Origin of the sequence: Metabacillus sp. YM-086 (genome assembly GCF_048059995.1) — a bacterium.
GTDB lineage: Bacteria > Bacillota > Bacilli > Bacillales > Bacillaceae > Metabacillus > Metabacillus litoralis_B.
Map to the genome: position 1 here is coordinate 1 of NZ_JBLUOI010000048.1, position 41,620 is coordinate 41,620.

At 35.1% G+C, this 41,620-nt stretch carries 41 protein-coding genes; 29 read left to right on the forward strand and 12 right to left on the reverse strand.

From position 1 onward, the window contains the following. Positions 1-158: 158 nt before the first annotated feature. Positions 159-1,316, forward strand: coding sequence for an ABC transporter permease (locus ACEWK1_RS18410; protein WP_251396155.1), 1,158 nt, complete (start codon positions 159-161; stop codon positions 1,314-1,316). Between the two features lie 142 nt (positions 1,317-1,458). Further along, positions 1,459-2,205 (forward strand): type I methionyl aminopeptidase, encoded by a 747-nt coding sequence (map, locus tag ACEWK1_RS18415; RefSeq protein WP_251396156.1) that lies wholly within the window; start codon positions 1,459-1,461, stop codon positions 2,203-2,205. Between the two features lie 56 nt (positions 2,206-2,261). Here map and ACEWK1_RS18420 read toward each other — a convergent pair whose 3' ends face one another. Beyond that, complete coding sequence (locus ACEWK1_RS18420; protein ID WP_212136991.1) at positions 2,262-3,566, reverse strand: NCS2 family permease; 1,305 nt, start codon at positions 3,564-3,566, stop codon at positions 2,262-2,264. A gap of 233 nt (positions 3,567-3,799) precedes the next feature. Between ACEWK1_RS18420 and pepV the strand changes: the two genes are divergently transcribed. After that, a complete protein-coding gene (pepV, locus tag ACEWK1_RS18425) occupies positions 3,800-5,194 on the forward strand; it encodes a dipeptidase PepV (protein ID WP_251396157.1) in 1,395 nt (464 codons plus the stop codon). Between the two features lie 80 nt (positions 5,195-5,274). On the opposite strand, the gene cysK is transcribed toward pepV, so the two are convergent. Beyond that, a complete protein-coding gene (gene cysK, locus ACEWK1_RS18430; protein ID WP_121663099.1) occupies positions 5,275-6,204 on the reverse strand; it encodes a cysteine synthase A in 930 nt (309 codons plus the stop codon). Between the two features lie 288 nt (positions 6,205-6,492). Here cysK and thpR point away from each other — a divergent pair, with 288 nt between their 5' ends. The 7 genes from thpR (at position 6,493) to ACEWK1_RS18465 (ending at position 13,562) form a co-directional block, all read left to right on the forward strand. After that, a complete protein-coding gene (gene thpR / locus ACEWK1_RS18435) occupies positions 6,493-7,074 on the forward strand; it encodes an RNA 2',3'-cyclic phosphodiesterase (protein ID WP_212136989.1) in 582 nt (193 codons plus the stop codon). Then, positions 7,071-7,457, forward strand: a complete 387-nt coding sequence (locus ACEWK1_RS18440) for a CidA/LrgA family protein (protein ID WP_121663097.1) — start codon at positions 7,071-7,073, stop codon at positions 7,455-7,457. The genes thpR and ACEWK1_RS18440 overlap by 4 nt, the downstream gene beginning before the upstream one ends. Further along, positions 7,454-8,140 (forward strand): LrgB family protein, encoded by a 687-nt coding sequence (locus ACEWK1_RS18445; protein WP_212136987.1) that lies wholly within the window; start codon positions 7,454-7,456, stop codon positions 8,138-8,140. The genes ACEWK1_RS18440 and ACEWK1_RS18445 overlap by 4 nt, the downstream gene beginning before the upstream one ends. A gap of 115 nt (positions 8,141-8,255) precedes the next feature. Continuing rightward, the gene (locus tag ACEWK1_RS18450) at positions 8,256-9,215 is read left to right on the forward strand and encodes a nuclease-related domain-containing protein (protein WP_121663095.1); all 960 of its coding nucleotides are present in this window, start codon (positions 8,256-8,258) and stop codon (positions 9,213-9,215) included. A 246-nt stretch (positions 9,216-9,461) separates the two neighbouring features. Then, a complete protein-coding gene (locus ACEWK1_RS18455; RefSeq protein ID WP_212136984.1) occupies positions 9,462-10,355 on the forward strand; it encodes a diacylglycerol/lipid kinase family protein in 894 nt (297 codons plus the stop codon). 87 nt (positions 10,356-10,442) lie between these two features. Continuing rightward, positions 10,443-12,569, forward strand: coding sequence for a type I pullulanase (pulA, locus tag ACEWK1_RS18460; protein ID WP_212136982.1), 2,127 nt, complete (start codon positions 10,443-10,445; stop codon positions 12,567-12,569). A 192-nt stretch (positions 12,570-12,761) separates the two neighbouring features. Next, a complete protein-coding gene (locus tag ACEWK1_RS18465) occupies positions 12,762-13,562 on the forward strand; it encodes a phosphotransferase family protein (protein ID WP_247345159.1) in 801 nt (266 codons plus the stop codon). Here ACEWK1_RS18465 and ACEWK1_RS18470 read toward each other — a convergent pair. Next, entirely contained in the window at positions 13,559-13,846 is a 288-nt protein-coding gene (locus ACEWK1_RS18470; protein WP_396653860.1) for a YtzH-like family protein, read from the reverse strand. The genes ACEWK1_RS18465 and ACEWK1_RS18470 overlap by 4 nt on opposite strands. Before the next feature lie 240 nt (positions 13,847-14,086). Between ACEWK1_RS18470 and trmB the strand changes: the two genes are divergently transcribed. Together trmB and ACEWK1_RS18480 are read left to right on the forward strand one after the other, a co-directional pair. Further along, positions 14,087-14,731 carry a tRNA (guanosine(46)-N7)-methyltransferase TrmB gene (gene trmB / locus ACEWK1_RS18475; protein ID WP_212136976.1) on the forward strand — a complete coding sequence of 215 codons (645 nt, stop codon included), beginning with the start codon at positions 14,087-14,089 and terminating at the stop codon, positions 14,729-14,731. 128 nt (positions 14,732-14,859) lie between these two features. Further along, positions 14,860-15,705, forward strand: coding sequence for a YtnP family quorum-quenching lactonase (locus ACEWK1_RS18480; RefSeq protein ID WP_212136974.1), 846 nt, complete (start codon positions 14,860-14,862; stop codon positions 15,703-15,705). A 52-nt stretch (positions 15,706-15,757) separates the two neighbouring features. Here the strand turns inward: ACEWK1_RS18480 and ACEWK1_RS18485 are convergent, their stop codons facing one another. Continuing rightward, a complete protein-coding gene (locus tag ACEWK1_RS18485) occupies positions 15,758-16,069 on the reverse strand; it encodes a PepSY domain-containing protein (RefSeq protein ID WP_212136972.1) in 312 nt (103 codons plus the stop codon). A gap of 253 nt (positions 16,070-16,322) precedes the next feature. On the opposite strand from ACEWK1_RS18485, the gene ACEWK1_RS18490 reads away from it, so the two are divergent. Continuing rightward, positions 16,323-17,396 (forward strand): M42 family metallopeptidase, encoded by a 1,074-nt coding sequence (locus ACEWK1_RS18490; protein WP_212136970.1) that lies wholly within the window; start codon positions 16,323-16,325, stop codon positions 17,394-17,396. A gap of 22 nt (positions 17,397-17,418) precedes the next feature. After that, a complete protein-coding gene (locus ACEWK1_RS18495; RefSeq protein ID WP_212136968.1) occupies positions 17,419-17,943 on the forward strand; it encodes a DUF84 family protein in 525 nt (174 codons plus the stop codon). A gap of 46 nt (positions 17,944-17,989) precedes the next feature. Here the strand turns inward: ACEWK1_RS18495 and ACEWK1_RS18500 are convergent, their stop codons facing one another. Together ACEWK1_RS18500 and ACEWK1_RS18505 are read right to left on the reverse strand one after the other, a co-directional pair. Further along, positions 17,990-19,048 (reverse strand): alpha/beta fold hydrolase, encoded by a 1,059-nt coding sequence (locus tag ACEWK1_RS18500; RefSeq protein WP_121663088.1) that lies wholly within the window; start codon positions 19,046-19,048, stop codon positions 17,990-17,992. Further along, positions 19,041-19,700 carry a hypothetical protein gene (locus tag ACEWK1_RS18505; protein ID WP_212136966.1) on the reverse strand — a complete coding sequence of 220 codons (660 nt, stop codon included), beginning with the start codon at positions 19,698-19,700 and terminating at the stop codon, positions 19,041-19,043. Before ACEWK1_RS18505 ends, ACEWK1_RS18500 begins: the two co-directional genes overlap by 8 nt. Positions 19,701-19,922: 222 nt before the next feature. On the opposite strand from ACEWK1_RS18505, the gene ACEWK1_RS18510 reads away from it, so the two are divergent. Together ACEWK1_RS18510 and ACEWK1_RS18515 are read left to right on the forward strand one after the other, a co-directional pair. Further along, the gene (locus ACEWK1_RS18510) at positions 19,923-20,159 is read left to right on the forward strand and encodes a hypothetical protein (protein ID WP_121663086.1); all 237 of its coding nucleotides are present in this window, start codon (positions 19,923-19,925) and stop codon (positions 20,157-20,159) included. A gap of 36 nt (positions 20,160-20,195) precedes the next feature. Next, complete coding sequence (locus ACEWK1_RS18515; protein ID WP_121663085.1) at positions 20,196-21,059, forward strand: R2-like ligand-binding oxidase; 864 nt, start codon at positions 20,196-20,198, stop codon at positions 21,057-21,059. A gap of 38 nt (positions 21,060-21,097) precedes the next feature. Here ACEWK1_RS18515 and ACEWK1_RS18520 read toward each other — a convergent pair whose 3' ends face one another. Then, positions 21,098-21,541: a YtoQ family protein gene (locus ACEWK1_RS18520; protein ID WP_121663084.1), complete on the reverse strand. Its 444-nt coding sequence runs from the start codon at positions 21,539-21,541 to the stop codon at positions 21,098-21,100. A 191-nt stretch (positions 21,542-21,732) separates the two neighbouring features. Here ACEWK1_RS18520 and ACEWK1_RS18525 point away from each other — a divergent pair, with 191 nt between their 5' ends. From ACEWK1_RS18525 to murC, 6 genes are all read left to right on the forward strand, one after another. Beyond that, positions 21,733-22,230 carry a hypothetical protein gene (locus ACEWK1_RS18525; protein WP_212136964.1) on the forward strand — a complete coding sequence of 166 codons (498 nt, stop codon included), beginning with the start codon at positions 21,733-21,735 and terminating at the stop codon, positions 22,228-22,230. Between the two features lie 189 nt (positions 22,231-22,419). Next, positions 22,420-22,737: a thioredoxin family protein gene (locus ACEWK1_RS18530; protein ID WP_212136962.1), complete on the forward strand. Its 318-nt coding sequence runs from the start codon at positions 22,420-22,422 to the stop codon at positions 22,735-22,737. Positions 22,738-22,789: 52 nt separating this feature from the next. Further along, a complete protein-coding gene (locus ACEWK1_RS18535) occupies positions 22,790-23,593 on the forward strand; it encodes a DUF1444 domain-containing protein (protein WP_232273848.1) in 804 nt (267 codons plus the stop codon). 426 nt (positions 23,594-24,019) lie between these two features. Next, complete coding sequence (locus ACEWK1_RS18540; protein ID WP_212136960.1) at positions 24,020-26,698, forward strand: DNA translocase FtsK; 2,679 nt, start codon at positions 24,020-24,022, stop codon at positions 26,696-26,698. Positions 26,699-26,846: 148 nt separating this feature from the next. Next, entirely contained in the window at positions 26,847-27,488 is a 642-nt protein-coding gene (locus tag ACEWK1_RS18545; protein WP_212136958.1) for a hypothetical protein, read from the forward strand. Between the two features lie 202 nt (positions 27,489-27,690). Next, a complete protein-coding gene (murC, locus tag ACEWK1_RS18550; protein WP_098794979.1) occupies positions 27,691-28,989 on the forward strand; it encodes a UDP-N-acetylmuramate--L-alanine ligase in 1,299 nt (432 codons plus the stop codon). 61 nt (positions 28,990-29,050) lie between these two features. On the opposite strand, the gene ACEWK1_RS18555 is transcribed toward murC, so the two are convergent. Next, positions 29,051-30,166 carry an aminopeptidase gene (locus ACEWK1_RS18555; protein ID WP_212136956.1) on the reverse strand — a complete coding sequence of 372 codons (1,116 nt, stop codon included), beginning with the start codon at positions 30,164-30,166 and terminating at the stop codon, positions 29,051-29,053. A 195-nt stretch (positions 30,167-30,361) separates the two neighbouring features. Between ACEWK1_RS18555 and ACEWK1_RS18560 the strand changes: the two genes are divergently transcribed. The 3 genes from ACEWK1_RS18560 to ytxJ are packed head-to-tail and all read left to right on the forward strand — an operon-like array spanning position 30,362 to position 31,697. Beyond that, positions 30,362-30,796: a DUF948 domain-containing protein gene (locus tag ACEWK1_RS18560; protein ID WP_212136953.1), complete on the forward strand. Its 435-nt coding sequence runs from the start codon at positions 30,362-30,364 to the stop codon at positions 30,794-30,796. 34 nt (positions 30,797-30,830) lie between these two features. Then, positions 30,831-31,313: a YtxH domain-containing protein gene (locus tag ACEWK1_RS18565; RefSeq protein ID WP_212136952.1), complete on the forward strand. Its 483-nt coding sequence runs from the start codon at positions 30,831-30,833 to the stop codon at positions 31,311-31,313. Positions 31,314-31,367: 54 nt separating this feature from the next. Beyond that, a complete protein-coding gene (ytxJ, locus tag ACEWK1_RS18570; RefSeq protein ID WP_212136949.1) occupies positions 31,368-31,697 on the forward strand; it encodes a bacillithiol system redox-active protein YtxJ in 330 nt (109 codons plus the stop codon). Between the two features lie 48 nt (positions 31,698-31,745). Here ytxJ and ACEWK1_RS18575 read toward each other — a convergent pair whose 3' ends face one another. After that, entirely contained in the window at positions 31,746-33,893 is a 2,148-nt protein-coding gene (locus tag ACEWK1_RS18575; protein WP_212136947.1) for a cell division protein FtsA, read from the reverse strand. 326 nt (positions 33,894-34,219) lie between these two features. Between ACEWK1_RS18575 and ACEWK1_RS18580 the strand changes: the two genes are divergently transcribed. The 3 genes from ACEWK1_RS18580 to ACEWK1_RS18590 all read left to right on the forward strand — a co-directional run bounded on the left by ACEWK1_RS18580 (position 34,220) and on the right by ACEWK1_RS18590 (position 36,935). After that, on the forward strand, positions 34,220-35,296 hold the full coding sequence (locus tag ACEWK1_RS18580) for a bifunctional 3-deoxy-7-phosphoheptulonate synthase/chorismate mutase (RefSeq protein WP_121663073.1): 1,077 nt from the start codon (positions 34,220-34,222) through the stop codon (positions 35,294-35,296). 401 nt (positions 35,297-35,697) lie between these two features. Continuing rightward, the gene (ccpA, locus tag ACEWK1_RS18585; RefSeq protein ID WP_098794986.1) at positions 35,698-36,699 is read left to right on the forward strand and encodes a catabolite control protein A; all 1,002 of its coding nucleotides are present in this window, start codon (positions 35,698-35,700) and stop codon (positions 36,697-36,699) included. Between the two features lie 98 nt (positions 36,700-36,797). Continuing rightward, positions 36,798-36,935 (forward strand): hypothetical protein, encoded by a 138-nt coding sequence (locus tag ACEWK1_RS18590; protein ID WP_162987248.1) that lies wholly within the window; start codon positions 36,798-36,800, stop codon positions 36,933-36,935. A 48-nt stretch (positions 36,936-36,983) separates the two neighbouring features. Here the strand turns inward: ACEWK1_RS18590 and ACEWK1_RS18595 are convergent, their stop codons facing one another. The 3 genes from ACEWK1_RS18595 to ACEWK1_RS18605 are packed head-to-tail and all read right to left on the reverse strand — an operon-like array spanning position 36,984 to position 39,467. Next, a complete protein-coding gene (locus ACEWK1_RS18595; RefSeq protein ID WP_121663071.1) occupies positions 36,984-38,141 on the reverse strand; it encodes an acetoin utilization protein AcuC in 1,158 nt (385 codons plus the stop codon). Further along, complete coding sequence (locus ACEWK1_RS18600) at positions 38,138-38,782, reverse strand: acetoin utilization AcuB family protein (RefSeq protein ID WP_121663070.1); 645 nt, start codon at positions 38,780-38,782, stop codon at positions 38,138-38,140. Before ACEWK1_RS18600 ends, ACEWK1_RS18595 begins: the two co-directional genes overlap by 4 nt. A 52-nt stretch (positions 38,783-38,834) precedes the next feature. Next, positions 38,835-39,467: a GNAT family N-acetyltransferase gene (locus ACEWK1_RS18605; protein WP_121663069.1), complete on the reverse strand. Its 633-nt coding sequence runs from the start codon at positions 39,465-39,467 to the stop codon at positions 38,835-38,837. A 343-nt stretch (positions 39,468-39,810) separates the two neighbouring features. Between ACEWK1_RS18605 and acsA the strand changes: the two genes are divergently transcribed. After that, positions 39,811-41,523 carry an acetate--CoA ligase gene (gene acsA / locus ACEWK1_RS18610; RefSeq protein WP_212136945.1) on the forward strand — a complete coding sequence of 571 codons (1,713 nt, stop codon included), beginning with the start codon at positions 39,811-39,813 and terminating at the stop codon, positions 41,521-41,523. Positions 41,524-41,620 lie beyond the last annotated feature (97 nt).

The following is a 41,620-nucleotide window of genomic DNA, read 5'->3' on the forward strand; positions in this document are numbered from 1 at the left end:
TGGACACGGCTGAAAAAATATGTGATCGGTTTTTACTCGTATCAGGGGGAACAATGGTTGCTCAAGGAACAATTGAGGAAATTCAGGCAAGTACAGGCCTACCTGGTGCTTCTTTACTTGATTGCTTCAATAAAGTTGAGGAAGGCAGGTAAAGAAAAATGAGAGGAAGAAAAATTTGGTGGAGACGCTTGAAACAAGATTGGCTTTATCAATTTAACATTATTCGTACGGTTTTTGATTGGACGATCATTGTTTATCTTCTTATCCCATTCTTGGCTTTTTTAGGCATAACCTATTACTCCTGGTGGAACTCGTTGCCTGATTGGCTTGAGGGAGTGCCGTATGAAGCTCTTTTTCTTAGTTGTTTTTTGTTGTGTTGGCAAGGTACCATTCGAACGTTTATGGAAGAAGCTGATCAACTTACACTATTACAATTTTCAAAGATTATGACGGAAATAAGGTATATCGGGGTCATTTACTCTTGGATCCTACTACTTCTTAAGTGGTTACTACTTTTTGTTTGGTTATATCCGTTATTAAACCATTACGATGATCTAACTTTTTATCAGTTACTTGTTACTTCTCTATTCTTTTTTAGTTTAAATTTATTACTTACAACTTACAAACAAGTTGTTTACAAGTTTGGATTTTGGAAGAAGCTGATCATTGAATTAGTTGTTACTTGTTTCATTTTGATTTTGTGTTTTGCTATTATCTTTAAGCCTATTCATCCGTTAATTATAGGGATTGCTCTCATTTTTTTCTGCTTATCATTATGGCAAGTGAAGGGATATCAATCTCAAATAAAAACATTCTATGATGATGTTGAAAAAGAACAAAGAAATAAAGTGAAATATATAAAGTTTATGTTTACTGTGAATCCAGAAGTCACAATGCCACAGGTAAAAAAGCAAAAGAAAAGGTCTCGGATATTATGGAGGAATTCCGCAAGAATTTTTCAGAAAAGATCACCTGAAAATGGGGTAACAGAACTGTTTATGAAATCATTTCTTCGTGATAAAGGGAATCTACTACAATATTTTCAGGTTATATCTATTACATCAGCTATCATATTCACTACACCTATATGGATAAAATGGTTAGTAACAATCGTCTTTTACTTTTTCTTTAGAGAATGGATTGTACTGATGTTTAAAGAAATAGTAAAACAGAACCCATATCTGTCAGCTGACTATGGAGAAAAGGAGTATATGTTTATTGCCCAGAAAAAATGTGAAAACCGATTTGTTTACCCAGGTGTTTGCCTCGTAATCTTAATAGCTAGCTTATCAACAGTGATTGCTATTTTATTATAGTAGAGCTCAATTATTTAGAACTTTGCTTTAAATTATGCTAGGCTATATATAGAAAAGCTTACATTTTTTGAAAGCAAGCAGCATACCAATAGCTATTACATATTGTACATACGTAGGCAACGGACTAATCGGAGGTATTAAGGTGATTATTTTAAAAAGTAAACGAGAAATTGAACTCATGCATAAAGCAGGTCAACTGCTGGCAAATTGTCATAAAGAAATTGCTAAAAGAATCAAGCCTGGTGTTACAACACTTGAAATTGATGCATTTGTAGAACAGTATCTAAAAAAGCATGGTGCAACACCAGAACAAAAAGGGTATAAAGGCTATGAATTTGCAACATGTGCATCAATAAATGATGAAATCTGCCATGGTTTCCCGAGAAACACCCCATTACAAAATGGTGATATCGTCACAATTGATATGGTTGTAAATTTAAATGGTGCACTTGCTGACTCAGCCTGGTCGTATGCTGTAGGAGATGTTTCACCTCAAGCGGCTAAGCTATTACAGGTTACGGAGGAAGCTTTAAATAAGGCAATTGAACAATCTGTTGTTGGAAACAGACTAGGAGATATTGGTCACGCTATTCAATCATATGTTGAGGACGTAGGGTATTCAGTTGTTAGAGATTTTACAGGTCATGGAATTGGAAGAACCATTCATGAACCACCAACAGTTCTTCATTATGGTGAGCCCAATAAGGGTCAGCGCTTAAAGGAAGGCATGGTTATCACAATTGAACCGATGGTGAATATTGGAGCGTGGGAGTCGAAAATGGACGATAACCATTGGACAGCAAGAACAGTAGACGGAAGTTTATCAGCACAATATGAACACACAATTGCAATAACAAAAGATGGTCCACTTATTTTAACGAAACAATAAGACATGTTTCTTTATAAAAAAAGCGAAATGAATCTAATGATTCATTTCGCTTTTTTTTAGTGTCCACCAATAAAGGCTAGTTGAATGAAAAAGAGAACGGCAAAAATATAAACAAAGATGTGAACTTCTTTCCACTTTCCTTTTGCAATTTTCATTAAAGGATATGAAATGAAGCCAAGTGCAATTCCAGTAGCAATGCTTGATGTTAGGGGCATGCTTAAAACAACTAAAAAGGCAGGGAACGCTTCGTCAAGCTCTTTCCAATTGATTTCTGCAATAGCCCCCATCATTAAGCTTCCGACAATAATTAATGCTGGTGCAGTAATTGCGGAGATACCAGAAACTGCTCCAATTAAAGGACTGAAAAATAATGTTAGACCGAATAGGGCTGAAACGGTTAACGTTGTTAAGCCTGTTCTTCCACCTGCTGCAACACCGGCAGAAGATTCAATGTATGCACTAGTTGGACTTGTTCCAAACATTGCACCAATTGTTGTGGCAGCTGAATCTGCTAGCAACGCTGTACGAGCTCTTGGTAATTCATTGCCCTTCATAAGCCCTGCCTGTTGAGCCACTCCAATCATTGTTCCTGTTGTATCAAAGATGGTTACAAGCAAGAAAGAAAACACAACGGCATATAAGCCATGTGATATTACATCAGTTAAAGCTGAAAATGGATTTGTAATAATCAATCCTTCAGGCAAGCTTGGGAATGACATAACTCCTTGATCAAATGATAATTGCCCTGTGAAAAAGGCGATAATCCCGGTTATAACCATACCAACGAATAACGCGCCATGCACATTTAGGCTCATTAATATTAATGTTATAGCTAAACCAATTAATGCTAACACAACAGATGGAGAATGAAGATCACCTAATGCCACTAGATTGTTTGGATCTGCTGTGACAATTCCTGTTAATCGAAGACCAATAAAAGCAATGAAAAGGCCAATACCAGCTGTGATTCCATGCTTTAAATTGCTCGGTATTGCTTCAATTAATTTCTTTCGAAACGGAGTTAGCGAAAGGATGACAAATAGTATTCCGGCAATAAAAACAGCAGAGAAGGCTGTTGTATATGAAATATTTTCATTTGCTCCAACAACGGAATAGGCAAAGTATGCATTTAATCCCATCCCCGGTGCAATCGCAATTGGATAGTTTGCTGATAGGGCCATCCAAAGTGTCCCTATTATTGTCGCAATGATTGTTGCTGTAAAGACTTGGTCGAATGGAACTCCTGCATCTGCCAAAATAATTGGATTCACGACAACGATATAAACCATAGTTAAAAACGTTGTGATTCCAGCTAAAATTTCGGTTCGGGCATTTGTTCTGTTTTCTGATAGCTTAAACATATGTACCTCCGATTTTTTACGAACGTTTTTTCAAAACATTTATAATAATATTCGTTTTTAATCTTTATTGCAATAGTTTTCTTCACATTGTCCCTAACAATCCATTTATATTTTGTGACAAAAAGATCAAAACTAACAAATAGATTTGCTTTTTAACACTCAACATACTTTTTCATGAAGGCACGTGTTAGTATGATAATAGAATAATGAATAATATGGCAGGAGGATCATATATGAATTGGAACGAAGAAGTTGAGAAAAGAAGAGAGAGTCTTATAAAAGATACACAGGAATTTCTACAAATTAAAAGTGTATTGAATGAGGACTCAAAAACAAGTGATGCTCCGTTCGGAGAAGGAATCCATAAGGCATTTTCTCATCTCATACATTTAGGTGAAGAAGCTGGCTTTACTACTAAAAATGTAGATGGCTATGCAGGTCATATTGAATTAAAAGGAAATGGTGAAGAGGTTGTAGGAATATTATGTCATGTTGATGTTGTTCCAGAAGGTGATGGCTGGACAAGTGATCCTTATGGTGCAGAGATTCGTGACGGGAAAATTTTTGCAAGAGGTGCGATAGATGATAAGGGGCCAACAATTGCAGCATTTTATGCAATGAAAATTGTGAAAGATTTGCAATTACCGTTAAGTAAAAATGTTCGCATGATTATCGGTACAGATGAGGAGAGTGAATGGCGCTGTGTTGATCATTACTTTAAGCATGAGAAGATGCCAGAGTTAGGTTTTGCCCCTGATGCGGATTTTCCGATCATTTTTGCTGAAAAAGGAATTATTGATTTAACGATCGAGCAAAATGGATCTTTCACTGATTTAACATCAGATGTTGTTCTCCATTCCTTTGAGTCTGGAAGAAGATATAATATGGTTCCAGACTTTGCTAAAGCTGTGTTATCATCTCAAAATAACAATGAAATGATACAACAATTTAAATCATTTATTAGCGACAAAAATATAAGCGGACAGGCTATGATTGAAGAGCAAATGATAAGTTTAACTGTTGAAGGTGTCTCAGCACATGCAATGGAGCCTAACAACGGTACGAATGCGGGCATTTTGTTAGCTGAATTTCTACATAATCTGAATCTTGATCAAAAAGGCGAAAATTATATACAAGCGATTGTTCATTATTTCTTAGATGACACGCGCGGTCGTAAGCTCAACATAGCGTTTTCTGATGAAGTTAGCGGGGAACTAACAGTTAATCTAGGTGTGATGAAATACACTAAGGACCAGCTTGGCAAAATTGGAGTAAATATACGTTATCCTGTTTCAGGAAATGCTGAAACAATAAAAAAAGAAATAAACAATGTAGAAGGCTTTTCATTAGTATCATTTGATGACTCGAAACCACACTATGTGGAGGAAAATCATCCCCTTATTCAAACTTTGAAAAAAGTGTATGAAGAACAAACCGGAGAAAATGCTGAGCTTATAGCGATTGGTGGAGGAACATATGCAAGATCGTTAGAAGCTGGTGTTGCTTTTGGACCTTTATTTCCAGGTAGACCAGATGTTGCTCACCAAAAGGATGAATATATTGACATTGAGGATTTATTGAAAGCAACAGCCATTTATGCACAAGCAATATATGAATTAGCAAAATAAGGTTTGCCCTGTGAGGAAAAATAAAAAAAGCTGTCGAGGCTTCTCGACAGCAGCACGGGAGGGGAAGCATCTTCTCACTTTTAAAATGAGAAAACATCACTTGATAAGTATCTTTCCCCTGTATCACAAGTGATACACACCACAACATCATCAGGTGTTAGTCGTTTTGCAACTTCAATTGCTGCATAGCATGCAGCTCCGGAAGAAGGCCCAACTAACAGTCCTTCCTCACGTGCTAATCTTCTTGTAATGTCATATGCTTGTTCATCTTCAATTTTAAAAATTTCATCATATACATCTTGATTTAAAATCGGTGGAATAAATCCGGGGCTTGTCCCAACTAGCTTATGGTTTCCAGGTTTACCACCTGAAAGGACAGGAGAACCGGCAGGCTCAACAACATGGACTGTTACATTTTTATAATGTTCTTTCAAGGCTTCACCTGTACCTGTAATGGTACCGCCAGTTCCAGCTGTCGCAACAAATGCTGAGAGTGGTTTGCCGATTTCATCAAGGGCCTCTATAATCTCCCTTGCAGTTGTATGTCTATGAGCATCAGGGTTTGCATGATTATCGAATTGCATTGGAATAAATGAATCAGGAATTTGTTTAGCTAGCTCCTCAGCTTTTTTTATTGATCCTGGCATTCTTTCATGTCCTGGAGTTAGAACCACTTCTGCTCCGTAAGCTTTAAGCAAGTTAATTCGTTCTTTTGTCATAGTATCAGGCATAACGAGGATTGCTTTATAGCCTCTTGCTGCCGCGTTCATTGCAATTCCAATCCCGGTATTCCCACTAGTTGGCTCAATAATAGTTGAATTTGGCTTTAATAAGCCTTGTTTTTCTGCCTCAACGATCATGTTGAAAGCTGCTCGGTCTTTCACGCTTCCACTCGGGTTAAAGAATTCAAGCTTTAAATATATTGATGCACCATTTTCTGGGTTTAAACGATTTAACCTAACTAGAGGTGTATCTCCGATAAGCTCTGATACGTTATTTGCAATTTTCATGTTGCCACTTCCTTTTTCATTTATATAAGGCTGTTAGAGAACCTTGAGCCGTAGTATTTTTTACACTATCAGAAAGGATATAAATTTTATGGAGGATAGTATAAGAAAAACTAGGGCTTTCGCCATTAGGACTTGGCGATAAGCAAGTTTTTCTAATAAATCACTTATTTTATAATATAGACAGTTAACAGTATAGCAACTGCTGAACGCATTGTATATGAAACGACCTTTTAAAGCTTGGATATGTGGGATAAAATAAACTTATCTTAAATAACATTGGGGGCTGCTATGAAAAAACATTATTTTATTGCCGTACCTATTGAAGAACATCATCAACAGCTTATTCAAAATTGGATTACAACCTATAAAAATAAATTGCCCTTTCAATCATGGGTCCATCCAAATGATTATCATATTACATTAGCATTTTTAGGTGATGTAGGGGAAGTTGAGAAATTAGAGTTATTAGTCGAGAAAATTCAACAGGTTGTTCAGTTTGTTCCACATTTTGATTTGATGTTAAAAGGAATTGACGTTTTTGGTAAGCAGGATGCTCCAAGAATTTTTTGGGCTGGTGTAAAAGAATCAATGAATCTACAGCATTTACAAAAACAAGTGTTTGACAGATGTCAAGAAGTGGGGTTTCAGCTTGATAAAAAGCCTTTTCGTCCTCACATTACGTTAGCGAGAAAATGGAAGTCAGAAGAGCCTTTTAGAAAATGGCCACAACTAGATCATGCTTTTGAAGGAAGTTCATCTCATTTTCATGTAAAGAAGATTCATCTGTATCAAACAAATCTGAATAAAATTCCAAAGTATGAGGTGGTTGAAACATTTCCTTTGAAAACTTTGGAGAATGAAACAGAATGAAATATGTTAAGCTGATTCTACAAATTACTTGTTTATATGGAATTTATAGTATAGGTGAAGGAATTCGGGCACTTATTAAACTTCCCATTCCAGGAAGCTTGATTGGAATGGTTTTATTATTTGTCGCTCTTCATTTTAAATGGATTAAAAGAGATTGGTTTTCTTCTGGGGGATCGTTTCTTTTGAAAAATTTGCCGATATTATTTATTCCTGCAACTGTAGGGATTATTGATTATCTGAATTTATTTAAAGGATTTGGGATTATTACCTTATTCATTGCATTTTGTAGTACGATGATCGTTATGGTGGCTTCAGCATATATAAGTGATGTTCTTTTGGCAAAAGGGAAGAAAGTTCATAAAGATAAGGGGCTATCTTTATGACAATTTTAATAGGGTTATTTTTTATTTTGATAACTTTACTTATTTTTAGTTTTATGAGGAAACTTTACACGAAATTTCCACATCCGATATTAGTTCCAATTTTTACGTCTAGCCTGTTCATTGTCATTATCCTTCTTTTAGCTAAAATATCTTATAGTTCATATATGATAGGTGGTCAATGGATTGAGCATCTTTTAGGTCCTGCAGTTGTTGCTTTTGCAATTCCACTTTTTGATCATCGGGAAACTTTAAAGCGTAACATAGTAAGTATTTTTACTAGTGTTTTCATTGGTTCGCTAATTGGCGTGTGTAGTGGGATTATCATGAGTCTATTAACTAATGTAGACGAAAAACTATTACGTTCGTTAGCACCTAAATCTGTCACGACTCCAATAGCTATGGACATAAGTGAAATGGTAGGAGGAACACCGACTCTTGCAGCTGTTTATGTCATGATTGCTGGAATTTCAGGAGCAATGTTTGGACCTTACTTGATGAATTTGTTTAAAATTAAACAACCAATTTCAAGGGGAATTGGCTTAGGGACTGCTTCACATGGGATTGGAACGGCAAGAGCATTAGAGATGGGAACGGTTGAAGGAGCCATAAGCTCAATTTCCATGACACTAAGTGCAATATTTACTAGCATTCTTTGTCCAATCCTTTTATCCTTATTTTTATAAAGAGAATTTAATTAAAGAGGCTATAACACTAGGACACCATTAGTTTACGATTAGTGGGAAACTGCCTTTGAAGTAGCTAAGTTTTAAAAACAGCAAAATAGGAGTTGTTCAGCGTTTGGCGCAAATCATTAAGCTTTTTGATTATATATCCCGCTATGAATTAGATGCTTATCGTTACCCAAGTCAATTCATACGTTTAAAGAGACAGCAATGGGAAAAGGTATTTCAGGCCTGGGAGAATAACATGTTCCATACTGTTATGAAGGTAAGTGAAACGCCTGATAACCAAGATGAAGAGGAAGAAGAGAAATCTACTTTAATTAAGAAATTTAAAAAAAGATTTTCAAAGGTAGAACAAGAGCAACAAATGATTAAACCTCTAGTAAATGATTCGGCTTTAGATGATGATGAATTACAGTTTCAATTTACGACAATTCCAAAGACACTTGATGACTTAAAGCATTTATTTTTAGATTATATTTTTCGTTTTCAAATTCGATGGGCAAGTTCAACAATCCGTGAGAAATCCTCTGTTGATCATGCTATTTATCGAGATCAATTATTGCCTTATTTTGTGAAACGTCTTCCCGATCATTATTTATTACTTTATCGTCCTGTTTTCAAACTGAAAAATGCACCGGTAGAATTGGATATTATCTTAATTGGGACGACTGAAATTTATTGTTTAACAATTGTAGAACAATTACCTGAAACTGTTTTTATTGGTTCAAAGGAGAAATTTTGGACAGCCCGAAGAGGGGACGCAGAACGCAAATTATTAAATCCTGTACTTAGTTTAAATCGTACGGGTACGGTTGTACAAAAATTAATTCATTCACAAGATATTGATATTTCAGTAAAAAAATTAATTATAAGTCGAAACGGTTATGTTGACTATCCCTTTGCTCCACATGATATAACGATTTTAGATAAGAGAAATTATGAAGAATGGTTTCAAAGACTAAGAACCTCATCAGCGCCTTTGAAACACACCCAGTTAAAAGCTGCCCAAGTTCTCTTATCGCACTGCTTAACAAACTCTTTTAATCGAAGTGAATGGAATGAAACGACATAAAAGTTTAAAGTTTTTTTGTTAAATTTGAGCTTTAGATAATTGATAATCTTAGTGGAGCGTAATGAAACGGTCTATGCATAAAAACTAAAACCTCAATTTTAAATGTTTATCAAATAAAGGACAAGATGTCATTTTGTCCTTTATTTTATTTCCAAAAAAGCAATGATTTAAAATGAAAAGCTAATAAATGGGACATGAACACAAATATTACAAATACATAAACTATGAACAAGATGGAGCTTCAATATGAGTGTATTATTTTTGATTATTCACCAGGAATCTGGTTATGGTAGAGGAAGTAAAATATGGAAAAAAGTTAAGAAAGAACTTGATAAAAGAAAAGTGTCTTTTCGTTCTTTCTATACAGAATATCCTGGACATGCGGAGGCTCTTGCCAGACAAATCGCCACAATCCAAGATTACCGTCTAAAAACTGTTATTGGAATAGGTGGAGAAGGCACAATTAATGAAATTGTAAACGGTTTAAGTTCATTTGATAAAATACAGATGGGCTTTATTTATTCAGGAAGTAGAAATAAATCACTGACCAATTTCTCTTTATCTTCTGACCCAAAAAAAGCTATAAAACATTTATTTCAACGCTGGAATGCACCTTTAAATGGATATTATTTAGGGGAATATCGTGTTGAAGGGAAGAGTGGGAAGAATTATTTTTTCAATCGTGTGGGTATAGGGCTGGACGCCAGTATACTGAGTCAAGAAAAAAAGGAGGGAAAGGCAAAGTCAGGTTTGCCCATTTTAGGGCATGTCAGGTTTATTGTCGGGCTATTAAAGGTATTATGGAATTATGAATTCTTTTCAATATCTCTTGAGACAGATCAAGAGCAACCCTTAGAGTTTGATTCAGTATGGTTCATAATCGTTTCTAATCGTTCTAATAGAGATGGAAATTTACATGTTTTAATCATAAAAGAAGCTAAGCGGCTTAAATTACTACCTTTATTATTATTGACTAAGGAAAGAAACAAAACAAAAAATGAGTTTATTGAGGAAATATCCTGCAAAGAGATCACAGTGAAGACTGATTCCACTCGACTTGTTCATGCTGATGGAGATGTAATAGGAGAAAGCCCAGTGATTATCAAGATTAGTGAATCACATAAGGCATTTATCCTATAGATGTTATGGTTTTAACATCGGAAATTCTATCATTGTTAGAAATTGGTCCAAATTCACAACAAAAACTCTCATATGGGGGTGCTCATCATGCTGAGTATTAATAGGCAATTCCAAGCCTTTTTAGATAAAATGAATGAAATAGCAGTTATTATGCCTAAGGAATTTGATAGTGAAAATAAAGCTTTTTTTATAAAGAATGATCAAAATCAAGAGGCTCTATTAATAGTAGAAAAAATTGATATTGGAAAACAAATAAAATATGTCTGTAGTTTATCGAACCCACTATCATTTGGGAAAACCTACATCATTAATGATGAAGATGGTTTAGAAACAGATTTACAAATAGGAGCTGTCATTCGGTCGGATGAATTCGATAAGAAATTTTATTATGATGGCAATGATTTAGGAGCAAATTATACTAAGGAAAAAACAGAGTGGAAAGTCTGGGCTCCTACAGCAACCATTGTAAAACTTCGAATTTATCGAAGCGATGGAACGCAAGTTGATACTTTCCATATGATCAGATGTGAAAAAGGTACATGGTCGATTACACTTGATGGTGATTATGAAGGATATTATTATACGTTTCTAGCTTGCATAAATCTTGTGTGGAATGAAGCTGTTGATCCATACGCAAGAGCGGTCTCAATTAATGGGGAATACGGTGTTATTATTGATCAAAGCTTAACAAATGTACCAATAATGATTCCATCTGCTCTTAAACAGAAAACGGATACCATCATCTATGAGGTTCATGTTCGAGATTTTTCTATTCATGAAAATAGCGGGATGAAAAATAAAGGGCGATATGAAGCGTGGACGGAGCTAAATACCAAAAATAGTTTAGGCGATTCTACAGGTATTTCCTATTTGAAAGAGTTAGGTGTCACACACATTGAATTGTTGCCTGTAAATGATTTTGAGGAAGTTGATGAACAAAAACCCTTCGAAGCATATAACTGGGGCTATAACCCCCTGCATTACTTCGCACCAGAAGGGAGTTATTCTCTAGCGCCTGAAAACCCGTATAAGCGAATAATAGAACTCAAAACACTTATTCAATCTCTCCATAAACAGAATTTAAGAGTTATTGTTGATGTAGTTTTTAATCATGTTTATTCCAAAGAAAATTCTTCATTTGAAAAGTTATTACCAGGTTACTATTTCAGGCATGATGAAAATGGAATGCCTTCTAATGGAACAGGTGTAGGAAATGATCTTGCCTCGGAACGAATGATGGTCAAAAAGTTTATTGTAGATTGTGTAAAGTATTGGATGAATGAGTTTGATATAGATGGCTTCCGTTTTGATTTAATGGGCATTCTTGATGTTAAGACTATGAATGAGGTTCAGAAAGAAGTTCTAGAGATAAAGGAAGATGCTATTTTATTAGGAGAAGGATGGGATTTGCTTACTCCATTACCTTATGAAGAAAAAGCAATCATTCCGAATGCTCATAAGCTGCCAACGATTAGCTTTTTTAATGACCAGTTTAGGGATGTGATTAAAGGGAGTACATTCAGTGTTCAAGATCGCGGGTTTGTATATGAAAACCTTGATACTCTCGAGCAGATGAAAGCACTTATAACTGGATCACCTTCTATGTTTCATGAACCTCACCAATCAATTAATTATGTTGAGTCACATGATAATCATACGATGTGGGATCGCTTTTTATCTTTTGCAGATTCTGAAAGCGAAGAATTAAGAAAGGCAAGACATCGGTTAGCAACAAGCATTGTTCTATTATCTCAAGGCATCCCCTTTCTGCATGGCGGCCAAGAATTTTTCCGAACAAAAAACGGTGTGGAAAATAGTTATAACTCCCCTGATGAAATCAACCATCTAAATTGGAATGAAAGATCACAACAAAAAGAAAATGTTGAGTATATGAAAGGGTTGATAAAGCTTAGAAAACTCCATGGGGGTTTTCGATTATCATCTCAAGAATTGATAAACAAACATGTGCATTTTAATAATTATCCTCATCTTCTTTCTTATGAAATGAAGAATGTAGGAGCCTATGGACCGTGGGAAAGACTAGTTGTCATTCATCATCCTCAATGTCAAACATCGTATCAATTTATTCTTCCTGGAAATAAGGGATGGAAACAGATTATTAGTCCTTCTACGATCCTACTCGATCGACCTATTGAGGTAGATCATAAAATAGAGATAAGAGAAATCGGAACGTATGTTTTTTGTAAAAACTAGGATTTTTAGTTTTGCTTGACTAGTCTTAGTCTAAGAGGCTAAAATTTAATAGGATGGCTATAGTGCAAAGAGTCTATAATCACTAATAGCTATCCTTTTTATATGAGCGATTATTTTTTTACTATTGTAAGAACCTAAAGGAAAATAACTTTTTCATAAATTTTTATACGAAATGTTGGGTTGAAATTGAAGGTGAACTGGTTGGAACAAGTATTAGGTAGCGAGTGGAAAATTACACCTGCTGGAGGAGCAACAGGAGATGCTTATTTTGCAACAAAAGAAGGGCAGGAGCTTTTTTTAAAGCGAAACAGTTCTCCATTTTTAGCCGTACTCTCTGCAGAAGGCATCGTTCCAAAGTTAGTGTGGACAAAGCGGATGGAAAATGGTGATGTGATTACAGCACAACACCGCCTAATTGGCCGCGAGCTAAAGCCAAAGGAAATGAATGGGCAAAATGTAGCTGAATTGTTGCATAAAATTCATCGTTCAAAAGAGCTTTTAGATATGCTGAGAAGATTAGGAAAGCAACCGCTCACTCCAAACTCCATAATTGAAGATATTTGGCAAGCAGTTGCTTTTGAAGGATTCGATATTCCTGAAATTACTGAAGCTATAGAGCTCTTAGTCAAACAATTGCCAAATGTTCAATGTAATGACCAAGTTGTCTGCCATTGTGATGTGAACCATAATAACTGGCTTCTATCTGAGGATAATCAATTATATTTAGTTGATTGGGATGGAGCTATGATTGCTGATCCTGCTATTGATATAGGCATTTTACTTTACTGGTATATCGATGAAGCTGATTGGACAGAATGGCTTTTATCATACGGTTTGGAGCTGGACGAGCATCTAACAACTAGAATTTATTGGTATGTGCTCTTACAAGCACTAACCTCTTTTTTATGGTACCATGCAAAAGAAAATGAAAAAGAAAAGCAAAACTGGGTTGAGCATATCAGAATCATACTTGATAAAATAAAAAACCGTTAAGAATAGGTATCAATTTCATTAATCCATTGTGATAATTGATTTTGGTGTGATTCTATATGTTGATCTAATGATGCTGAATATTTGCCCGTCTGGCTATAGTTATATATATCTTCAAGCAGTTCCATTGATTGTTGATTCGTATTTGAATGAACCATTAGAGATTTAATGACTCTTTCCAGCTGTTCACACTCTGCTACAGTTCCACAGCATTCACTTTGATGATCTGATAAAATATCTTTTAGTAAGTTTACCTGATCCTGGTATTGAATTGGCAAAATAAACACTCCTTTTAATAAGCCATATACCTTTAATTTGTGTTTATTAAGTAAAAATATACAAGTAAATCTTATTATAAGAAGATCAATTTTCACTAAGGTACTGACTGGATAAAGGTCAGTCTTTTTATTGCAATGAAAGATATGTAAGTAATACAATTCCTGAATAGGTGTATTTAGATAAGCCTTGCGAACAAGCTTTTTTCATGTTATGTTTTAGAACGATATAATAACGATAGAGGTGTCTTCATGCGTTTACGTAATAAACCTTGGGCTGGTGAATTTATCGCTGAGCATTCTGACTATGCTATTTCAAACCCTGAAAATTATAAAGGGAAATGGCATGAAGTGTTCGGTAATCAAAACCCAATTCATATAGAAGTAGGGACAGGGAAAGGGCAATTTCTAGCAGGAATGTCTCAACAAAACCCTAACATTAATTATATTGGCATAGAGCTATTTGATAGTGTTATTGTGGCTGCTATTCAAAAAGCAGTTGATAAGCAACTTTCTAATTTTAAGTTGCTTAACGTGAATGCGAAAAATTTAACAGAGTATTTTGATCAAGGAGAAATTGATCGTGTCTACTTGAATTTTTCTGATCCATGGCCAAAAACACGTCATGCGAAGCGACGTCTTACTTATAAGAGTTTTTTACAAATGTATGAGAATGTACTTGTAAAAGGTGGAGAAATCCATTTCAAAACAGACAACCAGGGATTATTTGAATATTCTCTTATTAGTTTTTCGGAATATGGACTTCGATTAAAATATATTAGCCTTGATCTTCATAAAAGTGATTTTGAAGGAAATGTTATGACTGAATATGAAGAAAAATTTTCTGAAAAAGGTCAACGTATTTATCGTGTAGAAGCTAAGTATATGAATGAATAAGTTCTTATTTGAGGAAATGGTGAAAATGCCATTTCCTTTTTTGTGTTTTATGCTGATCATTATAGGATCTCACATCTTTTTCCTAACGATTATCTCTATGGTAAAATAATAGATGGGGAGGGATGTTAATGGAAACATTTCAAATTGGTCAAACGAAGATGACATGGTTAAAGGGTGGAGTTACATTTCTTGATGGTGGGGCAATGTTTGGGGTGGTCCCAAAGCCGTTATGGTCTAAGAAATATCCTGTTAATGAAAAAAATCAAATCGAACTTCGAACAGATCCAATCTTGATTCAAAAAAATGGGTTACATATTTTAATTGAATCAGGAATAGGTGCAGGAAAGTTTAGTGAAAAGCAGCTTCGGAATTATGGAATTCAGGAGGAGTCTTCTGTTGAAGATACCCTAGAACAATTGGGCCTAACAACAAATGATATAGACTATGTGTTAATGACTCATATGCATTTTGATCATGCTTGCGGTCTCACGAAATGGGAGAATGGGCAATTAACATCCGTATTTCCTAAAGCGAAGATTATTACTTCCTCAACTGAGTGGGAAGAAATGAGAAATCCAAATATACGATCAAAAAATACTTATTGGCAAGAAAATTGGGAGCCCATTCAAGAGCAGGTTGAAACGTTTCAATCATCTTTATTAATTGAAGAAGGAATTACTATGTACCACACTGGTGGACATAGTGATGGTCATAGTATTATTGTCATTCAAGACGGTGGAGAAACAATCGTCCATATGGCTGACTTAATGCCAACACATGCTCATAAAAACCCTCTTTGGGTTCTTGCGTACGATGACTACCCAATGACTTCAATAGAAATGAAGCAAACATGGTTGAATTTTGCGGGAAACAACAATGCATGGTTTACCTTTTATCATGATGCATTCTACCGGAGCATAAAGTGGAATGAACAAGGTGAAATAATCGGCAAACTAGATCGAGTTAGGACATAGTTAAGAGGATAAGGGCATTTCAAATGAAATGCCCGACTTTAAGCGATACTGCTTAGTTAATTTTGTCAACATGAACAATTGTTCCACTGTTTGTGTCAACAAAGGCCTCATACTGCTCTAATTGATCCTGTACAGTTCGAGACACACCTGCTTTATAAACTTCATAAGACAAATGGTCAGTTGAGAAGTTTTCAGGAACTGTATAAATCCAAGACCCATCGATGGGTCCTTTTTCCTTAAAGGCTTTTTTCACGATTTCAAGTGCTTTTTCAGATGAAATTTTGCTTGATTTTAATTGGTCTTTTACTAAATACGTCCCAGCAATACCTAAGCCTAAGCCAAGTAAAAAATATTTGCTTTTCATGTTTCACACCCCTTTTTTATATGTCTTTCACACTGTGTTTGGGTATCTAAAGTTTCAACTCTATCATTAGTATACAGAAACCTTTAAGGCATGTTAAGAACGATTAGATGAGGTAATAGTATGTTTTAGGTATGACGGGCTATTGATCAAAGAAGTCACTACATAATAATCAAGGGCTAATGAAAGAACTGTGTTATATAAAAACGGTCTAGAGTACATAAAAAAACTTGAAAAAGATGAAAAGAGGGAAAACATGAATCAAGAAACATTAGAGTTGTTTAAAACATTAACAGAGCTGCCGGGTGCACCAGGGAACGAGCATCAAGTACGTGCATTTATGAAAAGTCAATTAGAGCCAATATCAGATGAAATTGTTCAGGATAAATTAGGTGGAATCTTTGGGGTCCGAAAAGGCGCGGAAAACGATCCAACGATTATGGTAGCTGGGCACATGGATGAAGTAGGATTTATGGTTACTGCTATAACAGATAATGGAATGCTACGTTTTCAGCCATTAGGTGGATGGTGGAGTCAGGTGCTTCTTGCGCAAAGAGTACAGATTATTACAGACAATGGACCTGTTATTGGCGTTATAGGCTCAATACCACCTCATTTGTTGAGTGAAAGTCAGCGCGCAAAACCAATGGACATGAAGAACATGCTTATTGACATTGGGGCAGATAATCGTGATGATGCAAAGGAAATTGGAATCAAACCTGGACAACAAATTGTCCCTATTTGTCCATTTACACCTATGGCAAACCCTAAGAAAATTTTAGCCAAAGCTTGGGATAATCGTTATGGATGTGGACTTGCAATTGAATTATTAAAAGAGTTAAAAGATGATAAGCTGCCAAATACATTATATTCAGGTGCCACAGTACAGGAAGAGGTTGGATTAAGAGGTGCGCAAACAGCCGCAAATATGATTAAACCAGATTTGTTTTTCGCATTAGATGCTGGTCCGGCAAATGATATGAGTGGAGATAAAAAAGAGTTTGGTCATATTGGGAAGGGAGCAGTTTTGCGAATTTATGACAGATCGATGGTTACACATCGTGGAATGAGGGAGTTTGTTCTCGACACAGCAGAAACAAATAAGATCCCTTACCAATATTTTGTTTCCCAGGGAGGAACAGATGCAGGTCGAGTACATGTATCAAATCAAGGTGTTCCGTCAACCGTAATTGGAGTAAGCTCCCGCTATATCCATACTTCTGGATCTATTCTTCATGTTGATGATTATGCAGCAGCAAAAGAGCTTCTCACACGGTTAGTTAAACAATGTGATGCAACAACGGTTAAAACCATAAAAGAGAATTCCTAAAAGAATAAGGGAGAGGCATACCGTGAGAATAGCAATTGGAACAAAAAATCCTACAAAAGTAAATGCAGTAAAAGAAGCCTTTGCTAAACATGTAAATGCGGAATTTATAGCAATAAATGTTTCATCAAATGTTTCTGCACAGCCTATAACTGATCACGAAACGTTAACAGGTGCTATGAACCGAGCAAAAAATGCTCTCGAGGCTGAAGGTTCACATTTAGATCTTGGGGTAGGTTTAGAAGGTGGCCTGGTAAAAACAGACTTTGGTTACTTTTTATGTAATTGGGGAGCACTTGTTGCACACCAGTCACAACCAATTATTGCAGGTGGGGCTAGAATTATGATTCCTGATGAAATAGGTGATCTTGTTTTTAGTGGACGTGAATTAGGTGATGTAATGGACGATTATGTAAAGAAAAACAACGTCCGCCAAAATGAAGGGGCAATTGGAATCTTTACAAATGGACTTGTTGATCGCACAAAAATGTTTCAAGAACTTTCAAGTCTTCTTATCGGTCAATATTTATATCAACAGAAACATAAATAAGAAATCGAAAACCCTTCAGTTACCTATTTACTGAAGGGTTTCAAGTTTAAATAGGGTCAGAACGTTGAGGAAGCCAGTTGGCTAAGAAAGGGGGTAATTCTTTATCATTTGCCCGAGTTGTATGGCCTCCGTTTTCTAATTTAAAGGTTTTATCTTTACTTGAAACAAAGTCAATGACGCGAATATTTTGCTCCTTTAATACAAGTCTGTCAAAATCAGTTGAAATAACAAGAAGATTAGAAGTAATATTTGCTAAGTTTGCCTCTTTACCATGAATCATTAATCCGCCATTAATTAATTTGTTTTCTTTTCCTAATTCCTGCATTAACTCCCTCATAGCAGCACCTGTAAATGGGATATGTCCATCTGTCCATTTTTTTAGCCGCTTCCACTTTTTTACATATTCATCATCATATGCTTTATTCAGTAATGATAAGTAAGGACTAAAATAGATGGGGTTTGTCACCATCCTCATTGCTGCTTTCATTGAATTTCCGGAAATGAGACCGATTGTATCAAGCAGCTCACTCACATCAAGTTTACCTTCTTTACTTGCATTAGCTAGTTCCTCAAAAAAAGGGACTGTTTCAAAATCGATTGGCGATACATTTAAAATCAAGTTGCGAACTGGTTCTTCGGCAATTGTGGCATACATGGTTGCAAGAGTACCACCTAAGCAATAGCCAATGATTGTAACTTCTTCAGCACCTGAATGTCTTAATGCTCGTCGAACACCTTTTTGAATATAATCAACAACATAGTCACTTGCCGTAATGTCTTTGTCTTCATATCCTGGTATACCAAAATCTAATAAATACACTTCAAAGCCGTTTCGTGTGAAGTTTTCAATGGCACTGTTACCAGGTGCCATGTCTAAAATAAAGGGCTGATTAACTAAAGAATAAACTAGAAATAAAGGTACCTTATATTTTTTTTCAGCAGGCGCATAGTACCACAATGTTGCTTTATTCTTTTTCCAAACAGCTTTTCTAGGTGTAGCCCCAACTTTAGGCTCAGGACTACTCCATACCCCAAAGAAGTTTTTCCATCTTTTTATTTCCTGATCAAGATCATAAGTAGGAGTGGATGGTTGTTTTTTATCCATTTTTTCTCTTTCTCTTTCTTTTTTCTTTAAGAAGCTGTAATAATTTCGTATTTACTTCTTGAAAATCAACTTGACCAGGTGGTTTCATTAATTCTTTATGAAGTTCATCTTTCAGTGAATGGGAAGAGGATAAACACATTTTTTTCTTCTTTAATAGTTCTTTCCTGCATTTAATCACACGTTTCTTAAGTTTATCTTCTAGTTCCTCTAACGGTTTAACGATTTCTTCTTTAATATGGCTAGTAGGATTTTTTATTAAATCTGCTAGTTCATTTCTAAGCTTTTCATCTAATCCTTCAAAGCGATTTTCTGTTAGATTTTTCATAAGCATCTTTTTAATATCTTTTAACATATCTAACACCTCGTGTACTTCATCTTCCAAATCATCGAGTTTATCTTCTGACTGAACAATTAGCTTACCTAAACGACCTACATCTTTCTTAGTAGGAAAGTTTAATTGTGTGGATAATTGCTCTACATATTCATGAACAGCTTCCATTAAATGTGCTAAAACTTTACCGGCTGAATTGGCTGCAACTGCTACTTCTTTATGATCTAATTTATCTTGAATATATTTATTGAGTTTATTTTCCAGAGTAAAACCGAGTTGTTTTAGCAAAGGAAATAATTCAGGTGTTTCGTTCTTACTCATGTTATAGCTCCTCCTATCTATGTGGAAATCAAAAAATTTATTACTATAGTATAGAAGCGCATTCTATTATTTGTGCAAAAATTAATGAACGAGCCTTTGCCTGTTTTTATAATAGATAATAATCTAGTCCAACTTTCTAGCAACTAGTGTAATAACCGTTACAACTCTGTATTAGTGTGAATAAACTATGTTTGTTCATTCTAATTAGGGAGGGATTTTAAGATGGAAGAAAACCAATTTAAGAGTTTATTGGACGAAAATAATCAATATAGTAAAGTTAGAAATATTTACGATCAATTAATCTTATCAAGCCAATTTTATGATATGGATGTTGAAACATTAGATGCTTTTTTAACACACTTTGAACTAAAAGATGGAATTACCTTTGAAGAATTTATGGGTTTATATAAAATATTTGATGCTATATATGAAAAAGATAAATTTCCTATTATTTTCTAGGATATTTTATGATGTTTTTAAAGGGGGGAGATCAAATTGAGAAAAAAGCTTATTACGACGAGCTCAAAGGGACTAATGACAGATTCCTTTCCCTACCAGCTGTATCAAAAGGCAAAAAAATATGGGACTTGGAATCCTAATGAAATTGACTTTTCACAGGATAAAGAGGATTGGAAGAATCTAGGTGAAAAGCATCGGGAATGGATTGTAAGACTTCTTGCACAGTTTCAAGGTGGAGAAGAAGCTGTTACACATGATTTATTACCACTTTTAAAGGTAGTTGCTGAGGAAGGTAGATTAGAGGAAGAAATGTTTTTAACAACATTCCTTTTTGATGAAGCGAAACATACAGAATTCTTCCGGAAGGTTTTGGATGAGCTTGGGGAAAATAGGGATTTAACACACTTACATTCAAAAACCTATCGTAAGTTTTTTTATGAAATACTTCCAGAAACTATGGAGAAGCTCTGGAAAGACAGGTCACCTGAGAGTTTAGCTGATGCAGCCACTGTGTATAATATGTTTTCTGAAGGAGTCCTAGCAGAAACGGGATATAAGGTGTTTGCAGATGGTCTGAATAAAATGCGGATAATGCCCGGATTATTAAAAGGAATTGAGCATTTAAAAATAGATGAATCAAGGCATATTGCGTATGGAACGTTTTTATTACAAAGGTTAATAAGCGAACATCCTCATTTACTAGACAGAGTATTAAAAAAGCTTGAACAATTAGCACCACTTTCTTTAGCTCTAAATGCTGAAGGAATGATATTAGGTGAAGGTGAACATTATGAAAAAAGTAACTCAGAGCTTATGGACTTTACCAAAAAACAACTTAAAGCTAGAGTGGAAATTCTTTCAAGAGCAAAAAATCAACAAATAGATACGGATGAAACCTAAATGAAAAGACTAGGGGTACCGTACCCTAGTCTTTTAACTCATGCTTCAACTACATATGATAGGACGTCAAGTGCTTGCTGAATGTTTTCAACAGTTACATTTGCTTTATTAGACAACTCTTTTAATGGATGATGAAGCTGTTCAGGTCTTATTAAAATAAGAGGTTTGTGTAGTGTAATAGCTGTACTTGCGTCCATAGCAGTATTCCACTGCTTGTATTTTTCTCCAAATAGTGCAATAACAAGGTCCGCTTTATTCATTAACAAAGATGTTCGCAAATTATTAATACTTGATGCAGCTTCATCTTTGTAAACAGGTCCAGGTTGTTCACCAATAATCTTTTCACCAATATCATCGGATAAATCATGTCGTTCCATTGGTCCTACAAATTTAAAAGGTAAATTACGTTTCGCTGTTTCCTTTTTTAATTGCTCGCGCCAATCTGTATGTATTTCTCCTGCCAAGTAAACAATAAATTCCATCATATCCCTCCAAATAGATTTTTATCCATTTTACCATATTTTATCCAAAACCAAAGATCTCAGCTTATCACTTTGTCTTGCTAATGTAAAAAAGAAGAGGTTATGATGTAAGAGACTCTAAGTAAAAGTAATTTTATAGGTCTAAATAAATAGCTGCTAATTCTGTAGGATTCATAAAAAGGGGGATTTATATGAGAAAACATAGCTTTATCATGCTGGTCATAATTTTAGTCCTACTTTCTGGTTGTACCCAATCTGAAGAGAGTCTTAGGAATGAATCTATTGATCACACAAAACAGGCTTTTGATAATGAGGAGTTGGAAGTTAATGAAAAAGCAGATCAATTTTCATTTTACTTACCTAATGATTTTAAGATAAAAGAAAAAAATGATTATAATGTATTACTTGAAGACGGTAATAAAAGTTATATCCTTTTTGTTAATTTGAATGAGCCAAAAAATAGTAAAGTTTCCTATGTAACTCTAACTGAGCAGTATCAGGAGCCATTTCTATCAAAAACGTTTGAGCAAAATGATCGTTTTGGTTACTTATTTGTCGTTAAAATTGAAGAAAATAAATATGAAGTAACCGTTGGCGTAGGAGGTACAAAAGTAACAACTGAAGCAAAGGGGAATGATGTAGCAGAGGACGCTGAAGCTATGATGATGATTGCTAATTCTGTTCAATAAATAGGTTTTCAATTACATGCAAGATGGGAAAGTGGAAACATAAACAACAATCATATACACTAGAACTACGCATTTTTGTTTCAGATAACATGCTTTTTCTATTAAAGTTGTGAGGGAAAGTTCTAAAAACACCGACTAAGCTAAGATGAACAACTTGTGATAACAAACCATTATTAGGAGGATATTACGATGAAAAAATTAACATCAGTAGATGAATATAAACAAATTATAGAAAATGAAAAGGTCATTTTCATGTTCTCAGCAGACTGGTGTCCTGACTGCCGTGTGATTGAGCCAGTTCTTCCAGAGCTAGAAGAAGAAAACAGTACATTTACATTTTATTATGTAGACCGAGATCAATTTATTGACCTTTGTGGTGAACTGGATATATTTGGTATTCCGAGCTTTGTTGCCTTTCATAAAGGAAAAGAAGTTGGCCGCTATGTAAATAAAGACAGAAAATCTAAAGAACAAATTCAGGAATTTATCAATACAATAACTGTTTAACATTTAACTGTTTTATATGGTGGAATTTCTTATAAGGGAAGGAGGAAATGAGATGAAAATGACATCAAGAAAATTAGTTGAAACCCTCAAGGAAAAACTTTCAAATCCACAATGGCAGTTTGATTTTGACCGTGAGAAAGATACGTTAAGAGTGGAGGATTCTTTTAGTAAAAAAGGTGTAACCTTATCTCTTCCAGGTATAATTGCAAAATATGAAACCTCAAAGCAGAAAGCGGTAGATGAGGTTGTTTATTATGTAAAGGAAGCATTAACAGTGATGAACGAACAGCAAGATTTATCTGGAAAGGAAAGGAATATATTTCCAGTCATTCGATCCACATCTTTTCCAACAGAGAGCAATGAAGGTATTGCTTTATGTTATAGTGAACATACAGCTGAAACACGTATTTATTATGCGCTAGATCTTGGAAGTACATATCGCTTAATAGATGAAAAGATGATGAAACGAGAAAATTGGACGAAAGATCAGATTAAAGAAGTAGCTGCTTTTAACTTAAGGTCTTTAAAGACTAGTGTAAAAGAAGATTTAGTTGCTGGAAATGTTTTTTATTTTCTAAATGCAAATGATGGTTATGATGCAAGTAGAATACTGAATGAAAGTTTATTACAATCCTTTGCAGAGAAAATAGAAGGGAAAATGGCTGTAGCTGTTCCACATCAAGATGTGCTAATTATAGTAGATGTTCGTAACGATACCGGCTATGATATTTTAGCACAATTAACGATGAGCTTTTTTGCAAGTGGCACAGTTCCTATTACTGCCCTATCCTTTTTATATGAAAACAATGAGCTTGAACCTATTTTTATACTAGGTAAAAATAAACCTCATAAATAAGGGAGCATTCTTAAAGCAATCAGTAGTTTTACGGTTGCTTTAAGTTTTTAACCCCCAAAAATTATTTCCTTTTTTTACCCCTTTAAAGAAAAGATTTATTTCGAACATATTTATTAGCTATATAGTCAAAGAAAAGAGGCAGCCGTGATATAAGTTATTTATATTCGGTCTACCTCTTTTCTTTTGTGTTTGCATTGGAAGTAGATGCCTAATGAAAATCACCGTCCAATATAAACGAATAACTTTTCAAAAGAGACTACACTTTTATCTACAAAAAGAGACATTTATTGATACAATAGAATATATATTTTTACAAGCAAGCTTATTAGATTTGTAAATACAAATATTCATAGTCTCTCACCGAATTAGGGTGGAAGTAAATGTAAGTGATTATTTTTGCTGAATATATTGAAAGAGTGATTAAAAATGAGTTGGATGAAAAAACTATTTTCTTATTTTTTAGGAGATGACGAAAAAGTAAGTGAAAACAGTGAGACGAGAGAACATGAACAAGAAGCTCAAAGAAACATAGGGAGTGCTTCAAAGTTTGAAAATGAAACACAAAATCATCATAAGGCAGAAGCCAGAGTTTCTTATCAATATCCTAAAGGGAATTTCCGTTTTCCAATAATACCTGATGAAAAACAAACATCAAGAGACATGCGGCCAAGGCGTTCAAGTGAAAAATCTCAAACAATGAGCGAAGTAAGACCTGTCTTGCCGAATCGTAAATCTGTGAAGAAAAGATACACCGAAGAAAAAGTAGAAGAAAAACCAATAAAAAAGAAACAACCATTCCACCCTACTTCCATCCCATCTCCGATTTTTGGTTTTCAATCAAAAGAAGAGAGGATGCAAAGTAGAGAAACACAGCATTCGATACAGAAACAACCACAAAGTATAGCGGATAGCAGTTACATGGAGGAACCTGTTACTTACAAGATGGAAACTGAGGCTCCTTTACAGTCTAATCATAAAATGGGTGAAACTGCTGCTACTTTAGAAATATATGAAGAAAATGGGCAGCAAACAGCTATTGAACAATATGACCGCTCTGAATTTCCACAAGAAGAGGAGACTACAGTTACATATTCTCTTGATGATCATGAGATGGAAGAAAACGTATATGAAAGAAATGCTGATATGGTGACTCATGATGAGATAGATGATGATCTTGTAGATGAAGCTCTTTCTATTGTTAAAACTGAGTTTAATAAGAAACAACAACCTGTTGCATTAGATATAGCTGTAGAAAATGAACAAATTGAACAAGAAAGCATTGAAATGAAACCATCATACAATGATCAATATGAGGAAGAAGAACAAACTGAATTGTATCTAAATGAAGATCAAAGCGAGACATTATTTGAGGAAACAAAGGTTTCTGAATTTGAAAATGAGTCATTTCAAGAATCATTTGAAGAATCAATAAGAGAACAAGAAGAACCAATCTTACACGAACCAGAACCACCTAAACAAGAAAGCAATAAGCGAAAACCTTTACCATTTAATGTCATGATGCTAGGAAGAGATAAGCAAAAAATTCGTGAAAAAACAGAACAGCCACAAGAACAAGCGCAAATACAAGAACAAACACAAGAACAAACACAAGAACAAACACAAGAACAAACACAAGTACGAGTTCGGGCACAAACACAAACACAAACACAAACACATGTAGGGAGTTATCAATTTCCATCGCTTGGATTTTTAAATATACCAGAAAAAGAATTAACAGAGGACCATACATGGCTTGAGTCACAAAAAGACCTTCTAAATCTTACATTAAAGAATTTTAATGTAAGGGCAAGTGTAGTGAATGTGACCCAAGGGCCTTCTGTAACAAGATTTGAAGTTCATCCCGAACCGGGAGTGAAAGTTAACAAAATTACAAACTTAAGTGACGATATTAAATTGAGTTTGGCTGCTAAGGATATTAGGATTGAGGCTCCGATTCCAGGAAAGAATACGATTGGAATTGAGGTACCGAATAAGGTAGGTAAAATGGTTTATTTACGCGAGATTTTAAGAAGTTCAGAATTTCGTAATAATCCTTCCCCTATGACCGCAGTACTAGGTTTAGATATTGCCGGTCAACCAGCAGTTACTGATTTGAAGAAAATGCCTCATGGTCTTATAGCTGGAGCAACAGGATCAGGTAAAAGTGTTTGTATAAACACAATTTTGGTGAGTTTATTATATAAAGCCTCACCACATGAAGTGAAATTAATGTTAATTGATCCAAAAATGGTTGAATTGGCACCTTATAATGATATTCCACACCTTGTAAGTCCAGTTATAACGGATGTGAAGGCTGCAACAGCTGCATTGAAATGGGCTGTTGAGGAGATGGAAAGACGTTATGAATTATTTGCTCACTCCGGCACAAGAGAGATTACGAGATATAATCAGCTAGTTAAGGAACATAATCAAGGAGAACATCTCCCGTATCTTGTCATTGTTATTGATGAGCTTGCTGACTTAATGATGGTTGCTCCTAATGATGTAGAAGAAGCCATTTGTCGTATTGCACAAAAAGCTAGGGCATGTGGAATTCACTTAATCGTTGCGACCCAACGTCCCTCTGTTGATGTAATCACTGGTTTAATCAAAGCTAATATTCCAACTAGGATAGCCTTTTCTGTTTCATCTCAAGTTGATTCACGAACGATTATTGACGTGAGCGGTGCAGAAAAACTTCTTGGTAAGGGTGATATGCTCTTTTTGGAAAATGGGTCATCAAAAGCAGTTCGTCTTCAAGGTACTTTTGTATCAGATGAGGAAATTGAAAAAGTCGTAAAGCATGTGAAGCTTCAATCAAAACCGGAATATTTGTTTCATCAAGAGGAATTGGTGAAAAAAGCAACCATTCAATCTGAGGAAGATGAATTATTTGTAGAAGCATGTGAATTTGTCGTTAATCAAGGGGGAGCTTCAACATCAAGCTTACAAAGAAGATTTAGAATTGGATATAATCGAGCAGCACGCCTAATTGATATGATGGAAGACCAAGGAATTATTTCTGAAAATCGTGGCAGCAAACCTAGAGATGTCTTAATTTCGGAAGAAGAGCTTGATTCGATTCATGAAAGTAATGTGTTATAGGAAAAGTAAAGGTAACCAGTCTTAACTGGTTACCTTTAAAATATCATTCAAGATATGCTATTATACGTTTAAAAAGTAGGTTATGTTAAAGGTGTTTCAGTGAATAAGGAAAAAAGTAACTTTACATAACTTGAAGTAGGGTTGTAGTATGAATAATATTGTTTATCTTCATAATCTTCGTGAGGAAAAAGAAAACCAATTAGTTAGCTTTGTTTCTAAACATATATCTGCTACACATATGTACGTAGAACGTCAAGTTAATATTAGAGAAAAAGTAAAAGCAAAGCATATCTTTTCTGAACAAATTTCTTTAGAAAAGGGTGTTGTTTTTTCTTCATTACAAGATAAGCTTTTTAATGATTGGTTTACTTACGATTATGTAACAATTAGCGGCATGACTATTTATCAAAGCTATATTAAAAATGCAAATGGACAAAAGCATCCACTAGATTCTGTTGTCCATGCCCTTTTTATGGCGAGTGTACTTGAACCGTTTAAAGTAATAAAAACTGTTGGAGAGAATATACATGCTAAGAAATTACTAACTGGTGAAGAGTGTGTGATTAAAACGGACAGAAAGGTTGAAGAGGTGGCGCCTTCAAGCATCTTGTTTCTTAGATCAATCCCTTTACTAGATGGACAATTATGTGTAAGCAATATTTTTATTCAACAGGATGATACCTTAATTGATGAATTATTAACGGAATATAAAAAAAGTAGCGAAAGCTGGCGTACATTTTTAAAGAAATATTCCATAAAATATAGTTGGACTAGTCAATCAGTGAAATAAAAGGTGGATAAAGTTGTAAACTTTATTTTTCATGGTCATAATGAATGGCAAATGATATAATATATTTTCGTAAGCTGATTACATATTTAAAAAAATACAAGAAATTAGAAGCGATTCTTAATCGTTTTATATACATGGGTTGCAAATCAAGATAAGCGTCATATACTGTCAATCAGATAGACGTTTGTTGGAGGTTCTTATTATGACTGTTTATCATTTTGTTGGAATTAAAGGGACTGGAATGAGTGCCCTTGCACAGATTTTACATGATATGAATTACGAAGTTCAGGGCTCTGATATTGAGAAAAAAGTGTTTACAGAAAAGGCCTTAGAAGCACGTAATATTAAGATATTACCTTTTTCAAAAGATAATATTAAAGAAGGCTTAACAATCATTGCAGGAAATGCGTATCCCGATACGCATGAAGAAATTGTAGAAGCTAATTCTTTAGGTTTACCTGTTATTCGTTATCATCGCTTTTTAGGAGAATTTCTCCAAAAGTATATAAGTGTGGGGATAACTGGTGTACACGGAAAAACATCAACGACAGGATTACTTTCTCATGTGATTCAAGGCGCAGAACCAACGTCTTACTTAATCGGTGACGGTACTGGTAGTGGGGTACCGGATAGTAAATATTTTATTTTTGAAGCATGTGAATATCGTAGGCATTTCTTATCTTACGAACCTGATTATGCGATTATGACCAATATTGATTTTGATCATCCTGACTATTTTTCAAGTATTGAGGATGTTTTTAGCGCGTTTCAGGAAATGGCACTTCAAGTTAAGAAAGGGATCATCGCCTGTGGTGATGATGAACAGCTTCAACAAATTCAAGCAAAAGTACCTGTTGTTTATTACGGATTCGGTGAAGACAATGACTTTCAAGCAAGAAATGTTGTAAAGTCAACCGATGGGACTTCATTTGATGTATTCGTACGCAATACATTTTATGCTTCGTTCAAAATAACTTCATATGGAGACCATAGTGTACTAAATGCATTATCAGTTATTGCTCTTTGTCATTATGAAGGAATTGACGTAGAGATTATTCAAGAAAGATTACAAACATTTCAAGGTGTTAAAAGACGTTTTAACGAGAAAAAAATTGGCAATCAAATATTAATTGATGACTATGCTCATCACCCAACAGAAATTAATGCAACAATTGATGCTGCTAGACAAAAATATCCTGACAGAGATGTTGTTGCTGTGTTTCAACCACATACATTTACAAGAACACAATCGTTTCTAGAAGAGTTTGCAGAAAGCTTACAAAGAGCTGATTATGTTTACCTGTGTGACATATTTGGATCTGCACGAGAAAATGTTGGAAAGCTTACGATCGATAACTTACTCGAGAAAATTGATCATTCTCAGTTAATTAGAGAAGATGAAACATCCGTTCTTAAGGCTCATGATTCTGCTGTATTAGTATTTATGGGTGCTGGTGACATTCAGAAATACCAAGAAGCATATGAAAATGTTTTAGTTTAAAACGAATAAATGAAAAACAGCTGACTTTCTTATTGAAAGTCAGCTGTTTTCATATAAACGATTATTTTAGATTTTCAGGATTTAATGCATCTAATTCAGGGATCACAAACCGACCATCTTTACGAATTAATACATCATCAAAATAAATTTCGCCTCCCCCGTACTCAGGACGTTGAATCATCACCATATCCCAGTGGATGTTGGAGTTGTTTCCATTATAGGCATCTTCATATGCTTGTCCGGGTGTAAAGTGAAAGCTACCATCAATTTTCTCATCAAATAAAATATCCTGCATTGGATGTTGAATAAATGGATTTACACCAATCGCAAATTCACCAATAAAGCGAGCTCCTTCATCTGTATCAAAAATCTTATTAATTCTTTCTGGATCATTTGCAGTTGCTTCAATAATTTTTCCGTCTTTAAACGTTAATTGTACATTTTCATAGGTAAACCCATTATAAGGAGAAGGCGTGTTATATGTGATTTTTCCATTTACTGAATCACGTACGGGAGCAGTATATACCTCTCCGTCAGGAATGTTCATCTGACCAGAGCACTTAATAGAAGGAATATCACGAATTGAAAAGCTTAAGTCAGTATCAACACCTGTTAATCGGACTTTATCTGTTTTGTTCATTAGTTCTACTAATGCATCCATCGCTTTGTCCATCTTACTATAATCTAAATTACAAACATTAAAATAAAAATCTTCAAATTGTTCAGTACTCATCTTTGCTAATTGAGCCATGGATGATGTTGGATAGCGCAAAACAACCCATCTCGTTTTTGGTACTCTGATTTCTCTATGTACTTTTTGTCCAACTGTTTTTCCTTGTAATTTCATCTTATCATCAGGAACATCTGCAAACTCATTAATATTATCCCCGGAACGAAGGCCGATATAGGCGTCCATTTGACTCATAACCTGTGCTTCAAATTGAGCAATCATATTAAACTGCTCCTCTTGACCACCTATCATTAGAGCACGATCTACTTGATGATCTTTAAGAGATACAAAAGGATAGCCACCTACAGCATAAGCTTCTTTTACAAGGGCAACAACGAGTTCGCGTTGTAGTCCGAAATTTTCAATCAGTACTTTTTCACCCTTTTGTAAATTAATTGAATAATTTATTAGGTTTTTTGCTAATGTTTCAATACGTGGATCTTTCAAATGAAATCCTCCTTTTTATGAGATGCATCTCTATTTTACCCCATCTTAGTAAAACAATGGACATGAATGATAACAGTTGCAAAATTTTCACGAGAGATGTCTATTCATAAGGAGATTTTAGCTTTTATGTAAGATTTATGTTTATAATAGTAGTGGACGGGTAATGAAAAAGAAGAGGTTTAGGAGGTGTGACATATGATTCTTATTTTATATTTAAGTGTTGCTTTAATAGCCATTGCATTTACTATTTTAGTTATTTATGTGTCCAAAACATTAAGGGCACTACAATCAACTTTAACAAATGTTGCGGGAACTTTATCAGGTCTTGAAAAGCAAATGGAAGGAATAACAACTGAAACAACGCAATTATTACATAAAACAAATGCTCTTGCAGAAGATATTCAGCAAAAGTCAGATAGGCTGAACATAGTAATTGAGTCGGTTAAAGATGTAGGAGACACCATTCAGCAGCTTAATACGACAGTGAAAAGAGTGACGACAACTGCCTCAACAAACCTTGAACAAAATCAGGATAAAATTAATCAAGTGGTGCAATGGAGTAATGCTGCAATGGAAATATGGGCAAAATGGAAACAGAAATCGGAAAACAAGCAACAAATTAATGGTTAATTAGTAATATATCCAATAGAGGAGGTTGAACGAAATGGCTAAAAAAAACAATGGTAAAGACTTTATTATCGGTTCACTTGTAGGAGGACTTGTAGGTGCAGCAACCGCGTTATTTTTAGCACCTAAGTCAGGGAAGGAAATTCGTGATAACTTAAGTGAGCAAGCTAGCGTGATGAAGGATCGAACTGGAAAATTGACAAATGATGCCCTAGAAAAGAGCTCAGGGTTAGCATCATTGGCAAAAGAGAAAACATCTTCATTATCACAGGCTGTAACAGAACAATCCTCACAAATAATGGATAAAGTTCGTTCCATTACAAAAACGGCTGAGTCAGAAGATCAGGCAGAATTTGTGGAAAAGGAAATAACAAATGCTTTAGAGGAACTTACGGAAGGATCAGAAGGACAAAAGGAAGAAGCTTCTGTAGAGGAACCTAATGAAAACACAGAAGAAACTACACAACCATCTAAGGAAGTCTCTAGTCAATCTGAAGAGGAAGTAAAAACAAATAGTTAATAAACTAAAAGCAGCCTTAAGCTGCTTCTCAATAGGTGTAGAAGGGTGAACGACGTGAGCGATCAATTAATTGAAACAGTAGAACAATTTGAAGAATTATTTCAAAAACACACAGAATTTCTATTTGTTAAGAACAGCCTAACATGTCCAATCAGTCAGGCAGCTTTTGAAGAATATCAAGAGTTTGCAGGGCAACATAACGAGTATCCTTGTTATCATTTACATGTTCAGGAGTCTCGTCCATTATCTAACTACATTGCTGAGCAATTTGCCATTAAGCATGAGTCACCACAAGCATTGTTATTTAAAGGAAAAGAAATTGTGTGGAATGCTTCTCACTGGAAAATAACAAATGATGCATTAAAAAAAGAAATTAACGGGTAATCGAAAAAAGTGTCTAACTCTTAATTGAGTCAGACACTTTTTTGTTTCTTAATTCATCCATTTAATTGTGAGTTCATCCCCAGGTGTAAGGGGCTCCTGAAAGCTAACTTCTTGATTATTTCTCAAAAGTTTAAATTGAGTGTTTGCCGTACTAGGAATTTTTAGATCAATAACAGTAAACAGGTCCTGAAAAATAAAAGGTTCAATTACTCTTTTTTTAGTTGTAAGCTCATCACCATTATAGATGAGGTCTGCATCAGTTAATTTAACATCCTTGCGGAAAAATTCGGTAACAGGCTTTTCAAGGTTTATAGAATTTCCATTATAGATAATAGGCAGGGTTTGGTTTTGTACTAAATCAGCTTCTTGGACAAACTCCTGAAGTGTGGGAATCTTTGTTTGTTGCATGGTGATGATATCCCCATTTTCGAGAACGGAATCTTTAAAAGCTGTTAAGCCGTTTTTAACGATCTTTCCTGAAAATATCTGAATGGTATGGATCTTATTGTCTATTTTTACAGAGAACGTTTTTAACTTATCAAGTTCTTTTCCATGCCCAACTCTTTTAACAAAAGTCTCTATGGATGATGGGATGGTACATGTTACTTTGTCACGGTCTGATAAAATAGCTTCCTTTGTTACTTCTTTGTCATTTAATAAAATACTTGCATGAAGAGTATATGATTCACCATTTATACTGATTGTTTTAGAAGGAACCTCATCAAGTATAGAGCCAATTGTAACAACTGGAGCTTTTCCATCTATTCCATTTTCAACTGTAATAATGTCTCCGTGCTTAATAGGATCTTCCAATGAACAATTTTCTGCATTTTTTCTAATTAATGGTGCAGTTCCGTGTTCGCCCGGAATGGTAATGGCCTGCCCATTAACATTTACAAATAAAGCCATACCGGGCTTACCATATAGTTTATTAAGCTGAATTCCCGAAGCTAATAAGCTGTCTGCTACGGTTAAAGCTTTCATATGAAAAAGTCTAACGGAGCGTTCATTCACTTTTACACTAATATATTGTATAGGGTTTTGCTTAGATGAAACAGCAATGCCAATAGGAGTAACAAGCTCAGGTCCTTTGTTAATATGCTCGGCAAGTACAAGCTGAGAAATCGCATCAATTCCTCTAATGGCAACACGATTTTCAGCCAATTCTAGAAGTTCTGCAAGTCTTTTAGCTAATTCTGGAGTTTGACTTCCCCCACCCACTAGCATGACGGCCTTTGGTGAACGATTATTATTTAGTCGTAAAATTTCATCTTTAATTGCTTTTGTTAACCGATCAATCGCTGGTGAGATTTTCGTTATAACATCTTCTTTTGGTAATTCTGTTTCAAAACCTAGAATATCAGTTATGGTAATAGCTGCTTCCGTAAGTAATTTTCTTTTTGCTTCCTCAGCTTTAGGGAAGTCCAGTAAAAATTCATCTGAAACAGCTTCCGTTATTTCATCCCCAGCAATAGGAACCATGCCATAAGAAATGATTGTGCCCATATCTGTAATGGCAATATCTGATGTGCCTGCTCCGATGTCTACAAGTGCCACATTTAATCGTCTCATGGAAGGGGGAATTAACACATTGATAGCAGCGATTGGCTCTAATGTTAATGCTTCCATTTCGAGATTTGCACGATTCAAGGCAGCTAATAACGATTCAACAACAATCTTTGGTAAAAAAGTTGCTATAATGTCAACACTTGCTTCTTCGCCTTGTTGATCTATTAAACTACCAATTTCCTCACCATCTAATTTGTAATGAAGAACTGAATAACCAACACAATCATAATGATGTGAACGTTCGTTTTCATGTTTTTCAGCAAGCTGTTTTTGGGCATTTTGAACAGCCATTAATTCCAAATGAAGAATATCTTCCTTTTGAATCATAGGCTTTCCACTGATCTCTATTGAAATGGTTGCTCTTTCTGTTTTTAATGCACGACCGGCAGCGGCTACGCATACTTTATGAAGAGGACCATAAATGTGTTCAAGCTCTTCTTTAACAGAAGTAATGACATTGGCTACAGATAATACATCGTGTATTTGACCATCAAGCATGGATCTTTTATCATGTTCTTTGATAACCGTGTCCATGATATGATAGAAGCCGTTTTCTTCTTTTAAAATTAAACCAACAACAGATCTTGTTCCAATATCAAGAGCAAATGTTAAATCTTTGTTTGTCATGATCGTTACACCTTCTTTAAACAGAGTTTTAAAAAAAGAACTCTGAATATGATCTTTCCTTTATTTTGCATGTACTCTTTATAAATCCAAGGTTAACAGGCTTTGTAAAGAACGTATGGCCTTACACTTTACTGCTTAAAAGCTTAAAAGCGTTTAAATGTTAAAGTTTTTAATGACAATCACTATTTTATCGTTTATAATTACAACTAATTATAGAAAATGTACCACACTTTTATGGAATGATAAAGAAAACCTTATGTTGCAATACTTCATTCATTAAGAGTGGTTTACTATTTTCAAAAATTGATTGCGAAAGGATGAGAGAGATGAGTAATGCGGAATTAGAAGCATTAAGAGAGAGAGCAGATGAGATTAATTTACAGATTTTAAAGTTAATTAATGAGCGAGGAAGAGTTGTGCAGGAGATCGGGAAAGCGAAAGATGCACAAGGTGTACATCGTTATGATCCTGTTCGCGAGCGCAAAATGTTAAATAGTATTAAGGAATATAACGATGGACCATTCGAAAACTCTACATTACAACATATTTTCAAAGAAATCTTTAAAGCTAGCCTAGAGCTGCAGGAAGATGATCATAGTAAAGCTTTACTAGTTTCACGTAAGAAAAAACCTGAGGACACAATTGTTGAAGTAAACGGTGTAAGAATTGGTGATGGAAGTCAATCGTTTATTATCGGTCCATGTGCTGTAGAAAGCTATGATCAGGTAGCATCTGTTGCAGAACAGGCTGTGAAACAAGGGATTAAAATTCTTCGCGGTGGTGCGTTTAAACCACGTACTAGTCCATATGACTTCCAAGGTCTTGGTCTTGAAGGTTTAAAGATTTTAAGAAAAGTTGGAGATGAATATGGCTTAGCTATTATTAGTGAAATTGTTAACCCGGCTGATATTGAAACGGCGCTAGACTATGTTGATATCATTCAAATTGGTGCACGTAACATGCAGAACTTTGAATTGTTAAAAGCAGCTGGAGCTGTTCGAAAACCAGTACTCTTAAAGCGTGGCTTAGCAGCAACAATTGACGAATTTGTTAATGCTGCAGAATATATTATCTCACAAGGAAATGACCAAATCATTTTATGTGAGCGTGGTATTCGTACTTATGAGCGTGCTACTAGAAATACATTGGATATTTCTGCTGTACCAATCTTAAAACAAGAAACTCATTTACCAGTCTTTGTTGATGTAACTCATTCAACTGGAAGAAGAGATTTACTTGTTCCAACAGCGAAAGCAGCATTGGCTATTGGAGCTGATGGTGTAATGGCAGAAGTTCATCCAGATCCTGCTGTTGCTTTATCAGATTCGGCGCAGCAAATGGATTTTGATCAATTCAGCAATTTTATATCTGAACTAAAACCTTTAGTAAAAGTAAACGCATAAGAAACAATCTATTGAAGAGGCTGACTAAAAGCAGGAACTTGTTAATGCTACTTAATGTAGTTAAAAGTTTCTACTTGTGTCAGCCTCTCTTTATTTCTATTTTTATTCATAAAAATTGAATTTACAGGTAAAAATGTAAATAGAAGAGGATGAAAATGAGAGTAGACTTGTTTTTAAATACGTATATATGTGAAAAAACGAACAAATATGTGAAAACAACGTAAAAATGCGTTGAAATAGATTGCAGACGTTTTCAGAGTATCGTATGATAAGGTACATAGAACGGGATAAAGTACTTAGATACGACAAGAGGTTACAGCTTATTACATAGCAAAGTATCATAATGAACGTAATGAAAATAGTAAATATATATTTCGTATGTATTTGAAGGAGTGTTGATCATGTCAAGTGTTACAATATATGATGTTGCTCGTGAAGCAAATGTTTCAATGGCAACTGTTTCTCGTGTAGTAAACGGAAATCCCAATGTTAAGCCAACAACAAGAAAAAAAGTTTTAGATGCTATTGAGCGATTAGGGTACCGTCCAAACGCAGTGGCTAGAGGATTGGCTAGTAAAAAAACCACAACTGTAGGAGTCATTATCCCGGATATCTCAAGTATTTTCTATTCAGAATTAGCCCGTGGAATTGAAGATATTGCTACGATGTACAAGTACAATATTATTTTAAGTAATTCTGATCAAAATAAAGATAAGGAATTACATCTGTTAAATACAATGTTAGGGAAACAAGTGGACGGAATTGTGTTCATGAGTGGAAATGTAACAGAAGAGTTAGTAGAACAATTTAAACGTTCTCCAGTACCAATTGTTTTAGCTGCATCTGTTGATTTAACAGGAACAACACCTTCGGTTAATATTAATTACGAGCAGGCGGCATATGATGTTATTTCTATGTTAATTGAGAAGGGACATAAAAGAATCGCATATGTTGAAGGACCAGCAGAAGAGCCTGTTAACCGCTTGAAAAAATCAGTTGGATATAAACGTGCCTTAGAAGAGGCAGGACTTCCTTTTGATGAAGAATTAGTTGTCGAAGGTGATTATACGTACGATTCTGGAATTGAAGCTTTTGATAAGATTGATGAATTACAGGAAAAACCAACAGCAATTTTCGTTGGTACAGATGAAATGGCATTGGGAGTTATTCATGGTGCACAAGATCGTCAATATTCAATTCCTGAAGATTTTGAAATAGTTGGTTTCGATAACACTAGACTTGCAACAATGGTACGACCACAGTTAACAACTGTTGTTCAACCGACTTATGACATCGGAGCAGTTGCTATGCGTTTATTAACCAAATATATGAATAAAGAAGAAGTAGAAAATCATATCGTAGAGCTACCACACCGAATTGAGTATAGACAATCAACTAAATAATGGAATGAACAAAGAAACGAGCAAACCTTTTGATTTGCTCGTTTTGTTATATAATAAAGAAGTTAGCTTATGGCATCATTGGAGGATTTCCTGCATTTTTGGCAGGGATCATCACTCACTTCGTTATTGGCTACACAACAATTGTTCATTTACTACCGGCTTATGTCGCTGTTGCTCTTTATATTTTTGGACTTGTTTTCACCTATTCCTTCTTAATGAAAGGTGAAAATAAGTAAAAAAATAGAAACACATTTTTAAGTGTGCTTCTATTTTTTTATATTTTTCTATTTACTTGGTCGGATAGGTAAAAGTGCTTTTTCAACTGTTAAGGCATTTTTTTCTTCAATCTCAGCTTTCCTAGGGATTGGTTTATAAAGATCTTCATGATCGTACCAACGCTCTGGTAATTTTACTGGAGATTTTTTTTGCCATTTATCAATCCATGATTTTGGGATGGTATCAGGAATGTTTTTTTGATTCATTTCAAGCCATATTAAGCTCCATGCTCTAGGAACAACTCTCCAAATATCATATCCCCCACCACCAACTGCTATCCATCGGCCACCACAATATTTGTGGGCAATTTCATGAGCAATTTTAGGAATTTCGTGATAAATGGCCATTGTAGCCGATAAATGTGTTAAGGGATCATGATAATGTGCATCTGCTCCGTTTTGTGTTAGAATAACATCTGGTTTAAAAAAAGCGGCAACCTCCTCTATAGAGGTACGGTAGGCATCAAGCCATGATTCATCCTCTGTGAACGCATCTAAAGGAATGTTAAAGGAGTAGCCATATCCTTTACCGGCGCCACGTTCTGTTACATTTCCTGTTCCAGGGAATAGGTATCTGCCCGTTTCATGAATAGAAAGTGTACATACATTCGGATCATCATAAAAAGTCCACTGAACTCCATCGCCATGATGAGCATCGGTATCGATATATAAAACTTTTACACCATATTTCTCCTGCATATATTTTATCGCTACAGAGCTATCATTATAAATGCAAAATCCGGATGCTTTTCCTCTAAACCCATGATGTAGTCCTCCACCAAAATTTGCGGCATGTGTTGCTTTCCCTTCCATTACATAATCAACAGCAGTCAAGGTTCCTCCTACAAGTAATGAACTCGCTTCGTGCATGTTAGGAAAGATTGGAGTATCTTCTGTGCCGATCCCATAGTTGAGTGCTTCCTCATTTTGCAATTTTCCGTGTCCAGCTAATTCTACAGCTTTAATATATTTTCGATCATGAATTAGTGCTAATTCATCTATTGTAGCCATTCTAGGTGTAACGAGGTCTGCTTCATCAAGTGCCTTTATTTCTTTTAGTAGATCATAAGTTAGTTCAACTCGTAATTGATTAAAAGGGTGATCATTATGAAACTTATACTGCTGAAATAGGGGAGAGTAGACAAATACAGTATCTTTCTTTGTCATCTAGCATTCTCCGACAAATCAGGCGATAATACTTGGTATCCTTCAGCTTTTAAGTCATTTATGATCATTGTTACATTTATTGTTTGAATACGAAAAACAAGTATTTTATATTTATCGTCCGTATCAGGATAGATAAGCGCACTTGCAATATTTGCTTTTCTTTTTAGAAAAATGGAAGCAACCTCAGCTAACATTCCAGCTTTATTCGGAACCTTTATTTCAATATGTGATGCAGGCTGGTCAGCACCCGTTAGTTTTACAAATGTATGTAATAAATCCGATTCGGTAATTAGCCCAACAAGTTGACGATCCTGAAGAATTGGTAAACAACCAATTCTGTTATCAATTAAAATGGCTGCAACCTCTTCAACAAAGTCTAGTGGATGTCCGGTAATAAGATCAGTGGACATAATTTTCTTAATAGGTTTGTTTAAAAAATCCTCCTTTAGCTCCAGCTGGAAAATAGATGGGCTAGCATCTTTAACATCTCTTTCCGTCACAATCCCAACTAATTGATTCGATTCGTTCACAATTGGAATGTGACGTATTTTATTTTTTTTCATTGATGCTAGTGCGAGACTTATAGGATCATCAGAACGTAAGGTAATAATGTCTTGCTTCATGATTTGTCTAACAATCATTGTTTTTCCCTCCCAGGGTTTAGGTTAGCGACGATCTGTTTATCTATATGAATTAATACATGAAACGGTTTTTAAACCGCAGCTGATCAAACTTTTGAACAGATTCAGAATGGATTCTTTTTCCTATTCTAGCCATAAGGCAATTTGCTGGGTGAGAACTTATTTCAGGTTCATCTGTAGCGTACCATTCTAACCCTCCAGCATTCATCATTTTTTCCATTACTTTTCGATATTCCCATACATTTAATCCAGATCCTTTTAAGTCCCAATGCCAATAGTACTCTGTTGTAATGATAATATAATCTTCCATTGCATCATCCATCATTGAAACTCTTAGGAGATTTTTTCCTACTGAATAACCGCGGAATTCAGGTGCAACTTCAATTGCACCTAATTCTATTAATTCCTCCATATTTCCTTCAGACCATCTTTCAAGTGGATCAGGGTAGAGGTATGTAACATATCCAATAATAACTTCACGATGTCTAGCAATAATAATTCTACCTTCGGGTAAACCTGCTATTTCTACTAATGCTTTTTGCTGCTGCTTAGGCTGACGAAATGCTACTAATCCATCGTGAAATTCATAGCCTGCAAGCTTATCAGGTGGGATTGGCCCTTCAATAAAAATACTTCCGATCGGTGTTTTTAATTCTTTAGCATTATATGTCTTAGGATGTTTCATTAGGTCACCGCCCTTTATTGTAATAAAAGAAAATTATTTTTAAGGAATTGATACAAAAATTCATTTTGTATTTTATCTTTGCAAAATCGTATCATATTGAATAGGGTAGAAAAAAGTCTTGCAAAGTATTTTCATTTTGCGTTATATTCAAGGTGAAGGTGGCTAATTTTTACAAATTGTTATGAGTTTGCCATTTGGATTTCATATGTCTACTATCTATTATACTAGATTAAGGTAAAAATTTAAGCGTTTACAAGATAATAAATTATATAAATTTCAAAAATTGTGAAAAATGAAGTATTGTAATATAATAGATATGTATTCTACATAAGGGGGAGTTAAGATGAAATTGGAAGCGTTACCAGTAACGAAGGGGAATTATAATTTAACAGACTATGATACAACGTATCACTCATTTGATTGGTCAGAAGTTGAAAAGAATTTTACCTGGGCTGAAACAGGCCGTGTTAATGCTGCATATGAAGCAATTGATAAGCATGTAGAAACGTTCCGAAAAAATAAAGTGGCTCTTTATTATCGCGACCCTGAACGAGATGAGAAATATACATTTAAAGAATTAAAAGAGCTTTCAAATAAAGCTGCGAACGTCTTAAAGGATAAAGCTGATGTTGTAAAAGGTGACCGCCTTTTTGTATTTATGCCAAGAACCCCTGAATTATATTCTGTCATTTTAGGTGCAATTAAGCTTGGGGCTATTGTTGGTCCTTTATTCGAAGCTTTTATGGAAGGTGCTGTAAGAGACCGATTAGAAGATAGTGATGCAAAAGTAATCGTTACAACTCCTGAGTTACTTGAAAGAGTTCCTGTAAATGAACTACCATCCTTAAAGCATGTTGTTATTGTTGGGGAAACGGTAGACGACTCTCATATAGATTTACTAACTGAGATGAAAACAGCAAGTAAGGAATTAGAAATTGAATGGATGGAAAAAACAGATGGGTTACTGCTTCACTATACATCTGGTTCAACTGGTAAACCAAAAGGTGTTCTGCACGTCCATGGGGCAATGGTTCAGCATTACCAAACTTCACAATGGGTATTAGACTTAAAAGAGGATGATGTATACTGGTGCACAGCAGATCCAGGCTGGGTAACAGGAACTGTTTACGGAATCTTCGGACCATGGTTATCTGGGGCCACTAATGTTATTGTTGGTGGAAGATTTAAACCAGAGTCATGGTATCAAACGATTGAGGATTATGGTGTTACTGTTTGGTATAGTGCACCAACAGCTTTTAGAATGTTGATGGGAGCTGGAGATGAACTTGTTAAACAATTTAACACAAGCACATTAAGACATATTTTAAGTGTGGGTGAACCATTAAACCCTGAGGTAGTTCGTTGGGGAGTAAAGGTATTCAACAACCGCATACATGATACTTGGTGGATGACAGAAACTGGGGCACAACTAATTTGCAATTATCCATGTATGGAAATAAAGCCTGGTTCTATGGGTAAACCAATTCCTGGTGTAGAAGCTGCAATTGTTGATGATCAAGGTAATGAATTACCACCATATCGAATGGGGAACCTAGCTATTAAAAAAGGCTGGCCTTCAATGATGCATACGATTTGGAATAATCAGGAGAAGTTTGAATCTTATTTTATGCCTGGTGACTGGTACGTTTCTGGGGACTCTGCTTATATGGATGAAGATGGATACTTCTGGTTCCAAGGCCGTATAGATGATGTTATTATGACTTCAGGTGAACGTGTAGGACCGTTTGAGGTTGAAAGTAAACTGGTCGAGCACCCTGCGATTGCTGAAGCAGGTGTAATCGGAAAACCTGACCCTGTTAGAGGAGAAATTATTAAAGCATTCGTCGCACTTCGTGAAGGGTATGAACCAACTGATGAATTAAAGGAAGAAATCCGCACATTTGTGAAAAAAGGATTAGCAGCTCATGCTGCTCCACGTGAAATAGATTTCCGTGATAAACTTCCTAAAACACGAAGCGGAAAAATTATGCGTCGTGTGTTAAAGGCTTGGGAGCTTGATTTACCTACAGGTGACTTATCAACAATGGAAGATTAATAAAAAAAGAGCTGTTCAAAAATAAAGTGGTCCCTATGTCAAGGACACTTTGAAAAAGAGGCCTTAAATTATGTTAATTAATATTGTATTCTTCCGT

What these genes read in the sequence shown, in the direction of transcription:
- ACEWK1_RS18410 (WP_251396155.1), top strand. Translation starts at nt 159, where the DNA reads ATGAGAGGAAGAAAAATTTGGTGGAGACGCTTGAAACAAGATTGGCTT.
- ACEWK1_RS18420 (WP_212136991.1), bottom strand. Translation starts at nt 3,566, where the DNA reads ATGTTTAAGCTATCAGAAAACAGAACAAATGCCCGAACCGAAATTTTA.
- pepV (WP_251396157.1), top strand. Translation starts at nt 3,800, where the DNA reads ATGAATTGGAACGAAGAAGTTGAGAAAAGAAGAGAGAGTCTTATAAAA.
- cysK (WP_121663099.1), bottom strand. Translation starts at nt 6,204, where the DNA reads ATGAAAATTGCAAATAACGTATCAGAGCTTATCGGAGATACACCTCTA.
- thpR (WP_212136989.1), top strand. Translation starts at nt 6,493, where the DNA reads ATGAAAAAACATTATTTTATTGCCGTACCTATTGAAGAACATCATCAA.
- ACEWK1_RS18440 (WP_121663097.1), top strand. Translation starts at nt 7,071, where the DNA reads ATGAAATATGTTAAGCTGATTCTACAAATTACTTGTTTATATGGAATT.
- ACEWK1_RS18445 (WP_212136987.1), top strand. Translation starts at nt 7,454, where the DNA reads ATGACAATTTTAATAGGGTTATTTTTTATTTTGATAACTTTACTTATT.
- ACEWK1_RS18455 (WP_212136984.1), top strand. Translation starts at nt 9,462, where the DNA reads ATGAGTGTATTATTTTTGATTATTCACCAGGAATCTGGTTATGGTAGA.
- pulA (WP_212136982.1), top strand. Translation starts at nt 10,443, where the DNA reads ATGCTGAGTATTAATAGGCAATTCCAAGCCTTTTTAGATAAAATGAAT.
- trmB (WP_212136976.1), top strand. Translation starts at nt 14,087, where the DNA reads ATGCGTTTACGTAATAAACCTTGGGCTGGTGAATTTATCGCTGAGCAT.
- ACEWK1_RS18480 (WP_212136974.1), top strand. Translation starts at nt 14,860, where the DNA reads ATGGAAACATTTCAAATTGGTCAAACGAAGATGACATGGTTAAAGGGT.
- ACEWK1_RS18485 (WP_212136972.1), bottom strand. Translation starts at nt 16,069, where the DNA reads ATGAAAAGCAAATATTTTTTACTTGGCTTAGGCTTAGGTATTGCTGGG.
- ACEWK1_RS18490 (WP_212136970.1), top strand. Translation starts at nt 16,323, where the DNA reads ATGAATCAAGAAACATTAGAGTTGTTTAAAACATTAACAGAGCTGCCG.
- ACEWK1_RS18500 (WP_121663088.1), bottom strand. Translation starts at nt 19,048, where the DNA reads ATGGATAAAAAACAACCATCCACTCCTACTTATGATCTTGATCAGGAA.
- ACEWK1_RS18505 (WP_212136966.1), bottom strand. Translation starts at nt 19,700, where the DNA reads ATGAGTAAGAACGAAACACCTGAATTATTTCCTTTGCTAAAACAACTC.
- ACEWK1_RS18510 (WP_121663086.1), top strand. Translation starts at nt 19,923, where the DNA reads ATGGAAGAAAACCAATTTAAGAGTTTATTGGACGAAAATAATCAATAT.
- ACEWK1_RS18520 (WP_121663084.1), bottom strand. Translation starts at nt 21,541, where the DNA reads ATGGAATTTATTGTTTACTTGGCAGGAGAAATACATACAGATTGGCGC.
- ACEWK1_RS18525 (WP_212136964.1), top strand. Translation starts at nt 21,733, where the DNA reads ATGAGAAAACATAGCTTTATCATGCTGGTCATAATTTTAGTCCTACTT.
- ACEWK1_RS18530 (WP_212136962.1), top strand. Translation starts at nt 22,420, where the DNA reads ATGAAAAAATTAACATCAGTAGATGAATATAAACAAATTATAGAAAAT.
- ACEWK1_RS18535 (WP_232273848.1), top strand. Translation starts at nt 22,790, where the DNA reads ATGAAAATGACATCAAGAAAATTAGTTGAAACCCTCAAGGAAAAACTT.
- ACEWK1_RS18540 (WP_212136960.1), top strand. Translation starts at nt 24,020, where the DNA reads ATGAGTTGGATGAAAAAACTATTTTCTTATTTTTTAGGAGATGACGAA.
- ACEWK1_RS18545 (WP_212136958.1), top strand. Translation starts at nt 26,847, where the DNA reads ATGAATAATATTGTTTATCTTCATAATCTTCGTGAGGAAAAAGAAAAC.
- murC (WP_098794979.1), top strand. Translation starts at nt 27,691, where the DNA reads ATGACTGTTTATCATTTTGTTGGAATTAAAGGGACTGGAATGAGTGCC.
- ACEWK1_RS18560 (WP_212136953.1), top strand. Translation starts at nt 30,362, where the DNA reads ATGATTCTTATTTTATATTTAAGTGTTGCTTTAATAGCCATTGCATTT.
- ACEWK1_RS18565 (WP_212136952.1), top strand. Translation starts at nt 30,831, where the DNA reads ATGGCTAAAAAAAACAATGGTAAAGACTTTATTATCGGTTCACTTGTA.
- ACEWK1_RS18575 (WP_212136947.1), bottom strand. Translation starts at nt 33,893, where the DNA reads ATGACAAACAAAGATTTAACATTTGCTCTTGATATTGGAACAAGATCT.
- ACEWK1_RS18580 (WP_121663073.1), top strand. Translation starts at nt 34,220, where the DNA reads ATGAGTAATGCGGAATTAGAAGCATTAAGAGAGAGAGCAGATGAGATT.
- ccpA (WP_098794986.1), top strand. Translation starts at nt 35,698, where the DNA reads ATGTCAAGTGTTACAATATATGATGTTGCTCGTGAAGCAAATGTTTCA.
- ACEWK1_RS18595 (WP_121663071.1), bottom strand. Translation starts at nt 38,141, where the DNA reads ATGACAAAGAAAGATACTGTATTTGTCTACTCTCCCCTATTTCAGCAG.
- ACEWK1_RS18600 (WP_121663070.1), bottom strand. Translation starts at nt 38,782, where the DNA reads ATGATTGTTAGACAAATCATGAAGCAAGACATTATTACCTTACGTTCT.
- ACEWK1_RS18605 (WP_121663069.1), bottom strand. Translation starts at nt 39,467, where the DNA reads ATGAAACATCCTAAGACATATAATGCTAAAGAATTAAAAACACCGATC.
- acsA (WP_212136945.1), top strand. Translation starts at nt 39,811, where the DNA reads ATGAAATTGGAAGCGTTACCAGTAACGAAGGGGAATTATAATTTAACA.